Below are 57,251 nucleotides of genomic sequence, written 5' to 3'. Positions count from 1 at the left end.
ACGTTGTCCCAGCAGTATCGGTCAGAAGTAAACAGGCCCCGGAACGAGATCGTTCCGGCTGCCGTCTGGCTGTTGGACCATCTCCCCGACCTCACAGGAACATTCACATCCGGCGATCAACCTGAGCTGTATGGAAAGTCTCCTTCGGGACGCTATTTTCCTGCCGCTTCACGGGTACGCCGAGGAGCACCACCTACATGGCAGAGAAAATGCTTATCGATGCGTCTCACGCTGAAGAGACGCGCGTCGTTGTCGTCCGCGGAAACCGCATAGAAGAATTCGACTTCGAATCCGAACACAAGAAGCAGATCCGCGGCAATATCTATCTCGCGAAAGTGACGCGCGTGGAGCCGTCGCTGCAGGCCGCCTTCGTCGATTACGGCGGCAATCGCCACGGCTTCCTGGCCTTCGCCGAAATCCATCCCGACTATTACCAGATCCCGCTCGCCGACCGGCAGGCCCTGCTGAGGCAGGAAGCCGAGGAAGCGCGCCGCGACGACGACATCGAGCATGTCGAGACCGGCACGGACCTCGGCCCGGATTCCGAAGACGAAACCGTCGAAACAACGCATGAAAACGTTGTCGAGGTTATCGAGGCCGCACCTGAGCCGGTCGAGGCGGTGGAAGCTGCCGTGCAGGCTGAGGAAAAGCCGAAAGCCAAGCCGAAGCGCCCGCGCCGGACCAAGAAGGCCGCAGCCGAGGTTGCCGAAACGGCCGCTGACGCCGATGGCGAAGAAAGCTCCGGCGGCGAAATGGCCGCGATGGTCGATACCGACAGCATTTCGGAAGACACGCGCGGCGGACGCCGCGGCCACGATGACGACGATGATGACGATGGTCATCACGAAGAAAAGGAAGTCATCGAATCCGTCGGCGCCGAAGACGCTATGGAAGAAGTGCCGGACCGGCAGGTCAACCGCCGCCCGCGCAAGCAGTACCGCATCCAGGAAGTCATCAAGCGCCGGCAGATCCTGCTGGTGCAGGTGGCCAAGGAAGAACGCGGCAACAAGGGCGCGGCGCTGACCACCTACCTGTCGCTCGCCGGCCGCTATTCGGTTCTGATGCCGAACACGGCGCGCGGTGGCGGCATTTCCCGCAAGATCACCAATCTGCCGGACCGCAAGCGCCTGAAGGAAATCGCCCGCGCGCTCGACGTGCCGCAGGGCATGGGCGTCATCCTGCGCACCGCCGGTGCCAACCGCACCAAGGTCGAGGTCAAGCGCGACTTCGAATACCTGATGCGCCTGTGGGAAAACGTCCGCACGCTGACTTTGTCTTCGACCGCGCCCTGCCTCGTCTATGAGGAAGGCAGCCTGATCAAGCGCTCGATCCGCGACCTTTACAATAAGGACATCAGCGAGATCATCGTTGCGGGCGAAGAAGGCTACAAGGAAGCCAAGGCTTTCATGAAGATGCTGATGCCGAGCCACGCCAAGGTGGTTCAGCCCTACCGCGACGTGCACCCGATCTTCTCGCGCTCGGGCATCGAAGCCCAGCTCGACCGCATGCTGGTGCCGCAGGTAACGCTGAAGTCCGGCGGCTATATCATCATCAACCAGACCGAAGCGCTGGTGGCGATCGACGTCAACTCCGGCCGCTCGACCCGCGAGCACTCGATCGAGGACACGGCCCTCCAGACCAACCTGGAAGCCGCCGAAGAAGTCGCCCGCCAGCTGCGTCTGCGCGACCTTGCCGGCCTCGTGGTCGTCGACTTCATCGACATGGAAGAGAAGCGCAACAACCGCTCGGTCGAAAAGCGCCTCAAGGATCACCTCAAGAACGACCGCGCCCGTATCCAGGTCGGCCGCATCTCGCATTTCGGCCTGCTCGAAATGTCGCGTCAGCGCATCCGGGCATCCGTGCTCGAAAGCACGATGCAGACCTGCCCGCATTGCAACGGCACGGGCAATATCCGTTCGCAGTCCTCCGTCGCCCTGCATGTCCTGCGCGGCGTTGAAGAATATCTGCTGAAGAACACCACGCACGACATCACCGTGCGCACGACGCCGGATATCGCGCTCTACCTGCTCAACCACAAGCGCGGCACGATCGTTGATTACGAGGAACGTTTCGGCGTCCAGATCATCATCGAAGCCGATGCCCATGTCGGCGCGCAGCATTTTGCCATCGATCGTGGCGAAGCCGTTGAAAACCCGGTCAAGATCGACCAGATCATCCAGTTCGAGCCTGAAATCGATGAAGACGATGATATCGTCATCGAAGAGGATATCGAAGACGACGAAGAAGTCGTGACGGAAGCCAAGCCGGAACGCGCCGAGCGGGCCGAGCGCAGCGAACGCGCCCCTGCCGAGCAGAGTGACGAACAGGGCAACCGCAAGCGCAAGCGCCGCCGGCGTCGGCGTGGTGGCCGCCCGGGTGGCGAGCAGGGTGCCGAAGCCGGTGCGCGTTCCGAGGATACATCCGATGAGGATGGCGATGAGGACGAAGCCGACGACGTTGCAGCACAGGCCGTTTCCGAAGATGCACAGGATGCAGGCCTGAGCGAAGAAGAACGCCAGAAGCGCAAGCGCCGCCGCCGTGGCAAGCGCGGTGGCCGCCGCAACCGTCCGGACGAGGCAGAAGGTGAAAACCTGGCAGCCGATGGCGAAGCCGCAGGTGAAGAAGCCTCGGCCGATGCACCGGAAGCCGAAGCTGTTGCTGCCGCTCCAGCCGAGACCGTTGTTGCTGTCGAGGAAGTCGCTGAAGCCCCGGTTGTTGCCGAGGAAGAGGTGAAGCCTGCCAAGCCGAAGCGCAGCCGCAAGAAGGCCGTAGCCGCCGTCGAAGTGGCCGTTGCCGAGGAAGCGCCTGCCGCGACCGCCGATGCGGAAGCCCAGGCTGCTGTTGAAGCAAAGCCGGAAACGGTTGCCGTCGTCGAAGAACCAGCCGTCGAAGCGGCTGCCGCAGACCTCGATGCAACGAAGCCGGTCCGTGCCAACCGCGATATCGACACGATCGCCAGCGAACCGGTGGTCAAGTCCTCCACCGTCAAGAAGGACGATGGCGACGGCGAACCGGCAAAGCCCAAGAAGGGCGGCTGGTGGCAAAAGCGCGGCTTCTTCTGAGCCGCATCTGAAAACCGACACATTGAAAAACCGGCCAAGCGATTGGCCGGTTTTTTCGTTTTGAAACCTGTTCCGTCAGGAACTGTGAAAACACCACGGCTGCGGCAAAATGCATTCGCTGGACGGGATGGGCTCGCCCAGCGCCAGCCAGAGGAGGCAATCATGCGACGTTTCCTTATCGCAGCCGCGCTCGTCGCCATTCCAACGATATCGTTTGCGACAGCATCACAGGCCGACGGCAGGAGCCGCCAGCGCTACAATGACTTTTACTACAGCAGTTATGACACGGCCTTTGAACCGGTTTGTGTGGCCAGGACAGTCCGCAAGACGGACGAGCGCGGCAACCCCGTCATCAGGAAGATTCGAACCTGCCGCTAAGGCAATTGGTTCGACATTATGCTGCAGGCGTGCGCGTCCGGTGGGCGCGCATGAAACACCGGCGGATCACCACCGATCCACCTCTCAATCCGATTCACAACCGTAACAGACCGAATCCGGAAAATCCTTCAACAACCTGATATCGCTGAAGGATCACGCCAGCCAGCGGGCAATGCGGTCCATCGCCTCGATCATGTCGGCTTGCGCGCCCGCATAGGAAAACCGCATGGCGCGGTGTCCTTCCAGCGGATCGAAATCCAGGCCCGGTGTTGCCGCAACATTGATCTCGGCCAGCATCTTGCGGGCAAAATCCATGCTGTCATTGGTGAAGCGGCTGACATCGGCATAGGCGTAGAAGGCACCGTCCATCGGCGAGGCGATGGAAAAGCCGATCTCCGGCAGACGCTTCAAGAGCAGGTCGCGATTGGCGGCATAGGACGCCTTGTAGACGTCAAGCTCGGCCTCGCAGCCAAGCGCTGCTTCCGCCGCGATCTGCGACAGTTCCGGCGGCGAGATGTAGAGGCTCTGGGCGATGCGCTCAAAGGCGCGTACCTGCGTTTCCGGCAGCACCATCCAGCCGATCCGCCAGCCGGTCATGCAGTAATATTTCGAGAACGAGTTGATGATCACCGCTTCGTCGGTCACTGCAAGTGCCGTCGTCTCCTCGCCCGCGAATGTCAGGCCGTGATAGATCTCGTCGGAGATGAAGGCGATGCCGCGATCATGGCAATAATCGGCGAGCGCCTTCAGCCCCGCCCTGCCCGTCACGGTTCCGGTCGGATTGGCGGGGCTTGCAAGCAGCACGCCGTTCAGCGGTTTGCCGGCTTTTGCCGCCGCTGCCTCGAGGTTTTCCGGCGTCAGCGTGAAGCCGCTTTCGGCATTCGCCTCGACTTCGACGACGGTCAGACCGAGCGCTGCCAGGATATTGCGATAGGCCGGATAGCCCGGCCGGGCGATGGCAACGCAATCGCCGGGATCAAACAGCGCCAGAAAGGCCAGATTGAAGCCAGCCGACGAGCCGGTCGTCACCGCAACGCGCTGCGGGTCGATATCGACGCCATAACGCGTCCGGTAGTGCCGGGCGATCGCCCCCCTCAAAGAGGACGTGCCGAGCGCATCGGTATACCCCAACCGGCCGTGACCGAGCGCCGTTCGTGCCGCCTCGAGCGCCGCGCTTGGTGCCGGATGGCTCGGCTGGCCCACGGCCATGGAGATCACCGGATATCCGGCCTCACGGCGCTTGGTGGCTTCGGCCAGAACGTCCATGGCATGAAAGGGTTCGACGGAACTGCGGGCAGAAAGCGGCTTCAACGGCATATCCTCGGTGTTTTCGACATGTCAGCGCATGTGCCTGATCGCAAAGGCCTTCACAAGTCCGAGAGCGCCGCATTTCCGCCGATTTTGCAGTTTCGTTTGGCGCTGTGCCGCCTTATGCTTGCAGGAGAAATTCTGTTGTCTTTCAAACAAGCCTGTTGACCCGGCCTTAGCACTTGAACGACAGACTGCACCAACGAAAGACAACGAGGACATCATGGCATTCAATGCTCGCAAAATCATCGCCGCTTCGCTCGTATTGCTGACGGCGAGCGCTGCTGCTTCTCCGGCGGCCTATGCGCTGGATGCCAAGCAAAAGCAGGAAATCGGCGATTTCATCAAGGAATATCTTGTCGCCAATCCGGAAATCCTGCTGGAAGCCCAGCAAGCGCTGAAGAAGAAGCAGGCCGACGCGCAGCTGCAGCAGGCGGAAGCCGCCATCAGCGACAATGAGAAATTCATTTTCCAGTCGCCCTACGACGTCACGCTCGGCAACCCCAATGGCGACGTCACCATCGTCGAGTTCTACGACTACAATTGCGGCTACTGCAAACGCGCCCTGTCCGACATGGAAACCATCCTCGAAAAGGACAAGAACGTCCGCTTCGTGCTGAAGGAACTGCCGATCCTCGGCCCGGATTCGATGGCCGCGCACAAGGTCAGCACCGCCTTCCGGGCGATTGCGCCTGAGAAATACGGCGACTTCCATCGCGCCCTGCTCGGCGGCGAGGACCGCGCCAACGAAGAGACGGCGATGGCCGTTGCCACCGGCCTCGGCGTGTCCGAGGCGGACATGCGCAAGAAAATGGCCGAGAACACCCAGGACGACGCGGTCAAGGAAGTCTACACGCTTGCCAACAGTCTCGGCATTACCGGCACGCCTTCATACGTCGTCGGCAAGGAAGCCGTTTACGGTGCCGTCGGCGCCGAGGAAATCGAAACCAAGGTCACCAATGTCCGCACCTGCGGCAAGACCGTCTGCTGAGCCCGCTTTTTCCGGCAATACAGCCGGTTATCGCTTGTGGACAAATTCCCCGGGTGGCCAAAGGGCTTTTCCTTGGCAGGCCATCCGTCTATAGGTAACGCTCGATTATCGGACCCGATCCCTTATGCCATCGACTATTTTCGTGCTGAACGGCCCCAACCTCAACGCGCTCGGCAAACGCGAGCCCGGTATCTATGGTGGGCAGACGCTGGCCGACATCGAGGCGATGTGCGTGGAACATGGCAAGACGCTCGGTCTCGAGGTCGTCTGCCGCCAGAGCAACCATGAAGGCGATCTCGTCGACTGGTTCCATGAGGCTGGCAATGTGGCTCAAGGCATCGCCATCAACGCCGGTGCCTATACGCACACGTCGATCGCGCTGCACGATGCGGCAAAGGCAATCGGCATTCCGGTCGTCGAAGTGCACCTTTCCAATGTTCATGCCCGCGAGGAATTCCGGCACAAATCGATGCTGGCTCCCGCCGCCAAGGGCGTGATCTGCGGTTTCGGCGCCGACAGTTACATTCTCGCGCTCAATGCGCTAAAGACACTCACGAAACACACGAAATAAAAAGAACACGAGGCTCACATCCATGGCTGACAAGAAACCCGGTATCGACCAGACGCTGATCCGCGATCTCGCCAACATCCTGAACGAAACCGATCTGACCGAAATCGAAGTGGAGCAGGACGACCTGCGTATCCGCGTTTCGCGTGCCGGTACGCCGCAATACGTGTCGGCTCCGGTTCCGGTCGCAGCACCGGTTCAGGCCGCTTCCGCCGGCGTTGCCGCGGTCTCCGCTGCGGAAACGGCGAGAACGTCGAAGAACGCGGTTACCGCGCCGATGGTCGGCACTGCTTACCTTTCGCCGGCTCCCGGCTCGCGTCCCTTCGTCGAAGTCGGCGCCACCGTCAAGGAAGGCCAGACCATCCTGATCATCGAAGCCATGAAGACGATGAACCAGATCCCGGCGCCGCGCTCGGGCAAGGTCACCGAAATCCTCGTTGAAGACGGCGCGCCGGTTGAATACGGCGAAGCGCTCGTTGTCATCGAATAGGCCGCACAGATGATTTCAAAGATCCTCATCGCCAATCGCGGCGAAATCGCCCTTCGGGTGCTGCGCGCCTGCAAGGAGCTCGGCATCGCGACGGTTGCGGTTCATTCGACCGCCGACGCCAATGCCATGCATGTGCGGCTTGCCGACGAAAGCGTCTGCATTGGCCCGCCGCCGTCACGCGACAGCTATCTGAACATCCACCAGATCGTTGCAGCCTGCGAGATCACCGGCGCCGATGCCGTGCATCCGGGCTACGGCTTCCTGTCGGAAAATGCCAAGTTCGCCGATATTCTCGACGCGCATGGCATTACCTTCATCGGACCGACCGCCGATCACATCCGCATCATGGGTGACAAGATCACGGCCAAGGAAACCGCCAAATCGCTCGGTATTCCGGTCGTGCCCGGTTCGGCCGGCGAGGTAAAGCCCGAGAACGCGCTGGAGATCGCCCGTGAGATCGGTTTCCCGGTCCTCATCAAGGCAACGGCCGGCGGTGGCGGACGCGGCATGAAGGTGGCGAAGAACGAAGAGGAATTGTCGGAGGCCGTGTCCACGGCGCGTTCCGAGGCGCTGGCCGCCTTCGGTAACGATGCCGTCTATATGGAAAAATACCTCGGCAAGCCGCGCCATATCGAAATCCAGGTCGTCGGCGACGGTGAAGGCAATGCCATTCATCTGGGCGAACGCGATTGCTCGCTGCAGCGCCGCCACCAGAAGGTCTGGGAAGAAGCCAATTCACCGGCGCTCAATGTCGAGCAGCGGATGAAGATCGGCGAAATCTGCGCCGACGCCATGCGCAAGCTGAAATACCGCGGCGCCGGCACGATCGAGTTCCTCTACGAAAACGGCGAGTTCTTCTTCATCGAGATGAACACCCGCCTGCAGGTCGAGCATCCGATCACCGAAGCGATCACCGGCATCGACCTCGTGCACGAGCAGATCCGTGTCGCCTCCGGCGGCGGCCTTTCGGTGACGCAGGACGAGATCGTCTTTTCCGGCCATGCCATCGAATGCCGCATCAATGCCGAGGACCCGCGCACCTTCGTGCCCTCGCCCGGTACGATCACGCATTTCCATGCGCCCGGCGGTCTTGGCGTTCGCGTCGATTCCGGCGTCTATCAGGGCTACAAAATCCCGCCCTACTACGACAGCCTGATCGGCAAGCTGATCGTGCATGGACGCACCCGCGTCGAATGCATGATGCGCCTGCGCCGTGTTCTGGACGAGTTCGTCATCGACGGCATCAAGACGACGCTGCCACTGTTCCAGGACCTGATCAACAACCAGGACATCGCCAACGGCGACTACGATATCCACTGGCTGGAAAACTATCTGGCCGAACCGGCCGAATGAGGTTTTAGAGCCTCATTCCTTTAATACGACCCATTCTGCTGGAAGGAGTTTTGGCTAGGACCAAGGCGGCTGGTGAAGAGCGCAGCAAAAGCTGCGGTCAAGACGGCAGCCGCCGGTAATAGCCAAAATTCATCCAGCCCTTCGGGTCAGCTGAAAACGGCCGTCCACTGCGTCGGATGGCTTGACCGATGGTGTCGGCATCACTCTGCGCCGTCCTTCTTGTGGAACGGCCGTTTTGAGCCGACAGAATGGATCGTATTAAAGGAATGAGGCTCTAAATGAAGGGAACCCGCAGCAGGCAACCGGACATTACACCGGATTTGCTGTTGCGGGCCTACTCCATCGGCCTGTTTCCGATGGCAGACAGCGCCGATGATCCGGAACTCTTCTGGGTCGAGCCGGAATTGCGGGGCATCATCCCGCTCGACGATTTCCACATCTCCAAAAGCCTTGCGAAAACCATCCGCCGCGCGCCCTTCGATATCCGTTACGACACGGCCTTCGAAGAGGTGATGAAAGGCTGCGCCGCCCCTGCCCCGGACCGCCCGACCACCTGGATCAACGCCAGTATCCGTTCGCTCTACGCGACGCTGCACGGCATGGGACACGCGCATTCCGTCGAAGCCTGGGACGGCGGCGAGATCGTCGGCGGGCTCTACGGGGTCTCGCTCGGCTCGGCCTTTTTCGGCGAGAGCATGTTTTCGCGCCGCACCGATGCCTCCAAGATCTGCCTCGTGCATCTGGTCGAGCGCCTGCGCGCCCGCGGTTTCAAACTGCTCGACACGCAGTTCACCACCGAGCACCTGAAAAGCTTTGGAGCGATCGACGTGCCGAAGGCGCGTTATGAGAAAATGCTGGCGCGGGCGATTGCGTCACCGCATCTGAAGTTTTGAGAAGCAGCCGTGTCGCTATAGGCGGGCGACACTCATCCCCCGCATATGACAAAGGCCCCTCATCCGCCCTGTCGGGCACCTTCTCCCCGCCTGCGGGGAGAAGGAACCAGCGGCAAACTCCGTCGTCCCCTCTCCCCGTTTACGGGGAGAGGGTTAGGGTGAGGGGCAACCCAGCGGAAAATATCTCGAGCTTTATCGCAGCTTCATCAAACCCGCTTCAGTCTCCCCCAAGACCGCAGTTGCGATAGAACGCAGCATGGCGCGCCGCTCGCGGGCAAGCGTTTGCGCCGCCTTTACCAGCCGGGTGCCATGCGGCGCCTGGCGGGATGCACGCAGGTATCCAGAATGAAAGCTTGGATGCCACCGCCCCAGGCAACGTTGACGGAAGCCGATCAACTGCCCGTCGTCATAGGCGCCGATATGGGCAAGGCTGCGCGACAGGATATTCCGAAAAATCGCTGGGTATGCGTTTGCCCCAAGCAGCGGCCCACAGCGCATTCACCTGGTCACTACAGGCAAGGGGATCGGTGCGCAGCTCGATGGTCAACGGCGATCCCGAAACCTTTACTGCTTGGCAGCCGCATCCGGCGGCGGCAGGTCCGACTTTGCCTTGCAGCTGTTCAGCCAGACGTCATAGACCGGGTGCTCGACGGCGTTGAGGCCCGGGCTGTCGGCAAACATCCAGCCGGTGAAGATGCGGCGGATCTTGCGGTCGAGGGTGATCTCGTCGACCTCGACGAACGTGTCCGTCTTCGGGGCCTCGGTGTCGTCGCGGCTGTAACAGACGCGTGGCGTCACCTGCAGGGCGCCGAACTGGACGGTTTCGCCGATATAGACGTCGAATGTGGTGATGCGGCCGGTGATCTTGTCGATGCCGGAGAAAACCGCGACGGGATTGTTGATCCGCGCAGCCTCCGCAGCCGTTGTCGTGGAGAGAAGCGAGGCACCGGCAATCGCGAACAGGGCAGCTGCCGCAAACATCCGGCGCATCTGAATTCGCTGACTTGAAACTACCATTAACGCCCGTCTCCCGCGCGATTCCCGATCACAGTGCCGGGTATCAGGCGCTAAACATCAAATGTGGCCGAGGCATGATGCCTGCGGTGCAATCAACAAGCCCGGAAAAGACCCTGTGTGCAAATTCGGCTCAGGAGCGCGGTGTCCAGGCATCATAGTCGCCGGTGACGCGCGGCCGCTCGCCGGTACCGCTGATCGAGCCCGGCGGCCGGTAGGCCTGGGCCGAGCCGGTACCGTTGGGCTGATGCGGTTTTTGCCATTCGCGCGGCTTGTAGCTTTCATCGGCCGGCGAAACGTCGGTGCGGTGATGGATCCAGCCGTGCCAGCCCGGCGGGATGGCGGACGCGTCGGCATAACCGTTGTAGATCACCCAGCGGCGCGTGCGGCCTTCGGAATCCTTGCCGCCCTGATAATAGACGTTGCCCGCATCATCCGAACCGACACGCGTGCCGAAGCGCCACGTGTGGAAACGGGTGCCGATCGTCTGTCCATTCCACCAGGTAAAAATCTGCAGCAGAGACTTCATGATGTCCGTCCTTGGCCGCTGCGCCAACGGCAGCGGGTACGATAAAGATCTGATCCGCTTATGCCGCGCGGCCTGCGGATTGTCCAGTGATTCCGTTGCCGGAGCGTCATTTCAACCGGATCTTGAAGCCGAGATGGGAAGGTTCGAAACCGACACGTTCATAGAAGCGGTGTGCATCCCGGCGCTCCCTGTTCGACGACAGCTGCACCTTCGAAAGCCCCAGGCGGCGGGCCTCACCGATGGCAAAGCGCATCATCGCCTCGCCGATCCCCCTGCCGCGCATGTCCTGGCGCGTCTGCACCGCCTCGATCATCATGTTCGAGCTGCCGCGGCCGACAAGCGTGGTCAGGATGGTGGTCTGGAAGGTTGCGACGACCTCGCCGTCCAGCTCTGCGACATACAGCGTCTCGCTGGGCGTTGCCGCGATGCGCTCAAATGCCGCGAGGTAATCGGCGAAGGCAGCCGGGTCATTGGTATCGCCGTGGCCGCCAATGGTATCGGCTGCGAACAGCGCGATCACATCCGGCAGATCGTCCCGCTCCGCCGTCCTGATCGACACCGCCAATTCTGTTTCGCGCATTTCGTTGGATTCCCCGTTTCGTCCCGAGGCTTGCCAGCGGATGAAGAAGAAAATGTGACAACGTGCGGTATTGCGGCTGCCCGAGATTCAGCCGAGCGGCTTTTCCATGACGATGGTGGCAATGCCCCAGGTCGCGGCACCGGCGCCTGCTCTGACGAAGCCATGCGCTTCGTAAAAGCCGATGGCCTTGGCGTTGTTTTCCTCGACCTCGACCTGGATCGTGCCGGCATAGGGAAAGCAGGTTTCAAGCTCGGCGAAGATATCGCGGGCAATTCCCTGCCGCTGAAACTGCGGCAGGACATAGAGCTGATGCAGCACCGCCGTCTCGTGCAGGGTTTCGGACATGGACGCAAAGCCCATGCCGGCGATCACCTTGCCGTCGTCGGCAACGAGGAATTCGCCGTTCTTGCGCTGGAGATTGGCCTTCAGCGCCGCAACTGAGTGCCACTTGGCCGTCATCTCGTTGATCTTCTCGACACCGTACTGCGCGTCATAGGTCGCGTGCGCGGTCTCGCCCAGAAGCGCCGAGACTTTCGCCAGATCGCGCTCGGTGGCTGTGCGGACAAAGAACATGGTTTGGGCCTTTCAATCGCAATTCCGGACGGAAAACCGCTTCACACTTTTCCTGGAATTGCTCAGTCCTCGATGCCGAGCTTGGCCTTGACCAGCGCCTGCACGGCCTGCGGATTGGCTTTGCCGCCGGTGGATTTCATCACCTGGCCGACGAACCAGCCGGCAAGTGAGGGCTTGGCCTGAACCTTGGCGACCTGATCCGGGTTGGCAGCGATGATTTCATCCACAGCCTTCTCGATGGCGCCGGTATCCGTCACCTGCTTCATGCCGCGCGTTTCGACCAGCTCCGCCGGATCACCGCCCTCGTTCCAGACGATTTCGAACAGGTCCTTGGCGATCTTGCCGGAGATGACTTCGGACTTGATAAGGTCGAGGATCGCACCCAGCTGAGCGGGAGAAACCGGAGTCTCTTCAATGCCTTTGCCGGCTTTGTTCAAGGCACCGAGCAGGTCGTTGATCACCCAGTTGGCGGCGATCTTGCCGTCGCGTCCGGCAGCCACAGCCTCGAAATAATCGGCGATCGCCTTTTCCGAGACGAGCACGGAAGCGTCATAGATCGACAGGCCGAGATCGCGCACGAAGCGCTCTTTCTTGTCGTCGGGCAATTCCGGCAGATCGGCCTTCAGCGCCGCGACGAAGGCATCGTCGAATTCCAGCGGCAAAAGGTCCGGATCGGGAAAATAGCGGTAGTCATGCGCGTCTTCCTTGGAGCGCATCGAACGGGTCTCGCCCTTGTTCGGATCGAACAGGCGGGTTTCCTGATCGATCGAACCGCCATCCTCCAGAATGCCGATCTGGCGGCGGGCTTCGTATTCGATCGCCTGGCCGATAAAGCGGATGGAGTTGACGTTCTTGATCTCGCAGCGCGTGCCGAAATCCTCGCCGGGGCGGCGCACGGAGACGTTGACGTCGGCGCGCATCGAGCCTTCGTCCATGTTGCCGTCGCAAGTGCCGAGATAGCGCACGATCGACCGCAGCTTGGTGACATAGGCCTTGGCCTCATCGGAGGAGCGCATGTCCGGCTTGGAGACGATTTCCATCAGCGCCACGCCCGAGCGGTTCAAATCGACATAGGACATGGTCGGGCTCTGGTCGTGCATCGACTTGCCGGCATCCTGTTCCAGATGCAGCCGTTCGATACCGATTTCGATATCCTCGAACTGGCCTTGACGATCCGGACCGACCGAAATCACGATCTTGCCCTCGCCGACGATCGGATCCTTGAACTGGGAAATCTGGTAGCCCTGCGGCAGGTCCGGATAGAAATAATTCTTGCGGTCGAAGATCGAGCGCTTGTTGATCTGCGCTTTCAGGCCAAGACCGGTGCGCACCGCCTGCTTGACGCATTCCTCGTTGATCACGGGCAACATGCCGGGCATGGCCGCATCGACCAGCGAGACGTTGGAGTTCGGCGCGTTACCGAACGTCGTCGACGCACCCGAGAACAGCTTCGAATTGCTCGTCACCTGGGCATGGACTTCCAGGCCGATGATGACTTCCCAATCGCCGGTGGCGCCTGGGATATAGCGTTTCGGTTCGGAGATGCGGACGTCGACGAGGGTCATGGAATGCTCTTCTGTAAGCTTAAAATCGTGTTTCTCTGGGTAGAACAATTGGCTATGGCGTGCAAGGCTTGTCGCACGCGATGGCCATGCAAACCCGGCGAGGACCGCACGTTTGCAGTCCGTTCAGACCTGCCTGCCAAATTGAAACCATGACAACAAGCCAGACCATCGTCCTGATCATTCTGCTGATCAACATCATCACCTTCTGCACCTTCTGGTGGGACAAGGACGCCGCCCGTGAAGGACATTGGCGCGTGCCCGAAAGCAGACTGCTCGGCCTGGCGCTGATCGGCGGCAGCCTTGGCGCTGTCGCGGGACAACAGTTGCTTCGCCACAAAACCCGGAAAGAGCCGTTCCGCACCGAGCTCATGCTGATCGTCACCCTTCATATCGCCGGGCTTGCGGCATGGCTTTCAGCCCCTCTCTGGTTTCCATACGCCCTCGCTTTCGTGCGGTAATCGCGGCCCCCAGCCTCCTGATTGTTTCATCCGGCTTGACATGAAACCCTATTCGTAACTATTATTATTACATGAAAAGAAACAGCCGCCTTTCCGCAGTGCTGCATGCGCTGCTGCATATGGCAGAGCGCGATCGCCCGATGACATCGGAAGAGCTCGCAGCCTGCCTCCACACCAATCCCGTCGTCGTCCGGCGCACCATGGCCGGGCTGCGCGAAGCCGGGCTCGTCACCTCCGGCCGTGGCCATGGCGGCGGGTGGACGCTCGCCCGGACACTCGAAGACGTCACCATGCGCGACATCTATGCAGCCCTTGGCGAACCCATGCTGTTCCAGATGGGCAATGTCAGCGAAAGCCCCGGCTGCCTCGTCGAGCAGGCGGTCAACCACGCCCTGGACGACGCCTTTCGTGATGCCGAAGCCATGCTGATCGCGCGGCTGGGCGAAGTGACGCTTGCCATGCTTGCAGAAGACTTCAAGCGGCGCTTTGCCGAGCATAGAGCCGCACTGAAACAACTCGGCTGACATTTGCCATCCCTCGTCGTTCGCTCACCGGCTTCCCTCTCGGGCTTCCGGCCGGCGAAGCCATGAAAGGAAAGACCATGCAACAGGACGCAATCATCATCGGCGGCGGTTTTGCCGGATTGTCCGCCGCTTACATTCTGGCCCGCGCACGGCGGCGCGTGACGATCATAGACAGTGGAACACCACGCAACCGGTTTGCCGCGCATTCGCATGGCGTGCTTGCCCATGATGGCAAATCGGGAGGAGAGATTCTCGCTGAGGCGCGGGCGCAACTGGCAGCCTATCCGACCGTAACCTTCATCGAAGGCGAGGCTCTCGCTGCGGAAGGCGTGATCGACGATTTCCATGTTCGTATTGCGAGGCAGGACAGCATCGCCACGCGCCGTTTGCTTCTGGCTGGTGGGGTCGAAGACCGCCTGCCCGATATTCCGGGCCTGAAGGAACGCTGGGGAAAGACCGTGCTGCATTGCCCCTATTGCCATGGCTACGAAATCGGCGGCGGCCCGCTCGGCGTACTGGCAACACATCCGATGTCGGCGCATCAGGCAGCCGTGGTTGCCGATTGGGGTACCGTCACCCTGTTTACCAACGGCATGCCGGAGCCGGACGAGGCGGCCTTCGCCCTTCTCGAAAGGCGCAAGGTCAGCCTGCAGGCGGGTCTTGTCAGCGCCATCGAGACGGGCAAAGACAACATGCTGCGGGTCCGGCTGGCAAATGGGCGAAGCGTCGAGGTCAAGGCGTTGTTCGTCGGACCGGACCTGCATATCCGCGGCACCATCGCAGACACCCTCGGCTGCGCGCTGGAGGAAAGTGCGGCCGGCAAGATCCTCGCCACGGACGCCATGAAGGCCACCAGCATCGCAGGGGTCTATGCCGCCGGCGACATTGCCCGCGCCTTCGGCAATATCACGCTCGTTTCCGCCGACGGCGTGACGGCCGGGCTGGGGCTTCATCAGTCGCTGATGTTCTCAGCGCGTTCTTGACGGCACACTCCTCTTTCGCTTAAAAAGTAGCCGTCCTTATGGAGTTTTTATGTTCTCCTTGTCTGAGATTGCCTGAGGGCCCTGCCCGCAAATTTCCTTTTGCGCGCACGGGCCGGAAAACGAAGCCCTGACGTTCGACAGAACGCCAGACCCGTTTTCATGCGTTCAACCGAACGCCTTTCGGATCTCACCATCAATGGACATTTCACGCGACGAACAGCGTATTCTTCACCTCATGGCCCAGGGCGGCCGCATCGAAATCATCCGCTCCAACGGAAAAACGATCGGCGAGGCAAAATGCTTCACCCGCGACGGCTGGCTCTATCCCGATTTCGGGCTGGAACTGTTTCGCAAGCTGAAGCGAAAGAAGGCCATCTCCTCCTCCGGCGGCAAACCCTACCGGATCACCCAACGCGGCCTCGTTCTCGTAAGAGCGCAGCTGAACAACCGCTGACGAACATCCGGCGAGAGCAGGTGAACGCTCTCGCCGGATATCACCGCACTCTTCTCAGATGGGCCGTCAGAACCATTGCCGGTCGGCTGGAGCGGCAGGTGCCTCCAGCAGCTTCGTCATGCCGATCGACTCGACATCCCTGTCGAGCTTCGGTGCATAGGCCGTCGAAAGCGAGCTGATCGCATATCCGTGCTTGCGAAAGAATCCGATGGCCTGGGCGTTCTGGGCATGGGTCTTGATGGTGGCGGCCTCGAAGCCTTCGGCCAGTATCCGGCGCTCGACCTCGGTGAGCAGGAGGGACCCGAAGCCGCTGCGCTGCAGCGCGGGCCTTATCCAGAGATCGGAGATCGTCCCGTCATTGTCTTCACGGGCGGCCCAACCGGCAACACTGCCCTCATTGCCGATGACGCTGACGGAGAACCAGCGCGATCTGAGGAAGGACAGAAACGACAGTTCCGCGACACGGCGCATGCCCTGCGCGTCGGCAAGGCCGGTGATGGCCTGTTCCCAGGCATCGAGCCCGATGGCCGCAAGGGCTGGAATTTCATCTTCGCGCGCAAGGCGGACGATCATCATGCGGCGTCTCCTGTCCACCGCAAGTAGAGCATCAGCGCTGCTGTTTGGCCAGCAGCGCTGATGGGATTACCACCACTTCGCGGGCGAAAACTTGCCAGCGGCCTGCTCGATGACATGCGCGGTCTTGAACAGCGTTTCCTCTTCGAACGGCTTGCCGATCAGCTGAAGACCGAGCGGCAGGCCCTTGTGGTCGAGGCCGGCGGGAACGGCGATGCCGGGCAGACCGGCCATATTGACAGTAACCGTGAAGATATCGTTCAGATACATCTTGACCGGATCCGACGCCAAGTCTTCGTCCCCGATGCCGAAGGCGGAGGATGGGGTGGCAGGCGCCAGGATAGCATCGACGCCGGCGTGGAAGGCCAGCTCGAAATCACGCTTGATCAGCGTGCGGACCTTCTGGGCCTGCAGATAATAGGCGTCGTAATAGCCGGCCGACAGCACATAGGTACCGATCATGATGCGGCGCTTGACCTCGGTACCGAAGCCGGCCGCACGGGTCTTCTCATACATGTCGGCAATATCCCTGCCGTCGACGCGCAGGCCATAGCGAACGCCGTCGTAGCGGGCAAGGTTGGACGAGGCTTCGGCAGGCGCGACGATGTAGTAGGCCGGCAGCGCGTATTTGGTGTGCGGCAGGCTGATATCGACAATCTCGGCGCCAGCATCCTTCAGCCAGGCGATGCCCTGCTGCCAAAGGGTTTCGATCTCCTCCGGCATGCCGTCGACGCGATATTCCTTGGGGATACCGATCTTGAGGCCTTTCAGCGACTGGCCGAGCGAAGCCTCGTAGTCCGGAACCGGCAGATCGACAGATGTCGTATCCTTGGCGTCGACGCTGGCCATGGATTTCAGGAGGATGGCCGCATCGCGCACGTCGCGGGCGATCGGACCGGCCTGGTCAAGCGAGGAGGCAAAGGCAACGATGCCCCAGCGCGAGCAGCGGCCATAGGTCGGCTTGATGCCGACGGTGCCGGTGAAGGCGGCCGGCCCTCGGATCGAGCCACCGGTATCGGTGGCGGTCGCACCCGCGCAGAGGAACGCTGCGACGGCTGCGGCCGAACCGCCAGAAGAACCGCCGGGTACCAGATCGAGGTTCGAGCCCGTCGCACGCCACGGATTGATCACGGGGCCGTAATAGGAGGTTTCGTTCGACGAGCCCATGGCGAACTCGTCCATGTTGAGCTTGCCGAGCATGACGGCACCGTCGTTCCACAGGTTCTGGGTGACGGTGGATTCGTACTTCGGCTTGAAGCCGTCGAGGATATGGCTGCAGGCCTGGGTGTGGATGCCCTCGGTGCCGAACAGATCCTTGATCCCGAGCGGAATGCCTTCCAGCGCACCGGCCTTGCCGGCGGCAATACGGGCGTCAGACGCTTTTGCCATGTCGCGCGCCTTGTCCGGCGTGGTGACGACATAGGCATTCAGCGCGCCATTGGCCGCATCGATCGCGCTAATATAGGCCTCTGTCAGTTCGACGGCAGAAATTTCCTTGGAGCTCAGCTTGGTGCGCGCTTCGGCGATGGTCAGGCGGGTCAGGTCGGTCATGGCAGGCTTTCAACAATCGGGGGCGTTCGGGCGGCGGCGGCGATAAGGCTTATTCGACAACCTTCGGGACGAGGAAGAAATTCCGGTCCTCGTTGGGCGCATTGGCGACGATATCGTCGGCCTTGTTGCCGTCGGTGACGACGTCCGTCCGCTTCTTCATCGCCATCGGCGTCACCGACGTCATCGGCTCGATGCCATCGACATTGACCTCGGAAAGCTGTTCGACAAAGCCGAGGATGCCATTCAGTTCGCCGGTCATGCGCTGTGCGTCTTCTTCGGTGACGGCAATGCGGGCAAGGCGCGCGACGCGCTTCACGGTGGCGATGTCTACGGACATGGGTGTCTCCGGTCTTCTAGGAACTTTCCCCCGCTATAATGGCCGGATTGCTGCCACGCAACGGGGGAATGCATCCTGAACCGTTTAGACCGTGACAATACCGCCGACAGCGGGGGTCTCGACCTTCGTCGATGCGCCGTCCATGCCGGCGACAAAGGTCTCCGGCGTCTGGTCGACGATGCCGAAGGAGCCGTAATGGCAGGGCAGCACGGTGCCGAACTTGAAGAAGCGCCGGCAGGCCAATGCCGCCACGGCACCGCCCATGGTGAAACGGTCGCCGATCGGCACGAGGCCGATTTCCGGCTGGTGCAGTTCGTGGATCAGTGCCATGTCGGAGAAGATGTCGGTGTCGCCCATGTGATAGAGCGTCGGCTCGTCCTCGAAATGCAGCACCAGGCCATTGGCGCTGCCGAGCGAATGCGACACGCCGTCTTCCGTCAACTGGGCGGAGGAATGCAGCGCGTTGACGAAGGTGGTGGAAAAGCCGCCGAGATGGATGGTACCGCCGGTATTGCCCATTTCCAGCGCCTTGACGCCCTTCGACCCGAGCCATGCCGCCAGATCGGCATTGGCCACGACGGTGGCACCGGTTTCCTTGGCGAGCGCAACGGTATCGCCGACATGGTCGCCATGGCCATGGGTGAGCAGAATATGGGTGAGCCCGGCGGCCGCATCCTTGCGGGTCGATTCGTCGAAGGAGGGATTGCCGGTGAAGAAGGGATCGATCAGGATTTTCGCCTTGGCGGTTTCAAGATGAAAGGCGGAGTGGCCGAGCCATTTGATCTTCATGAAAATACTCCTTGATGTGTCGGCGGGGATGATTTGTCGACGGGATACGGATATGGATCACCCGATTAATCCTAAAAGACCCGATCGGCAAATCACATGGCTGTTCTCACCATCGAAGACCTCGCCTCCACTCTGGCGCCCAGCCAGGCCATCGCAGGCCTTGATCTTGGCACCAAGACGATCGGCATTTCCGTGTCCGATCTCGGGCTGCGGTTCGCCACCCCGCGCGATGTGATCAGGCGGGTGAAATTCGGCCTCGATGCGCAGGCACTGCTGGCCATGGCCACGAAAGAAAAGATCGCCGCCTTCGTCATCGGCCTGCCGATCAACATGGACGGCTCGGAAGGACCGCGCGCCCAGGCGACGCGCGCCTTCGTGCGCAACATGGAGCAAAAGACGGAATTGCCGTTCATCTATTGGGACGAACGGCTGTCAACGGTGGCGGCGGAACGCGTGCTGATCGAGATGGACGTATCGCGCAAGAAGCGGGCCGACCGGATCGATTCGGCCGCCGCCTCCTTCATTCTTCAAGGCGCGCTGGACAGGTTGGCGTCTTTAGCGAAAGGCGCAGCCTTGGGCTCCGATGGTTGAACCGCCGGAAAGCGCCTGCCGTACCAGGCGCGGATTTCACGGCGCTTGCGGTAGGCGATGATCGCAAAGACGATCAGGCTGTCGACGGCGATGGCACGGGCGACGAGCGGCGGAATGGTTTCAGGCGGCAGGCCAAGCACATTGCCATAGACGGCAAAGACGAGATCGTGCGCCTGGCGCGTCAGCATGAAGATGCCGAAGCTCATGTCGTAGTAGGAAAGCCCGTACCAGCCGGTAAGAATCACGATGGGGCATGCCCACAGGATCAGGAACCACTTCATGCCGGCCTCCCCTGCAGGAGAATGCCGCCCTTGATCCGGGCCGATGCCCACTCCAGCGCAAGCAGGCCCACAAGGATCAGCGTGGGCACAGCCAGATCGAGCGCGAGGCTCGAAAAAAACATCATCATGATGATCGTCAAGCCAGTTCTCACCGAACGTGCTCCATTCCGGAAATCGCTAGTTTCTCTTCACGCCCTACTCTTGTCCGTTAACCCTGACAGCGCAACGTAAACCATTTGTTAAGGTTAATTTCCGCCGATCATGGTTGCCGGCCTGTGGACAAGAGACTATCGGTGAAACGCACCCTCCGTCAGGCCTTCCCCCATGACCATCATCTTCGAAAGCATCCTGCCGATCTTCCTGCTCGTCTCGCTGGGCGTCTGGCTGAAGCGATCCCCGTTGATCGACCTCACGCTCTGGGAGGGGCTGGAACAACTCGGCTACTACGTCCTGTTCCCCGCCCTGTTGTTCTCGACACTGGCGACGGCGGATTTCGCGGGTATGAAACCCGACTCGACGGCACTGGCGACGATCGGCAGCATCACACTGATGTCGGCAGCGCTCCTGTCGCTCTGGCCGCTGCTGCGCGCGCGGCATGTTTCGCCGGCGGCCTTCACCTCGATCTTCCAGACTGCGACGCGCTGGAACGGCTTCATGGCGCTCGCCATCGCGCAGAAGCTCTACGGCCCGATCGGTCTCAGCCTGACGGCAATGGTGATGACGCTGATCATCATCCCCATCAATGTCTACAACGTCGGCCTGCTCGTCTGGTTCAATGGCGGGCCGAAAGGCCTGAAATTCTTCGCCTTCAAGATCGTCACCAATCCGCTGATCGTCGCGGCCATGCTGGGCATCGTGCTCAATTACATCGGGGTCACCGTCTATGGCCCGGTGCTCAGCGCCATCGACATGCTGGCGAGCGCATCGCTCAGCCTCGGCCTCATCATGGTCGGCGCGGGACTGAAAGTGTCGGACGCGCTGAAACCCAGCCTGGTCGCCCTTCTCGCCGTCTTCCTGAAACTGATCATCATGCCGGTCTTCATGGTCGGCACGGCCTACCTGCTGGGCATTCGCGGCGACAGCCTGCTGGTGATCGCGCTGGGCGCCAGCGTGCCAACGGCCATGAACGGCTACCTGCTGGCCAAACAGATGGGTGGCGACGCGCCGCTCTACGCAGCCGTCGCCACCGTCCAGACGGTCGTCTCGTTCTTCACCATTCCGCTGGTGTTGACCCTCACCGGCTATATCGCGGCAGGATAAAGCAGATCGACGATATAGGCGGAATCGAAGCGTGAATCGAGCATGCCATAGGTCGAGCGCCAGCCGGCGGCCAGCCGGGATTCGAGGAAAGCATCGGCAATGCGCCCTGCCCCCAGCCGGTAGAGTTCGGCAGCGGCAGCAGCCAGTGCCAGCTGCTCGACCAGCATGCGGGCCGCACCCTCGTCACGCTCGCAGAGCGACATCGCCGCCCTCAGTACATCGACGGTCTTCTTGGCGGATGGGCCAAGATCGCGGCTGATCACCTGGAACAGCAGTTCGAACAGATCCTTGCCGCGCGTCAGCACCCTGAGCACGTCGAGCGCCATGACATTGCCGGAGCCTTCCCAGATGGCATTGACCGGGGCCTCGCGATAATGCCGGGCGATCGGCCGCTCCTCGACATAGCCGCTGCCGCCGAGGCATTCCATCGCCTCATAGATCAGCGCGGGCGCGATCTTGCAGCTCCAGTATTTGGCAACCGGCGTCATGATGCGGGCATAGGCCGCGTCTTCGGCGCTGTCGCGCGCCTTGTCGAAGGCTTCGGCAAGACGGAAGGAGAGTGCGCTGGCGGCGGCGACATCCAGCGCCATGTCGGCCAGCACCCGCGTCATCATCGGCTGGGCGATCAGCGGCTTGCCGGAGACCTTGCGGCCGCGCACGTGATGCACGGCCTCGGCCAGCGAGGCACGCATCATGCCGGCTGACGCCAGCGCGCAATCGAGCCGCGTCAGCGTCACCATGTCGAGGATCGTGCGGATGCCGCCATCCGGCGTCCCCAGCACGAAACCGAAGGTATCGGAGAATTCGACTTCCGAGGAGGCGTTCGAGCGGTTGCCGAGCTTGTCCTTCAAACGCTGGAAGCGCAAGCCGTTGGCGGAGCCGTCCTCCAGCAGGCGTGGAACGAGGAAACAGCCGAGACCGTCACGGGTCTGCGCCAACATGACAAAGGCGTCGCTCATCGGCGCCGACATGAACCATTTGTGGCCGTTGAGGCGATAGATGCCCTCGCCGACCCGCTCCGCCGTCGAAGTGTTGGCGCGCACGTCGGTGCCGCCCTGCTTTTCCGTCATGCCCATGCCGACGGTGACCGACGATTTCTGCATCCAGGGACGATTGGACGAATCATATTTCCGCGACAGGATTTTCGGCGCCCATTCCTTCTGGACGGCCGGAGACGCGGAGATCGCCGCCACGGAGGCGCTGGTCATGGTCAGCGGGCAAAGATGGCCGCATTCGAGCTGGGCCGTCAGATAGAAGCGGATGGCGCGCGCCTTGTGCGAGCGGCCGCGTTCGTCCGCGATGTTTTCCCAGGCGGAGGCATGCAGGCCCGATGTCATCGAGCGGCGCATCAGCGCATGCCAGGCGGGATGGAATTCGACCACGTCGAGGCGCTCGCCGCGCGGCCCATGGGTGCGCAGCTTCGGCACGCCCTCATTGGCCATGCGCGCCAGATCCTGGGCCTCCGGCGAGGTCACGTAGCGGCCGATCGTTTCGAAGTCGTCGCGCAACGGACGCGGCATCGACGCGGCGATGTCGACCACCAGCGGATCGGAGCGAAAGGCATTGATCCCCGACCAGGGTTTCGGCTGGTTCAGATCGGCGAGTTTCTGTTCATTTCGGTTCAGAGTCATGTGGCGTTTCTAACCCAAGTCCCGATGCTTAGGAACAGCACCGGCACGGGATAAACGACGCTTCCCGCAACAATTTGCACAAGGCCGCAAAGCCGGCACAAAAGCATGGGGATGCACCCGGTTTGCACTGCTGCCGCCTTGCCGGTTTGCGTGACAGTCATTATAGACCCACGCAACTTTGAAAAAATGAGGCGGCTCCCCATGGATTTCTTTCCGCATCGCCACCTGCTCGGCATCAAGGGCCTGACGGAACAGGACATCACCGTCCTGCTCGACCGGGCAGACGAAGCCGTCAAGATTTCCCGCCAAAGAGAAAAGAAGACCTCGACGCTGCGCGGCCTGACGCAGATCAACCTGTTCTTCGAAGCCTCGACCCGGACGCAATCCTCCTTCGAACTTGCCGGCAAGCGGCTCGGCGCCGATGTGATGAACATGTCGGTGAGCAATTCGTCGGTGAAGAAGGGCGAAACGCTGATCGACACGGCGATGACGCTGAACGCGATGCACCCCGATGTACTGGTCGTGCGCCATTCGTCTGCCGGTGCCGCCGCCCTGCTGGCCCAAAAGGTCTCCTGCTCCGTCATCAATGCCGGCGACGGCCAGCACGAGCATCCGACCCAGGCGCTGCTCGACGCGCTGACCATCCGCCGCGCCAAGGGCAAGCTGTCGCGCATCATCGTCGCCATCTGCGGCGATGTGCTGCATTCGCGTGTCGCCCGCTCCAACATCCTGCTCCTCAACCAGATGGGCGCCCGCGTCCGTGTGGTCGCTCCGGCAACCCTCCTGCCCTCCGGCATCGCCGACATGGGTGCCGAGGTCTATCACTCGATGGAAGAAGGCCTGAAGGACGCCGATGTGGTGATGATGCTGCGCCTGCAGCGCGAGCGCATGGCCGGGTCCTTCGTGCCCTCGGTACGCGAATATTTCCGCTATTACGGGCTCGATGCCGAAAAGCTGAAAGCGGCCAAGGAGGATGCCCTCGTGATGCATCCCGGCCCGATGAACCGCGGCGTCGAGATTGCCTCGGAGATCGCCGACGGACCGCAGAGCGTCATCGAGCAACAGGTCGAGATGGGGGTCGCCGTGCGAATGGCGGTGATGGAAACGCTTCTTCTTTCGCAGAACCAGGGGCCCCGCGCATGACCAACTCCCTCGTCCTGAAAAATATCCGCATCATCGACCCCTCGCGCAACCTCGACGAAATCGGCACCATCATCGTCGAAAACGGCGTGATCCTGGCTGCCGGCAAGACAGAGCAGAACCAGGGCACGCCCAAGGGGGCAATCGTCAAGGACTGCAACGGCCTTATCGCCGTGCCTGGCCTGGTCGATGCCCGCGTCTTCGTCGGCGAACCCGGCGGCGAATATCGCGAAACCATCGAATCCGCCTCGCGGGCCGCGGCTGCCGGCGGCGTCACCTCGATCATCACCATGCCGGATACCGATCCGGTGATCGACGATATCGCCCTGGTGCAGTTCGTCCAGAAGACGGCACGCGACAAGGCGCTCGTCAATGTCTATCCGGCAGCGGCGCTCACCAAGCATCTCGACGGCGAGGAGATGACCGAATTCGGCCTGCTGCGCGAAGCCGGCGCCGTCTGCTTCACCAATGGCCGCCGTCCGGTGCACGACACGCTGGTGCTGCGCCGTGCCATGACCTACGCCCGCGAATTCGGCGCGGTCATTTCGCTCGAAACCCGCGACAAGTATCTGGGCGCCGACGGCGTCATGAACGAAGGATTGCTCGCCAGCTGGCTCGGCCTGTCGGGCGTGCCGCGCGAAGCCGAAATCATTCCGCTCGAGCGCGACCTGCGCATCGCCGGGCTGACCAAGGCTGCCTATCACGCCGCGAAGATTTCGCTACCCGAATCGGCGGAAGCCATCGCCACCGCCCGCAAGCGCGGCGCCAACGTCACCTGCGGTATCTCGATCAACCATCTGACACTCAACGAAAACGACATCGGCGAATACCGCACCTTCTTCAAGCTGTCGCCACCCTTGCGCGGCGAAGACGACCGGGTGGCCATGACGCAGGCGCTGGCCGACGGCACCATCGACATCATCGTCTCGTCGCACGATCCGCAGGACGTCGATACCAAGCGCCTGCCGTTTGCCGACGCCGCCGACGGCGCGATCGGGCTGGAGACATTGCTTCCGGCCGCCCTGCGCCTGCATCACAACGGCACCGTGCCCCTGATGCGCCTGATCGATGCGCTGTCGACACGGCCCGCGCAGATCTTCGGGCTCGATGCCGGCACGCTGAAGCCGGGCGCCAAGGCCGATATCACCGTGATCGATCTCGACGAGCCGTGGCTTTACGCCAAGGAGACGATCGTCTCCCGCTCGAAAAACACGCCGTTCGAAAATGCCCGCTTTACCGGCCGGGCCGTTCAAACCTATGTTGCGGGAAAACTGGTCCATTCGCTGTAGTTAAACGACGAAGCTGCCCCTCATCCGCCCTATCGGGCACCTTCTCCCCGCAAGCAGGGAGAAGGGATTTGCGGCAAACTCCGTCGTCCCCTCGCCCCGCTTGCGGGGAGAGGGCCAGGGTGAGGGGCAAACGTCCGTCCGGACGGAATTGGGGGAGGCAGTACGTGTCCGAAATATTTTCCTGGCAGCTCGCATTGCCGCTGACACTCGGTTGTTTGATTTTCGGCTATCTGCTCGGCTCGATCCCCTTCGGCCTCATCCTCACCCGCATGGCCGGGCTCGGTGACATCCGCTCGATCGGCTCCGGCAATATCGGCGCGACCAATGTGCTGCGCACCGGCAACAAGAAACTGGCCGCTGCCACCCTGCTGCTCGATGCCATGAAGGGAGCTGCCGCCGCGGCAGTTGCCTCACGTTGGGGGATAGAGGCAGGCGTTGCCGCCGGTTTCGCTGCCTTCCTCGGCCACCTCTTCCCCATCTGGCTCGGTTTCAAGGGTGGCAAGGGCATCGCCACCTATATCGGTGTGCTGCTGGGGCTCGCCCCCGTCATCGTTCTCGTGTTCGCGGCGGTCTGGCTGGCGATGGCCAAGCTCACCCGCTACTCCTCCCTCTCGGCGCTGGTTGCAACGCTTGTCGTTCCGGTTGTACTGTTGGCCGCGGGCTACGGCAAAATCGGCCTGCTCTTCGTGGTGATGAGCGTCATCACCTGGATCAAGCACAGGGCCAATATCCAGCGGCTGTTGGCCGGCACGGAAGGCCGGATCGGGGAAAAAGGATAGGGCAACATGTCGAACGCCGGCGCAGGACGAAACGGGATTGCGCTGACGGAACGACAAAGAATTGCCTGGCTGAGGCTGATCCGCAGCGACAATGTCGGACCTGCGACCTTCCGCGATCTCATCAATCATTTCGGCTCCGCCGAGACGGCGATCGAACTGCTGCCCGAACTTTCCCGCCGTGGCGGCTCCACCCGCGCGATCCGCGTCGCTTCGGTGGCGGAAGCGGAAAGGGAGCTTGAGAGCGCCCATCGTTTCGGCGCCCGCTTCGTCGGCATCGGCGAACCCGGCTATCCGCCGGCCCTGCGCCAGATCGACGGCGCACCGCCGCTGCTCGCCGTCAAGGGCAATCCCGCCCTTGGCACCGTGCCTTCGCTCGGCATCGTCGGCTCGCGCAATGCCTCGATCAGCGGCGCGAAATTTGCCGCGATGATCGCACGCGAGACCGGGCGCTCCGGCTATTCGATCATATCCGGACTTGCACGCGGCATCGACACGGCGGCGCACCGCGCCAGTCTCGAGACCGGAACGATTGCCGCGCTGGCCGGCGGTCTGGACCAACCCTATCCGCCGGAAAATATCGGTCTCTTGAAAGAGATTACCGAGGGCAATGGTCTGGCAATCAGCGAAATGCCGTTCGGCTGGGAACCGCGCGCCCGCGATTTCCCGCGCCGCAACCGGCTGATCGCCGGTGTCAGCCTCGGGCTTGCCGTCGTCGAGGCCGCCTCCCGCTCCGGCTCGCTGATCACGGCGCGCTATGCCGCCGATTTCGGCCGGCTGGTCTTTGCCGTCCCCGGCTCGCCGCTCGATCCGCGCTGCCAGGGCACCAACGGGCTTTTGAAGGACGGGGCGATCGTGACGACAGAGACGCAGGATATCCTGCAGGCCCTGGCGCCGCTCAGCCGCATCGATCTTTTCACGCCGCCACGGGTGGAGGAACCGGGCACACAGGATGCCGGACCGATGGCGCCGCCGCCAAAGGAGGGCGATCGCGTGCGGATCACCGATGCGCTTGGGCCGACGCCTGTCGAGATCGACGACATCATCCGCCATACCGGGCTTTCCGCCTCGGCCACCTATCTTGTCCTTCTGGAACTGGACCTGGCCGGACGGCTGCACCGGCATGCCGGCGGTCTTGTCTCCCTCAGTGCCGAGGATTGACGGCCGCCGCTCGCCAAACGGGACGCGGAGGGCCATGGCAAAGCCCACAGCGCGTCTATCGTCAATTGCAGGAAAAACACAATCTCCTATAGATTGCGCCGCATTGTGTGGGCTTATTTTTGGCCCGGCACTTGACCGCAGACGAATCCCTGTCCATGTCGGGGCATCGATATCTCCCAATGTGCCGCCTCTTCCCGGCATGGCACAGCTTTGAACGGTTGCTTTGAGAATATGACCATGAATGTCGTCGTCGTGGAATCGCCCGCAAAAGCGAAGACCATCAACAAGTATCTGGGTCCCGGCTACAAGGTGCTCGCCTCCTTCGGCCATGTCCGCGACTTGCCGGCCAAGGATGGTTCCGTCCTTCCGGACGACGACTTTGCCATGCTCTGGGAGGTGGACACCGCGTCCGCCAAGCGCATGAAAGACATCGGCGATGCCCTGAAATCCTCCGACGGCCTCATTCTCGCAACCGACCCGGATCGCGAGGGAGAGGCGATTTCCTGGCATGTGCTCGATCTGTTGCGCAAGAAGAAGCTGATCGGCGACAAGCCTGTCCAGCGTGTCGTCTTCAACGCCATCACCAAGAAGGCCGTGCTCGACGCGATGGCCAATCCGCGCGACATCGATATTCCGCTGGTCGACGCCTATCTGGCCCGCCGGGCTCTCGATTATCTGGTCGGCTTCAACCTGTCGCCGGTGCTGTGGCGCAAGCTGCCCGGCGCCCGCTCGGCCGGTCGCGTGCAGTCCGTCACCCTTCGCCTCGTCTGCGACCGGGAAGCGGAAATCGAACGCTTCATTTCCGAAGAATATTGGAACCTCTCCGCACTGCTGAAGACACCGCGCGGCGATGAATTCGAGGCGCGGCTGGTGTCGGCCGGCGGCAACCGCTTGCCACCGCGCGGCGTGACCAATGGTGAGGACGCCGGCAAGCTGAAAGCCTTGCTGGAAGGTGCCGCCTATACGGTCGAAAGCATCGAAGCCAAGCCGGTGAAGCGCAACCCTTCGCCGCCGTTCACCACCTCGACGCTGCAGCAGGCGGCCTCCTCCAAGCTCGGTTTCTCCGCCTCGCGCACCATGCAGGTCGCGCAAAAGCTCTATGAAGGTGTCGATCTCGGCGGCGAGACCGTCGGTCTGATCACCTATATGCGTACCGACGGCGTCCAGATGGCCGGCGAAGCGATCGACGCGGCACGCAGCGCCATCGGCGACCAGTTCGGCAGCCGCTATGTGCCGGACAAGGCCCGTATCTACACGACCAAGGCAAAGAATGCCCAGGAAGCGCACGAGGCGATTCGCCCGACCGATTTCACCCGCATTCCCGACCATGTCCGCAAGTTTCTCGATGCCGACCAGCTGCGTCTCTACGACCTGATCTGGAAGCGCGGCATCGCCAGCCAGATGGCGTCGGCTGAAATCGAACGGACCACCGCTGAGATTACCGCCGACAACAAGGGCGAGAAAGCCGGCCTGCGGGCTGTCGGCTCGGTCATCCGTTTCGATGGCTTCATCGCTGCCTATACGGATGCCAAGGAAGATGGCGAGCAGAGCGATAGCGACGATGAGGATGGCCGTCTCCCAGAGATCAATGCGCGCGAAAACCTCGCCAAGCAGAAGATCAACTCGACCCAGCATTTCACCGAGCCGCCGCCGCGCTACTCGGAAGCATCGCTGATCAAGAAGATGGAAGAACTCGGCATCGGCCGGCCGTCCACCTATGCCGCGACGGTTTCGACGCTGCTGGACCGGGAATATGTCTCCAACGACAAGCGCAAGCTGATCCCCGAAGCCAAGGGGCGGCTGGTGACGGCCTTCCTCGAAAGCTTCTTTGCCCGTTACGTCGAATATGATTTCACTGCGTCGCTTGAAGAAAAGCTCGACCAGATCTCCGCCGGCGAACTGAACTGGAAGGACGTTCTGCGCGACTTCTGGAAGGATTTCTTCGCCCAGATCGAAGACACCAAGGAGCTTCGGGTCACCAACGTGCTCGACGCGCTGAACGAGGAACTGGCACCGCTGGTCTTCCCCAAGCGCGAGGATGGCAGCGATCCGCGCATCTGCCAGGTCTGCGGCACCGGCAAGCTGTCGCTGAAGCTTGGCAAATACGGCGCCTTCGTCGGCTGCTCGAACTATCCGGAATGCAACTTCACCCGCCAGCTTTCCTCCGACAGCAAGGACGGCGACGAAGCATCCGTTTCCAACGAGCCGCTGGCGCTCGGCAAGGATCCGCATACGGGCGAGGAAATCACCCTGCGCTCCGGCCGTTTCGGACCCTATGTCCAGCGCGGCGACGGCAAGGAAGCCAAGCGCTCCAGCCTGCCCAAAGGCTGGACACCGGCATCGATCGATCACGAGAAGGCACTCGCCCTTCTGTCGCTGCCGCGCGATATCGGCGCGCATCCCGAAAGCGGCAAGATGATCTCGTCCGGCCTTGGCCGCTACGGGCCGTTCATCCTGCATGACGGCAAATATGCCAATGTCGAAAGCATCGAGGACGTCTTCTCCATCGGCCTCAACCGGGCCGTCTCCGTTCTTGCCGACAAGCAGGCCAAGGGGCCGGGCGGGCGCGGTGCATCTGCCGCGCCGCTGAAGGAAATCGGCGACCATCCGGACGGCGGACCGATTACCGTCAAGGACGGCAAGTACGGTCCCTACGTCAACTGGGGCAAGGTCAATGCGACCCTGCCCAAGGGCAAGGATCCGGTATCGGTGACGCTGGAGGAATCGCTCCTGCTGATCGCTGAGCGCATTGCCAAGGGCGGGATCAAGACCACCAAGGGCAAGGCGACCAAGACCGCCAAGCCCAAGGCCGCGGCGAAAACCGGCGCAACGGCTGCCAAATCGGCCAAGCCGAAAGCGGCGGCCAAACCCAAGGCAGCCGCCAAGCCCAGGACAGCTGCAAAAGCCAAGAAGGCCTGAACGTGACCAGAACCCCACGCGATCGACCCGAACGGCCCGGTAAACCCGCAGTCCGGATCGGACGCGGGGGCAAGAAGGCCATCATTGCCGCCGATGACACCGTGATCATTCACGGTGCCGTTCCGCCGCGCGACGTGCTGATGCGCTTCATCTCGGAAAACCCGGACAAGGCCTCGAAACGCGAGATCTACAAGGCTTTCGGGCTGAAGGGCGAAACGCGCATCGAGCTCAAGGCCCTGCTGCGCGACATGGAACAGGACGGGCTTCTGGAAAAGAAGCGCAATTCGCTGGTGCGCCCCGGCGCCCTGCCCCCGGTCACCGTTCTCGACATCACCACCCGCGACAAGGACGGCGAGTTGATCGGCCGGCCGGCCGAATGGCCCGAGGACGCAGGCGTGGCGCCGGCCGTTTCGATCCGCCAGTCGAGCGTCGGCCAGTCCAAGGGCAAGATGCCCGTCGGCGGCATCGGCGACCGGGTTCTCGCCAAGATCTTCCCGGCCAAGGATCGCGGCGGCCCGGCCTATACGGCACGGATCATCAAGGTTCTCGACCGCAAGCGCAACAACAACGCCGCTCTCGGCGTCTTCCGTGCATCCGCAGATGGCGGCGGCCGGATCATGCCGATCGAGAAACGCGGCGAGGAAATGCAGGTCGATGCGGAGCATCGGGGACCGGCCAAGGATGGGGATCTCGTCGAAGTCGAAATCGTCCGTTCCGGCCGGTTCGGCCTGCCGCGCGCGGCGGTCAAATCCGTCATCGGCTCGGTCGCCACCGAAAAGGCGATCTCGATGATCGCCATCCACGCCCATGGCATTCCCTATATCTTTCCCGACAGCGTCATCAAGGAAGCGGATGCCGCAGGGCCTGCGACCATGTCGCACCGCGAGGACTGGCGCTCGCTGCCGCTGATCACCATCGACCCGGCCGACGCCAAGGACCATGACGACGCCGTTCATGCCGAGCCCGATCCCTCACCCGACAACGAGGGCGGCGTGATCGTTACCGTCGCCATCGCCGACGTCTCCTGGTATGTGCGGCCCAAATCGGCGCTCGATCAGGAGGCGGCCAAGCGCGGCAATTCCGTCTATTTCCCCGACCGTGTCGTGCCGATGCTGCCGGAACGCATTTCCAACGAGCTCTGCTCGCTGAAGCAGGGTGTCGACCGGCCAGCGCTGGCCGTGCGGATGCGCTTTTCCAAGGAAGGCCGCAAGGCGGGCCACACATTCCATCGCATCATGATGCGCAGCGCCGCCAAGCTCTCCTACAATCAGGCGCAGGCCGCCATCGACGGCAATCCCGACGATCAGACCGGACCGCTGCTGGAGCCGATCCTGAAGCCGCTGTGGGCCGCCTATGCGACGCTGACGCGCGGCCGCGACCGGCGCCAGCCGCTCGAACTCAACATGCCGGAACGCAAGATCGTCCTGAAGCCCGACGGCACCGTCGACCGGGTCTTTGTGCCGGACCGTCTCGACGCCCATAAGCTGATCGAGGAGATGATGATCCAGGCAAACGTGGCCGCCGCCGAGACGCTGGAGATCAAGCGCCAGCCGCTGGTCTACCGCGTCCACGACGCGCCGTCGCTGGCCAAGCAGGAAACCCTGCGCGAGTTTCTGGCCACGCTCGACCTGTCGCTGGTCAAGGGCGGCAACCTGCGTTCCAACCATTTCAACGGCATCCTGTCGCAGGCTGTGGACAAGCCCTATGAGACCATGGTCAACGAGATGGTGCTGCGTTCGCAGAGCCAGGCGATCTACAGCCCGGAAAATATCGGCCATTTCGGCCTCAACCTGATGAAATATGCGCATTTCACCTCGCCGATCCGCCGTTACGCCGACCTGATCGTGCACCGTGCGCTGGTCGGCACGCTGGGCCTTGGCGAAGGCGGCATCACGCCGACCGAGGAAGCCGCGCTCAACGATATCGCGGCGGAGATTTCCACCTTCGAGCGCCGGGCGATGGCCGCAGAGCGCGACACCGTCGACCGGCTGATCGCCCATCATTTGAGCGGCCGCGTCAACGAGGAATTCGACGGACGCATATCGGGTGTCACCAAGGCCGGACTATTTGTCACTCTTCCGGCCTATGGTGCGGATGGATTCGTGCCTATATCGACATTGGGCCGCGACTATTTCATCTATGACGAGGCCCATCAGGCCCTGTCCGGTGAAAAGACCGGGCTTGGCTACCGCCTGGGCGATCAGATCCGGGTCAAACTGGTGGAAGCCGTACCGCTCGCCGGCGCGCTCCGCTTCGAGATGATCAGCGAAGGGCGCAAGATGCCGACGGCAACACGGTCCTTCCACAAGTCCGGCCGCCGGGATCGCGGTGCTCACAAGATGCCGGGAACACGGCCACCGCGCGGCAGGCGATAGAGGACGCAGCTTTGCCGCCGTCCGCACAGAGTTGAGGATATGGACATGCAGGCAACCGGCAGCAATCCGGAAACCATCCGCTTCGAGCAGTCACGCGAGGGCGACCGTCCGGTCTGGCGCTCGATCAAGCGCGGGCTTTTGAACCGTTGCCCTGCCTGTGGCGAGGGCAGGCTTTTCGGCCGCTTCCTGAAATCCGTCGAAGCATGTTCGTCCTGCGGTGAACATCTCGACCGGCACGCAGCCGACGACTTCCCGCCCTATATCGTCGTGACGATCATGGGCCATGTGGTTCTGGCCGGTTTCATGATGACCGAAATGATCCTGCCGCTCTCCAATTGGGGGCATCTCGCCATCTGGGTGCCGATCACCATCCTCGGCTCGCTCGCACTGATGCAGCCGGTCAAGGGCGGCGTCATCGGCCTGCAATGGGCATTGCGGATGCACGGTTTCGGCGATCACGAGGACAAGCCGGAAGACGTTCTGCCAGAAACGGATCGTCCTGCGTGACGGGCACCGGCAACGGGCCGCCCGGCAGCCCCCTTCCAGGCATGCAGAAACCTCGCACACCCCGGCCCCGCGAGGCGGCATCGGTCATGCTGCTCGACCGCTCAGCGGGTGGCGTGCGCGTGCTGGTCGGCAGACGCAACAAGGCGCATGTCTTCATGCCGGACCTGCACGTGTTTCCCGGCGGGCGCAGGGATAGGGACGACCACAGGCTTGCCTGGAACGGCGATATCCATCCGGCGGTGCTCGCGCGCCTGAAAACCGCCTGCGGGCCACGCGCCTCCGAAAGCAGGCTTCGTGCCATCGCCCTTGCCGCCCTGCGCGAACTGCACGAGGAGGCGAGCATCGCGATCGGCGCCAGGGGCTGCGGAAACACAACGTTACCTTTCCTTCCCGATCTGACAAACTTGCGCTATATGGCACGGGCGATAACCCCTCCGGGACATCCGCGCCGGTTCGACACCCATTTCTTCGCCCTGTTTACGGATGAGGCGGGCGTGGAGCCGGGCGATATCCGCGACAGCCAGGAGCTCGAAGATTTGAGATGGATCGATGTGAACGATGTGTCTGCGGTACGGATGCCGGACATCACCGGGATCATCCTTGGTGATTTGAGGGCAAGCCTTCAATCCGATGCGTCTCTGCCCTTTGGAAGGCCGGTGCCGTTCTACTACACGCGTCATGGGCGATTTGTCCGCGACCTCCTTTAAGGAATTTCATTGCATGTCACAGCCGCCGTCCGGCACGCCTGCGCCGGTTGAGGAGATACACTGGCCATCGCTGATCGCCGCCATCGCTGCCATTACCGCTGTCGGCATCGCCATCGGCCTCGGTCTGCCCTTGCTCAGCATCATCATGGAGAAGCGTGGCATTTCCTCCACGATGATCGGTCTCAACTCGGCCATGGCCGGCCTGGCCTCGATGGCGGCAGCCACCGTGACGGCGAAAATCGCCCACCGGTACGGCGTCGCCAACACGATGCTGCTCGCCATCCTCTTTGCTGCGATCAGCGCCCTCGGCTTCTACTACATCGAGAATTTCTGGCTGTGGTTTCCGCTCCGTGTCGTCTTCCACGGCGCCATCACCGTATTGTTCGTCCTGTCCGAGTTCTGGATCAATGCCACGGCCCCGCCCAGCCGCCGTGGGCTCGTTCTCGGCATCTACGGCACCGTTCTGTCGCTGGGGTTTGCGACCGGCCCCCTGCTCTTCTCCATCCTCGGCAGCGACGGCATCCTGCCGTTCGCGTTCGGCGCAGGCGTTATCCTTTTGGCGGCCATTCCGATCTTCCTTGCCCGCAACGAAAGCCCCGAACTCGACGAGAAGCCGGAGCTGCATTTCATGCGCTACGTATTCCTGGTTCCGACCGCCACCGCCGCCGTGTTCATTTTCGGCGCCGTCGAATCGGGGGGCCTGTCGCTCTTTCCGATCTACGGAACCCGCAGCGGCTTCACCGAATCGCAGGCCGCCCTGCTTTTGACCGTCATGGGCATCGGCAATGTGATCTTTCAGATTCCGCTGGGCATGCTATCCGACCGTATGAAGGACCGGCGCAATCTTCTGGCGCTGATGACCGTCGTCGGGCTGATCGGCGCACTCTGCCTGCCGCTCTTGCAGGGCAACTGGTGGCTGATGGCGATCGTGCTGCTATTTTGGGGCGGAAGCGTCTCCGGCCTTTATACCGTGGGCCTCAGCCATCTCGGCTCGCGCCTGACAGGTGCGGATCTGGCGGCCGCCAACGCCGCCTTCATCTTCTCCTATGCCGTCGGAACGGTGGCCGGGCCGCAGGCCATCGGCGCAGCCATGGATATTGCCGGTAATGACGGTTTTGCCTGGGCGATTGCCGGTTTCTTCGGGCTTTATGTGCTACTTTCCGTGGTGAGAATCGTTTTCAATCCAAAACGGACTTGACTTTTCGGGCGCGATTTGTAGTTTCGCGCCAAGTTTGCCGGGACCCTTCCCTTGGAAGTCCGCGGCTTTGTTTTTTATAAAGGCAGGACGACCATGGCGAAAGCTGCAAAAATCAAGATCAAGCTGCTGTCGACGGCCGACACGGGTTTCTTCTACGTAACTTCCAAGAACAGCCGCACGAAGACCGACAAGCTGGCCTTCACGAAGTACGACCCGGTCGTGCGCAAGCACGTCGAATTCAAGGAAACCAAGATCAAGTAAGATCGGGTTCCCTCTAGGAATACGAAGGCGCCGACCGAAAGGTCTGGCGCTTTTTTTTGTAATTGCTGTAGACGCCCGTGCCCGGCCGCTGATCCAGTTCGCGGCGACCCCGCCCATGCCGGGAATCAAAAAACGCCGCCCCATGACAGGACGGCGTTTTGATGGGCGTCGGCTGACCGCAACCGCGGCACGAGGAACCGCATTGGTTACAAATCAGCCGACAAACCCCACGACCCAGGAGATGCGGCGGACCTGACATCATGGGGTAACCGGCGGGAGCTCGTTTCTCCCTTACCTCTAAGAATTGACTGAAAATAAAAAAAAATCAATGAATTCTTAACCAAGGCACATGGATGCACCCAGACATGGTTAACTTCACCATTGCCTTATAGACGCCCAGCCCTGATTCCCGGTTGCAGATCCCCCGAATGCCCGTTTTCTGAAAGGCGTATTATAGCTTCATCAACAGCTGGAATGGCAATCTGGAAAATCCAGACGAATTCTCCCGCCGCATTAACCAACTGATTTAACAGTATTATTCCAGAAAATAAATTTGCATACGGTTTCAACGCCCAATTTGACGACTGATATCGCGGCTCGGAACCACCACCATTGCGCGATTCCGCCGCGCCGAACACGCTTTCCGGACAAGATATGACGCATCCCTGTGGAAAACTGCCTAAAAGATGGGAGTTCTGTGCCAGAGTGGATCAGGCGGCGGCGGCAACGACCTGGTTTCTGCCATTGTTCTTGGCCTGATAGAGTGCCGTATCCGCGCGCTTCAGCAAAGCTTCCGGCGTGTCGCCCGCCGGGTTGAGCGTGGCAATACCGAGAGACGCCGTGATCGACAGAAGCGTGTCGGAGTTCGGCAGGGAAAACGCCCTGCCCTCGACGATCATGCGCAGGCGCTCGGCAATCGCAGCCGCCATATCGGCCGGCGTGTCCGGCATCACCACGACGAATTCCTCGCCGCCAAACCGGCAGGCGAGATCGGCACCGCGCACCGTCGAGCGGACGCGATGGGCGAAATCGCGCAAAACCTCGTCGCCTGCGTCATGGCCGTGGGTATCGTTGACGCTCTTGAAGCGATCGATATCGGTGATGCAGATCGACAGCGGCCGCCCGCGGACAAGGGCGCGATCGATTAACAGTTTCAGATGGTTGTCGAGATAGCGGCGATTGTGCAACCCGGTCAGCCCATCCGTGACCGCAAGCTCGATCGTCTGCTTGACGCTGGTGCGCAGCCGGTCGTTGCAATGTTTGCGGCGGATCTGCGTCAGGCTGCGGGCGACCAGTTCATTGGGATCGACCGGCCGCATCAGATAGTCGGTGACGCCGAGATCGAGCGCGCGAACCACCATCTCCTCATGCCCTTGCTCGGCGATGATCAGGAGCGGAATGTAGCGCGTGCGCTCCAGCGAGCGAAGCTGCGAGCAGAGCCGCAACGGGTCGTAGTCGTCGAAATTCGAATTGACGATGACCAGATCAAAGCTGTTTTCGGCCGCCTCAAACAGCGCCGCCTGCGGATCGGACATCGCCGTCACTTCAGCCACCGGTTTCAGCGCCCGGATCATGCGCTCCTGAGAACTGCCCCGGCCGTCGACCAGCAGGACCTTGCCGAACTCGTCGGGCCGGTCCGTCGCGGTCAGATCCTGCAGGCCGACGCTATGGGCCGTTTCGGCGCGAAGGCGCAGTTCGTCGCTGACATTCTTCAGGCGCACCAGGCTTTTGACCCGCGACATCAGCTGCAGGTCGTTGACCGGCTTGGTGAGGAAATCGTCGGCGCCGGCCTTCAGGCCCCGCACCCGGTCGGACGGCTGGTCGAGCGCGGTTACCATGACGACGGGAATATGCGCGGTGCGCGGGTTCGACTTCAGGCGTTCGCAAACCTCGAACCCGTCGATGCCGGGCATCATGATGTCGAGCAGGATGAGATCGACCGGCTGCTTCTCGCAGATCGCCAGCGCCTCATAACCATCGGCCGCCGTCAGCACGTCGAAATACTCGGCCACAAGCCGCGCCTCGAGCAGCTTCACGTTGGCCGGGATGTCGTCGACGACAAGAATACGCGCAGTCATGCAATCTTTCCTGCCAATGAGCGCCTGAAACAGAGAGTGGATTCCCCCCAATTTGCATCAAGCGCAAGAATATAGTTCAGAGCGAAATTGCTACAGTTGCCCGCAGCTCTGCGTCATGCATCGCCCAAATAGGTTTTGATCGTCTCAATAAATTTCGGCACCGAGATCGGCTTGGACACATAGGCCTCGCAGCCGCCCTGCCGGATCCGCTCTTCGTCCCCCTTCATCGCAAACGCCGTCACGGCGATGACCGGGATGACATGCAACTCGTCGTCTTCCTTCAGCCACTTGGTCACTTCGAGCCCGGAAACCTCCGGAAGCTGGATGTCCATCAGGATCAGGTCCGGGCGGTGTTTCCTCGCAAGATCAAGCGCTTCCATGCCATTTCGGGTCTGGATGGTCGTGTAACCGGATGCCTCGATCAGGTCACGAAAGAGCTTCATATTCAGCTCGTTATCTTCAACAATCATCACCTGTTTGGGCATTTCGATCCCTTGTTTTGCGGTTCCGGCTTGCAAGCCGGCCGCATCCCTATAAGTTGCGGCGCGGTCGAGTTCACGGCTCCCGGAAGTCTGAGACTAAGCCTATTTGGTTGAAAAACAGGTAATATTCAGTGAAAAAATTACCCGAATGCAATAAGGACGCGTACACGTGAATTCTTCCGAAGAAACGGCGATCGCCATCCTTGGATGGCTGGCAAACGAGCCGGAGCTGCTTGGACGCTTCCTGGCGCTGACCGGCACCGATCCGTCCTCGCTGCGCCATGCGGCCGCCGATCCGGGCTTCCTTGCCGGCGTCGTCGATTTCCTGATGGGCCACGAGCCGACGCTGCTGGCGTTCTGCGCGGCGACCGGCACGCGGCCCGAAGATGTCGTGCGAGCGCATGCCGTGCTGTCGGGGCCGGACAATCCCGGGGACTTTTGATAGTGACGGATGTGCTCGACCTCAACCATATCCACCTGTCCGACCGGCCGCTGATCGTCTGCGACATCGACGAGGTGGTGCTGGAATTCCTGACGCCGTTCCGCGATTTCCTGCGCGCGTCCGGCCGGGATCTTTTGCCGCGCTCCTTCCGTCTGCACGGCAATGTCGTGCAACGGGACAGCGGCGAGCCCGTCGCCGACCAGATGACGACGGATTTGCTGGAGGAATTCTTCGTCCAGCAGGATGCCTGGCAGACGCCGGCCGATCGCGTTGTCGAGACCCTGGCCTCGCTTTCTGCAGATGCCGACATCATCTTCCTCACCGCCATGCCGCCGCGCCACACCGGCGTCAGACGGGCGCTGCTCGACCGGCACGGCCTTCATTACCCGCTGCTGGCCAGCGAAGAACCCAAGGGACCGATCATCAAGCGCCTGCATGACGCCCGCGACGTGCCGCTGGTGTTCATCGACGATATCCTGCGCAACCTGCAATCGGTGCGCACCCATGCGCCGGAGTGCCTGCTGGTCAACCTGATGGCGAACGCCGATTTCCGGGCGATGGCGCCGGATCCGGGCGACGGTATCCTGAAGGCGGACAGCTGGACGGACGCGGCAGAGATCATCCGCGGGCATTTCCGGCGCTGATCGCCCGCCGCTAAACAGCTGATGGGCAGAAACTCCAGTCAAGATCACCTTTCCGGCGAAGGGAATCGGGATTGCCGCCGCCATGGCTTGAGACTCGGCAGCTTAGGGCGTATCGTGAAAATGTTCAACTTTTGTTCTGATCGATGCAAACAGACGCGCAGCAATTTCCGGGCTTTTGCCGAGACTGCCTGACGGGCCAGCCGGCCGGCATGCGCCGTTGCCGGGCCTGCGGCAGCCCGCGCCTGCTCTATCACGCCGAACTCTATCAGCTGACCCTTGCCCATATCGATTGTGACGCCTTCTATGCATCCGTCGAGAAGCGCGACAATCCGGAACTGGCCGACAAGCCGGTGATCATCGGCGGCGGTAAGCGTGGCGTGGTCTCCACCTGCTGCTACATCGCCCGCATCCACGGCGTGCGCTCCGCCATGCCGATGTTCAAGGCGCTGGAGGCTTGTCCGCAGGCTATCGTCATCAAGCCGGACATGGAGAAATACGTGCGGGTCGGCCGCCAGGTGCGCATGCTGATGCAGGAATTGACGCCGCTGGTGCAGCCGCTGTCGATCGACGAAGCCTTTCTCGAGCTGAAAGGCACCGAACGCCTGCATCACGATCCCCCTGCCCGGACACTGGCAAAATTCGCCCGCCGCATCGAGACGGAGATCGGCATCACCATTTCGGTCGGCCTGTCCTATTGCAAATTTCTCGCCAAGGTCGCCTCCGACCTGCAGAAGCCGCGCGGCTTTTCCGTGATCGGCGCGGCCGAGGCGCTGGATTTCCTGAAGGAGCGGCCCGTCACGATGATCTGGGGCGTCGGCAAGGCCTTTGCAACGACGCTGGAGCGCGACGGCATCCGCAGCATAGGCCAGCTGCAGACGATGGAGGAAACCGACCTGATGAAGCGCTATGGCACGATGGGCCAGCGCCTCTACCGGCTGTCGCGCGGACAGGACGAACGCACCGTCGACATCAACGGCGAAGCCAAGAGCGTTTCTTCGGAAACCACCTTCAACGACGATCTGTGCGACTATGACGACCTGGTGACGCATCTGCGCCGGTTGAGCGAACAGGTGGCGCATCGCCTGCGCAAGGCCGATATTGCCGGGCAAACCGTCGTGCTGAAGCTGAAGACCGCCGATTTCAAGAGCCGGACGCGCAACCGCCGTCTCGACAGCCCGACCCGGCTTGCCGACCGCATCTTCCGCACCGGCATGCAGCTTCTCGACAAGGAAACCGACGGGACGAAATTCCGCCTGATCGGCATCGGTGTCTCCGACCTCTCCAATCCCGATCTTGCCGATCCGCCCGATCTGGTCGACGCGCAGGCCACGCGGCGCGCGGCGGCGGAGGCTGCGATGAACACATTGCGCGACAAGTTCGGCAAGGCGACGGTCGAGACCGGTTATACCTTCGGCAAGGGCGGACGAAAGTAGCCGGCTTCACGTTCCCGTGTTCCGGCCTGTGTTCCCCGCGAAACAGCAAAGCTTCGTTAAATCTCTCAGACTAGGCTCATCCTTGATTTCTTGTATCCGGATGTTCTCATGGTTTTGCGTTTTGCCTTCGGTATCGGCTTCGCCCTCGCCCTGTCTGCCAGCACCGCGCTTGGCGCCGGCGGTCAGGCCCCTCTGCAGATCGTCGTCTCAAGGGATCAGCAGTCGCTGGTGGTCTATGACGGCGACACGGTCGTTGCCACGTCCAACGTTTCGACGGGAAAGGCCGGCCATGCGACACCGACCGGAATCTTCTCCATTCTGGAGAAGCGCCGCTTCCACAAGTCGAATATCTATTCGGATGCCCCGATGCCCTTCATGCAGCGGCTGACCTGGTCGGGCATCGCGCTGCATGCCGCCAATCACGTCCCGCGCTATCCCGCCTCCCACGGCTGCGTGCGTTTGCCCGATGCTTTTGCCAAGCAGCTGTTCAAGATGACCGGCCGTGGCCTGCATGTGCTGATCGCCGATCGGCAGCTGACACCGGCCGCCATTTCCGATCCGTTCCTCTTTCAGCCGACACCCGAGGAGCCGGAACTGCTTTCGGATGCGACATTGCGGCCGAGCGTCTCGCAGATTCAGACGAAATCCGTCGAAGTCGCGACGATCGAGCCACCGCCCGCCACGACGGCTGCCGTCGAAGCCGAGAAAAAAGCGCCGATCCGCATGCTGATCACCCATCGCGGTCCGCGTGAGATCACGCTCGATATCCAGACCCTGCTCAATCAGCTGGGCTATGCCGCCGGCGTTGCGGATGGCTATGCCGGTGCGCAAACGGCAGAGGCGATCACGGCCTTCCAGACGGCGGAAAAACTGACCGTGGACGGCAGGATGACACCTGCCTTCGTGGAAGCGCTCTATGCCAAGGCCGGCAAGGGCAAGCCGCCGAACGGCCAGCTTCTCGTGCGCCGCGATTTTACACCGCTGTTTGAAACGCCGGTGACAATCGACAGGCCGGAGATCGCGCTCGGCACGCATTTCCTGCAGTTCCAGAATGTCGATGCCTCAACCGGCAAGGGCGAGTGGTTCGCCGTCACGCTGGACAATACCCTGCCTGGCCCGATGAAAAAGCGGCTGGGGATCACCGTCGAAGAGGATGCGACGGCATTCAACGCCGCGCAACGCAGCATGAGCCGCATCACCCTTCCCGACGAGGCACGCCAGCGGATCAACGGGCTTCTGGCCGAGGGTTCGTCGCTGACCATATCCGACATGGGCCTTGGACAGGAAACCGGCGATGGCACGGATTTCGTGACGATCACCCAGACCAAGCCGAAATCCTGAACCCCGGCTACACCAGCTCGACGTCGATGACGCCGGGAGCCGTTCTCAGCGCAGCGGCGATCTCGGGGGAGATTCGGTATTTCTCGTTCAGCTCGACCTCGATCTCGCGCTGGCCGTTGTCCTTGATGACGATGAAGGACACCAGACCATCGCCGCGCGTGTTCAGATGCGTGGCGACGGAGCGCAAGGGGCCGCTGTCGCGGACATAGACGCGCAGCGCCTTCTGCATCTGCAATGACCGTTCTTCCAGCGACTGCAGCGTCTGGATGCGCAGCCCGATACCCTCCGGCCGTTCTTCGGCCTGCACCGTCATGACCAGCGATTTGCCGGGCTCCAGCAGATCGCGGTACTGGTTGAGCGCTTCGGAAAACAGCACAGCTTCGAACTGGCCGGTGGAATCGGAAAAGGCGATGATGCCCATCTTGTTGCCAGTGCGGGTCTTTCGCTCCTGCTTGGAGGTCACCGTTCCGGCCAGCCGACCGGCCGCGGCACCCTTTTTCACCGACGCCGCAAAATCGGCAAAGGTCTGGACGCGAATCTTGGCCAAGAGCTCATTATAGGTATCGAGCGGATGGGCGGAGAGATAGAAGCCGAGCACCTGGAACTCGCGGTGCAGTTTTTCGGACGCCAGCCACGGCGAATAGGCCGGCAGGCTGATCCGCTCCGGTCCAGTCGCAGCCCCCGCGCCAAACATGTCGCTCTGGCCGCTGACCTTGTTGGCCTGGGCGATCTGCGCGAAACCGAGGATGCGGTCGAGACCGCCGACCAGTTCCGCCCGGTCGTAGCCAAAGCAATCGAAGGCGCCGGCGCAGATCAGGCTTTCAAAGACGCGGCGGTTCAAGAGCTTCGGATCGATCCGGAGACAGAAGTCCTCGAGATTGGCGAAAGGCTCGTCTCCGCGCACCTCGACGATATGATCGACCGCCGCCTCGCCCACACCCTTGATGGCCGAAAGCGAATAATAGATGCGGTTGTCGCCGGTCTCGAAGCGCCGGAACGAGGTCTGCACCGATGGCGGGATAACCTCGATGCCGAGCCGCATCGCGTCCTGGCGGAAATCGTTGATCTTGTCGGTGTTCGACATGTCGAGCGTCATTGACGCTGCCAGGAACTCGACGGGGTAATGTGCCTTCAGATAGGCGGTCTGGTAGGAAACGATGGCGTAGGCAGCTGCGTGCGACTTGTTGAAGCCGTAGTTGGCGAACTTGGCCAAGAGATCGAAGATCAGATCGGACTGCGGCTTCGACACGCCATTGTCGACGGCGCCGGTGACGAAACGAGCGCGCTGCTTGTCCATCTCCTCCTTGATCTTCTTGCCCATGGCGCGGCGCAGAAGGTCGGCTTCGCCGAGCGAATAACCCGACAGGACCTGGGCGATCTGCATCACCTGCTCCTGGTAGACGATAACCCCTTGAGTTTCCTTCAGCAGGTAGTCGATCTTCGGGTGAATCGATTCGATCTCTTCCTCGCCATGCTTGCGGGCATTGTAGACCGGGATGTTCTCCATCGGGCCGGGCCGGTAGAGCGCCACCAGCGCGATAATGTCCTCGATGCAGTCCGGCCGCATGCCGATCAGCGCCTTGCGCATGCCGGCACTTTCCACCTGGAACACGCCGACCGTGTCGCCCTTCGACAGCATCTCGTAGGTCTTCTGGTCGTCGAGCGGCAGCGCTTCGAGCTTGACCTCGATATCGCGTTTCTTGAGAAAATCGACGGCGACCTTGAGCACGGTCAGCGTCTTCAGGCCGAGAAAGTCGAACTTGACGAGACCGGCCTGCTCCACCCATTTCATGTTGAACTGGGTGACCGGCATGTCGGAGCGCGGATCGCGGTACATCGGCACCAGCTGCGACAGCGGCCGGTCGCCGATGACGATGCCGGCGGCGTGGGTCGAGGCGTGGCGGTAGAGACCTTCGATCTTCTGGGCGATATCGAGCAACCGGCCGATCACCGGCTCCTTGTCGACCTCTTCCTGGAAACGCGGCTCCTCCTCGATCGCCTTGGCGAGCGTGGTCGGATTGGCGGGATTGTTGGGCACCATCTTGCAGATTTTGTCGACCTGGCCATAGGGCATTTCGAGAACGCGGCCGACGTCGCGGAGTGCCGCGCGCGCCTGCAGCGATCCGAAGGTGATGATCTGCGCCACCTGCTCGCGGCCATACTTGCGCTGCACATATCGGATCACTTCTTCCCGCCGGTCCTGGCAGAAGTCGATGTCGAAGTCAGGCATCGAGACGCGGTCCGGATTGAGGAAGCGTTCGAACAGCAGCGAGAAGCGCAAGGGATCGACGTCGGTGATGGTCAGCGCATAGGCGACCAGCGAGCCCGCACCCGAACCGCGGCCCGGACCGACCGGAATATCCTGCAGCTTCGCCCATTTGATGAAGTCGGCAACGATCAGGAAGTAGCCCGGAAACTTCATTTTCTCGATGACGCTGAGCTCGAAATCGAGCCGCTCGCGATAATCCGTCTCGGTATAGCCGGGCGAAAGGCCGAGCTTCTGCATCCGGTCCTCCAGCCCCTCGACGGCCTGGCGGCGCAGCTCGACCTCCTCGGCGCGCTCGGCCTCCTTCGGATCGTCGGAAGCTCCGGTGAAGCGCGGCAGGATCGGCCCGCGCGTTTTCAGCACGAAGGAGCAGCGCCGGGCGATCTCGAGCGTATTGTCCAGCGCCTCCGGCAGGTCGGCAAACAGCGCCGCCATATCCTTGCGGCTCTTCAGGTAGTGGTCCGGTGTCAGGCGAAAACGGCTGTCATCCGAGACCATCGCGTTGTGCGCGACAGCCATCAACGCGTCATGGGCCTCGAATTCGGCCGGCGACGGGAAGAACGGTTCGTTGGTTGCCACGATCGGCAACTCAAGCTTGTAGGCGAGATCGACGACCCGGTTTTCGTGGCGGCGGTCATATTTGCCATGACGCTGCAACTCGACGTAAAGGCGGTCGCCGAAAATCGCCGCAAGCGTCTTCAGGCGCGCCTCGGCCAAAGCGTGATGGCCGGACTTCACGGCCATATCGACCGGCCCGCCGGATGCGCCGGTCAGCGCGATCAGACCATTCGCTCCGCCTTCGCTCAACCAGGAAAGCGCGATGCGCACAGACTGGTTGCCCTCGCCATCCAGATAGGCGCGGCTGACGATATCGACGAGGCGGACATAGCCTTCGTCCGTCGCGGCAATCAGCACGATTGCCGGCAGCTTGGCCAGATGCTGGGCATGGCCGCGTTTTTCGCCCTCGCCTTCATCCTCCATGTCGATCGACAGCTGGCAGCCGATCAGGGGCTGCAGGCCATCGTCCATGCATTTCTGCGAGAATTCGAGCGCGGCAAACAGGTTGTTGGTATCGGCGATACCGATCGCCGGCTGTCCGTCGGCCACGGCCTTGCCGATGATCTTCTTGATCGGCAGCGCGCCTTCCAGCAGCGAAAATGCCGAATGAACACGAAGATGGACAAACTGGGGAGACGCCTCACGCGAGGCGCCGCTATCCTGTCGCTTGTCGTTTACCGCATCCGCCATGACACACCCCGATTCCCGTGAAGGCCCGAGGATATCCTGTTTCCGTCCGCAGATGTCCAGATTTCATCCGCCACAGGGCGGCATTTTCATGCCCGCCCCGGATTGTCCACAGCCCGGGCCGGTTCGGCTTGCGGACCATGACGAATCCGGCGGCGATGTGCGAAGGGGCAACCTTCTTCACATTCCGATAGCGATAATCGACAGGCTGGCGACGAACATGGCGATGGAAGTGAATGCAGCGAGGTCACGAATAAAGTCAGTCATTGGCAGGCTCCCTTTTCCGTTATGTTCTTATATTGTTCTATTTTCGTTCATGCGTCAAGCAACAATCGCCGACCTTTCTGCCGAGTGCGGTGGAAATGGTAAACACTTTCTATCGGCCCTTTCGGCAAGAGCAGATCGCATCTGGACGCCTGCTGGCCGGCCGACTAGTCTGCCACCCAATGCAATCAGGGAGATGAAGAATGAAGATGTCGCTGGCCGTCATGACGGTGTTTTCCGGCCTATCCGCAATTTCAGCACAGGCGGCGCAGGCCATCGATCCGGATCGCGTCATTTCTGCCACCACGGGCGACTGGGACAAGGACGGCAATACGGATCTTGCCATGCTGGTGGCCGCCCCGGCGGGCAGCGACGAGGATCATGCGGTCTATGTCTACCTCAATGACGGCGATACCGGGCGGCTAACGCTGAAGACCGTGGCCACCAACAAGGTCTGGGGAAACCTGACCATGGCTGGACAGGTGCCGTCGATCACCGCCCTGCCGAACGGTTCGATCCTGATCACCTCCCGCAACGATGCCGTCGGCCGCGACCGCTGGGAGCAGAAGCTGACCATCGCCTATCGCAATTTCGATTTCGCGGTTGCCGGCTATACCTACACGTCCTACGATACGCTTATCCCGGACAATACAACGCATTGCGATTTCAACGTGCTGACCGGCAAGGGTAAACGCAACGACGAGCCCGTCGCAGTCACCGGAGAACTGATCTTTCTCAAGGACTGGAATGACGATCGCGGTCAGGCGGCCTGCGGCAACCGCTAGGCGGCTCAAACCGAGATAGGCGGGTAGCCTCTAAAGTTCGACGACCCTGCCGTCTTCGATCGTGATGCGGCGGTCCATGCGCGAGGCGAGCTCGTAATTGTGCGTGGCGATCATCGCCGCCAAGCCTGACTGGCGCACCAGCGCTTCCAGCGCCTCGAAGACGTAGCCTGCCGTTTCCGGATCGAGGTTTCCCGTCGGTTCGTCTGCCAAAAGCACCAGCGGCGCATTGGCGACGGCGCGGGCGATGGCGACACGCTGCTGCTCGCCGCCCGAAAGCTCCGAGGGGCGATGTTCGGCGCGGTGGCCGATGCGCATGTAATCGAGCAAGGCGGCTGCGCGCTCGCGCGCCTCTCCCTTCGCAAGGCCGGCGATCAGCTGCGGCATCATGATGTTTTCGATCGCCGTGAATTCCGGCAGCAGGTGATGAAACTGGTAGACGAAACCGATGTCGTTGCGGCGGATCGCCGTGCGCTGCTCGTCGCCAAGCGTGCCGCAGGACTGGCCGTTGATCAGAACCTCGCCCGCGTCCGGCCGCTCAAGCAACCCTGCCAGATGCAGCAATGTCGACTTGCCGGTACCGGACGGCGCAACAAGCGCCACGGTCTGGCCGCCATGCAGCGAAAAATCAGCGCCCTTGAGGATCGACAGGGTTTCGTCGCCCTGGTTGTAATGACGTTCGACGCCGGAAAGCTGCAGTGCCACGCGCGCATTCATCGTGTCTGTAATCCTTAATTATTCGTAGCGCAGAGCCTGAACCGGATCGAGGCGCGATGCGCGCCAGGCCGGAAAGATCGTGGCGAGGAAAGACAGGCCGATGGCCATGGCGACGACCGAAGTGGTTTCGCCCAGGTTCATGTCGGCCGGAAGCTGGCTGAGGAAATAGAGCTCGGGATTGAACAGCGTCGTGCCCGAAATCCACGAAAAGAACTGGCGGATGGATTCGACATTGAGGCAGACGATGACCCCGAGCAAAACGCCCGCCAGGGTGCCGACAATACCGATCGCCGCCCCGGTCATGAAGAATATCCGCATGATCGCGCCAGATGTGGCGCCCATGGTGCGCAGAATGGCGATGTCGCTGCCCTTGTCCTTCACCAGCATGATGAGGCCGGAGACGATGTTGAGCGCCGCCACCAGAACGATCAGTGTCAGGATCATGAACATGACGTTGCGTTCGACCTGAAGGGCGGAGAAGAACGTCTTGTTGCGGTCGCGCCAGTCGCTGATCAGCACCTGACGGCCGGCCGCATCCTCGATCGGCGCGCGCAGATCGTCGACCAGATCCGGATTGCTGACGAACAGCTCGATCGACTGCGCAATGCCCTCGGCATTGAAATAGAGCTGGGCTTCCTCCAACGGCATGAAGATGATCGACGCATCATATTCCGACATGCCGATCTCGAAGATCGCCGAGACGGTATAGGATTTGACCCGCGGATTGACGCCCATCGGCGTGATGTCGCCTTCCGGCGCCACCAGCGTGATCGTGCCGCCGGCGGTAATGCCGAGCTGATCGGCCATGCGCGAGCCGATCGCGACGCCGGTTCCGGCCGCATAGCCGACGAGATCGCCGGATTTGATGTGATCGGAAATGGATTTCATCTTGGCCAGATCGTCGGCGCGCACACCGCGCACCAGAGCACCCGTTCCGGCGCCACCGGGACCGGAAGCCAGCGTCTGCCCCTCGATCATCGGGATCGCCATGGTGACGCCCTTGACGCCGGAAAATTTGGTCGCCAGGTCGGCATAATTGTCGAGCGGCCCGTCCAGCGGCTGGACGATCATGTGGCCGTTGATGCCGAGAATGCGCGAGATCAGCTCGGTGCGAAAACCGTTCATGACAGCCATGACGATGATCAGCGTTGCGACGCCGAGCATGATGCCGATGAAGGAAAATCCGGCGATCACCGAAATGAACGCTTCCTTGCGGCGCGAACGCAGGTAGCGCCAGGCCACCATGCGCTCGAATGTGGAAAACGGACGGCTCGACGGCGGCTGGGCAGCCGCTGCCTTATCCTGTTCTAGCGTCGCGGCGCTCATGCCCTGGTCCCTTATTTCGAGGCGGTCAGCTTGTTGATGGCAGCCTCGATGGTCAATGTTTCGCGGGCGCCGGTCTTGCGGTCCTTGAGTTCGACCTCGCCATTGGCAACGGAACGCGGGCCGGCAATGATCTGTACCGGCACGCCGATCAGGTCGGCGGTGGCAAACTTCGTTCCGGCGCGGTCGTCCTTGTCGTCGTACAGCGTATCGAATCCTGCGTTGTTGAGCGCAGCATAGATGGTTTCGCACGCCGCGTCGCAGGCTTCGTCGCCGGATTTCATGTTGATCACAACCGCATCGAACGGCGCGATCGACGCCGGCCAGATGATGCCGTTCTCGTCATGCGAGGCTTCAATGATGGCGGGCACCAGCCGGGTCGGGCCAATACCATAGGAGCCCATGTGCACCGTGTGTTCCTTGCCGTCCGGCCCCTGCACCTTGGCGCCCATGGCTTCGGAATATTTGGTGCCGAAATAGAAGATGTGACCGACCTCGATGCCGCGCGCCGAAACCTTCGAGGCATCATCGATGGCGTTGAATGCCGCCTCGTCATGCATCTCCGAGGTGGCGGCATAGAGCGAGGTCCACTTGTCGAAGATCGCCTTCATCGCGGCGGCGTCCCAGAAATCGGTGTCGTCGGCCGGAATGTCGAAATCGAGGAAGTGCTTGTGGCAGAAGACTTCCGATTCACCGGTATCGGCCAGGATGATGAATTCGTGGCTGAGATCGCCGCCGATGGGGCCGGTATCGGCCCGCATCGGAATGGCGCGCAGGCCGAGGCGCGCAAAGGTGCGCAGATAGGCGGCAAACATGCGGTTATAGCTGTCCACCGCGCCTTCCCGGTTGAGATCGAAGGAATAGGCGTCCTTCATCAGGAATTCGCGCGAGCGCATGGTGCCGAAACGCGGACGGCGCTCGTCACGAAACTTCAGCTGGATATGATAGAGATTGAGCGGCAGGTCCTTGTAGGACTTGACGTAGGAGCGGAACACGTCCGTGATCATCTCCTCGTTGGTCGGCCCATACAGCATGTCGCGCTTGTTGCGATCCTTGATCCGCAGCATTTCGTCGCCATAGGCGTCGTAACGTCCACTTTCCTGCCAGAGTTCGGCCGATTGCAGCGTCGGCATCAAAAGCTCGACGGCGCCGGCGCGGTTCTGCTCCTCCCGGATGATCCTGGTCACCTTGTCGAGAACCCGCTTGCCGAGCGGCAGCCATGTATAGATGCCGGCGGACTGCTGGCGCACCATGCCGGCACGCAGCATCAGCCGGTGCGAGACGATCTCCGCTTCCTTGGGGGTTTCCTTCAGAATAGGCATGAAAAAGCGGGACAGGCGCATAACGGGTTCCAGAACTTAAAAGCACTTCGCACTATCGTTGGAATCGGGCGAAATAACGTTGAGCTTGCAGGCCGCACACGCGCCACGCGCGCAAACCGGACACTGCCGTTTAACTGTTTGCCGCGACGATCCGGCCAGCTGATTCCGCAAGGAAGATGCACCGCGCTCAAGCGTTCATAGACGCTTCGGGGCAGGAAGAAAACCCGTCATCTTCGCGGGCGCTACGCCTTGGGAAGCCGGGCATTTCAAGGCCGGAGACAGGAAAATACCTGCGTCAAAAAAGCACGGTAGTAACAGGATTTTGACGGAAGTTGTCAACGGAAAAATTTAATCCAAGTGTAGCAAAAATGCAAAAAAATCGAGTGACAACGCATAATGTTTGAGCTAGTTTTGGCCCACAAAAGAGGCAGGGAGATTAAATTCTTGTCGATTTCGCGGTCAAGTCTTGGGAGGATAAGATCTTAGGCGCGTTTACACGCAGCCACCGGTAACGGATAAGGATCACGCGATACTTTAAAGAACAAGGCTTCTGGCCTTGTTTTTTTTTGATTTTTATACAGTCTCCCCCTCACAGAAAAACAAACAAAGACTGAATCGTGTCGATTATGTGGCACGTACCTCATTCCGTATCGATTGACTCTCGGTAAGCCGTCGCCATCACACCGGCGGATGCCGCAGGCACAACACGCCTGTTCGGCCTCAATAGAACTTCGGAGCGAACTGCGGGATCGCGTCGAGGCCGAAGCCAAGACGGGCGGAAAGAATGTACCAGACGAGGTGGATGACGGCTGCAAGCGCGGATGTCGTCAGGAATACCCGCAGCGCCCGGAAGCGGGCCGGCGCGCTTTCGACACTGCCCGGCACCACCTCGTTTTCCTCCGCCTGCGTCCGCAAGCCGATCGGCAGGACGATGAACAGCGTCAACCACCAGATGATGAAGTAGATCGCGAAGACGGAAAAAATCGGCATTGTGGTCTCTCGTTGCGAAGGGAGATGGCTGCTCCCCGTGGCATTGCGCTTTGGAGCTGCTTTATAGCGCTTCTGCATCCGCCCGACAAACGCTCCGCCGGGCAAACACCGGGCTCGCGCCCTTGTGTCACACCTGTTCCAGCTCGATCAGCGTGCCGAAGAAATCCTTGGGGTGAAGAAACAGCACCGGCTTTCCATGCGCGCCGGTCTTCGGGTTGCCGTCGCCAAGCACCCTGCCCCCGGCGGCAACGAGGCTGTCGCGCGCGCTGAGGATATCATCGACCTCATAGCAGATATGATGCATGCCGCCGGCCGGGTTTTTCGCAAGGAAGGCTGAAATCGGCGAATCCGCGCCGAGCGGTTCCAGCAATTCCACCTTGGTATTGGACAAGGTGACGAAGACGACACGAACGCCATGCTCCGGCAGGGCTTCGGGCTCCGTGACCGAGGCGCCCAGCATCGACCGGTATTGCTCCACCGCGCGGCCAAGGTCCGGCACGGCGAGAGCGATATGATTGACACGTCCGAGCATGGGCCCGCCTTTCGCGTGATCGTTCAGCCGGTCAGAGCTTGTTGATGAAGACGGTAACGACCGGCTTCTTGCCCCAGACCTCATTGGCGGTGCCACGGACGGCGCGGCGCACGGCTTCCGTCACCAGCGCCAGATCCTTGCGCTTGCCGCGCGGGATGCTTTCGACGGCGCCGAGGACGGCGTCATAGAGCGTGTCGTTCATGTCTTCGCCCTCGTCGTCGAATTCGGGCAGGCCGATCGGTACGACGATCGGGTCGGAAGCGAAATCATAGCGGGCATCGAGAACGACGTTGACCGAGACATGGCCGGCGAAGGAGAGCTTGCGGCGTTCGCCGATGCCCATTTCCTCGAAATCGCCGATCAGGCTGCCGTCCTTGTAGATCCGGCCATGCGGTGCCGTGCCGATCACCGTTGCCGGTCCCGGCGCCAGCCGCAGGATATCGCCGTTGCGCACGCGCGGGACGGTCTTGATACCGGATTGCAGACCGAGCTCGGCCTGCGCCGTCAGATGGGCCGCCTCGCCATGCACCGGCACCAGCATCTGCGGACGTGTCCACTGGTACATCTGCTGCAATTCGTTGCGGCGGGGATGGCCGGAAACGTGAACCAGTGCTTCGCTGTCGGTGACGATATTGATGCCCTGCTCGACAAGACCGTTCTTGATATCGTTGATCGCCTTCTCGTTGCCGGGAATGGCGCGTGAGGAGAACACCACCGTGTCGCCGGCCGTCAGCGCCACGTTGCGCATCTCGTCGCGCGAGATTTTTGCCAGCGCGGCGCGGGATTCGCCCTGGCTGCCGGTCAGAATGATCACGACCTTGTCGCGCGGGATATAGCCGAATTCGTCTTCGGCGATGAACGGGTTCAATCCCTCCATCAGCCCGACATCGCGGGCCACGTCGCAGACGCGCTTCATCGAGCTGCCGAGAAGCAGCACCTCGCGGCCGGCGGCGGCCGATGCCTTGGCGATCGAGCGGATACGGCCGACATTCGACGAGAAGGTGGTGATCGCCACGCGGCCCTTGGCATCCTCGATGATCTTGGTGAGGCTGGTCGAAACCTCCTCTTCCGACGGCGATACGCCGTCGCGCATCGCGTTGGTGCTATCGCACATCAGCGCCAGCACGCCTTCGTCGCCGACCGCACGGAAGCGCGCTTCATCGGTGAACGGTCCAAGCGACGGCGCGTGGTCGATCTTCCAGTCGCCGGTATGGACGATATTGCCGAGCGGCGTGCGGATGACCAGCGACATCGGCTCGGGGATCGAATGGTTGACGCCGACAGCTTCGATCTCGAACGGACCGACATTGATGCGGTCGCCTTCCTTGAAGATGGTGATCGGCACCTCGGCACGGCTACGCTCGTAGGAACGCTTGGCTTCCAGCATGCCGGCGGTAAACGGCGAGGCATAGACCGGGACATTCAGGCCCGGCCAGAGATCGGCAAGCGCGCCGTAATGGTCCTCATGGGCATGGGTGATGATGATGCCCTTCAGGTTCTTGCGCTCTTCGGCCAGGAACCGGATATCGGGCAGCACCAGATCCACGCCCGGCAGATCGAGGCCCGGGAAGGTCACGCCGCAATCGACCATGATCCACTGGCGGTGGGCGGGCGTACCGTAGCCGTAAAGGGCTAGGTTCATGCCGATTTCCCCAACTCCGCCCAGCGGCAGGAAGACGAGTTCGTCTTGTTTACTCATTGATTGATTGCGCCTTGTTTCATCCAAAAAAGACATCGCCCGCGGCGATGCGCTGAACCGTGCCTGCTCCGATATCGAGCATCAGCCGGCCGTCTTCATCTATGCCTTCGAACCGCCCGGAAAGCGAGCGATCCGGCAGGTTGACCGTAATCTTCTGGCCGATTCCGCCTGCTGCGGAGCGCCATTGTGCAATAATCTCCGCGATGCCCTCGCCGCGGTTCCAGACGCTCAATGTCTCACCCATGCTGCGAAACAGATGAGCGAACAGTTCATCCGGCGATACGGCAGCACCTTGCGCCTGCAGGCAGGTCACGGGATAGAGGCCATGGTCCGGTGCCAGCGCGACATTGATGCCGCAGCCGATGACCAGCGCATGATGCCCATCCGGCAGCCCTTCGCCTTCCAGCAGAATACCGCAGCACTTTTTGCCTGCAATCAGAATATCGTTCGGCCATTTGATCGAGACCGGATCAGAGCCCGGCGGCATCACCGCCTGGATTGCCCGGTGCACCGCAACCGCGACCGCGAGCGGCAGGGATTGCAGTTTCTCCATCGGCGCCGGATCGATCAGAAGCAGCGAGGCGTAGAGATTGCCCGGTTCCGACGCCCAGGCACGGCCGCGCCGCCCCCGGCCGGAAACCTGCCGCGCCGCTGTGATCCAGTGCAATCCCGGATCACCGGCACGCGCCCGGATCAGGCATTCCGTGTTCGTCGATCCGACATCGCCCAGGGCCGTATGCCGGAAGTCATCGAGCGCGATCCTGCCGATCCGGTCCGGTCCTGTCAAAAGAAGGTCCGCGCTGCGACTTCGGCCGCCGTGCCGATCGGTCCACCGATCAGCACATAGGCGAGAACAAACAGGCCGGAAAGCCCGTAGACGAGGCGCAATACGCCCGAAGGACGGGCAAACTCGCCCTTGGCATCATCGAACCACATCAGCTTGATGACGCGCAGATAGTAGTAGGCACCGACGACCGAGGCGAGAACGCCGATGATCGCCAGCGCGTAGAGATGCGCTTCGATCGCTGCCATGAAGACGAAATACTTGGCGAAGAAGCCTGCCAGTGGCGGAATACCGGCCAGCGAGAACATCATGACGGTCAGAACGGTGGCCATGAACGGATTGGTCTGCGACAGGCCGGCGAGATCGTCGACCTCTTCGACGTGATTGCCGTCCTTGCGCTTCATCGCCATGATGCAGGCGAACGTGCCGAGCGTCATCACCATGTAGACCAGCATATAGATCAGCACGCCACGCACACCGGCCATCGAGCCGCTGGCGAGACCCACCAGCGCATAGCCCATGTGACCGATCGAGGAATAGGCCATCAGGCGCTTGATGTTCTTCTGGCCGATGGCAGCGAAAGCACCGAGCAGCATCGAGGCAATCGAGATGAACACGACGATCTGCTGCCAGTCGGCAACGATCGACTGGAACGGCATGATCACCAGACGGATCAGCATTGCCATCGCCGCAACCTTCGGAGCGGCAGCAAAGAACGCCGTCACCGGTGTCGGTGCACCCTCATAAACGTCCGGCGTCCACATGTGGAAGGGAACGGCGGAAATCTTGAAGGCGACGCCGGCAAGGATGAAGACCAGACCGAAGATCAGGCCCAGCGAGCGGCCTTCGGTCGACAGGGCCGTGGCAATGCCTTCGAAACCGGTATGGCCGGTGAAGCCGTAGACCAGCGACATGCCATAGAGCAGCATGCCCGACGACAGGGCGCCGAGAACGAAATATTTCAGGCCGGCTTCCGTCGAGCGGAGATTGTCGCGGTTCATCGCGGCAACGACGTAAAGCGCCAGCGACTGCAGTTCGAGTGCCAGATAGACCGAGATCAGGTCATTGGCGGAGATCATCAGCAGCATGCCGAGCGTCGCCAGCACGATCAGGACGGGGAACTCGAACCGGTCGATACCGGTCGAGCGCGCCTCGCCCGCCGACATGATCAGCGCCACCATGGAGCCGACCAGCGTCAGCACCTTCATGAACTTGGCGAACGGATCGGACAGGAAGGCACCGTTATAGGCCTGACCGTCGCCGGTCTGCCAGATCAGCCAGACGCCGGACACGGCGAGCAGCCCGACGGCAAGGCCGGTGACCAGACCGGACGACTTCTCGCCCGAGAAGACCCCGATCATCAACAGAACCAGGGCGCCAACCGCGAGGATCAGCTCCGGCGTCGACAGGTGCAGGCTAGCGAGGAATGTTTCAGCAGTCATTTCAATCCCGTCCTGTCGTCATTTCGCCGAAAGCGCAACGTCATGCGCTGCCTGCACGGCCGCAGTGTAGTTGTTTACCAATACGTCCACCGAGGCTGCCGTCGCATCGAACACCGGAGCCGGATAGACGCCGAAGAAGATGGTCAGCACGATCAGCGGATAGAGCAGAGCCTTTTCACGGCCGGACAGATCCAGCAGCGACTTCAGGCTGTCCTTCTCCAATGCACCGAAAATCACCCGGCGGTAAAGCCAGAGCGCGTAGCACGCGGACAGAATGACACCCGTCGTCGCGAAGAAGGCAACCCAGGTGTTGGCCCGGAAAGCGCCGACCAGCACGGTGATTTCGCCAACGAAGCCGGAGGTGCCGGGAAGACCGACGTTGGCCATGGTGAAGACCATGAAGGCAACCGCATATTTCGGCATGTTGTTGACGAGACCGCCATAGGCGCTGATCTCTCGGGTGTGGGTGCGGTCATAGACGACGCCGACGCAAAGGAAGAGCGCGCCGGAGACGATGCCGTGCGACAGCATCTGGAAGATCGCACCCTGCACGCCCTGCGTATTGGCCGCGAAAATCCCCATCGTCACATAACCCATGTGGGCGACCGACGAATAGGCGATCAGCTTCTTGATGTCGGACTGCATCATCGCCACCAGCGAGGTGTAGATGATCGCGACGACCGATAGCGTGAAGACGAACGGCGCGAAATATTCGGATGCCAGCGGGAACATCGGTAGCGAGAAGCGCAGGAAGCCGTAGCCACCGAGCTTCAGGAGAACACCTGCCAGAATGACGGAACCTGCCGTCGGCGCCTGAACGTGTGCGTCGGGAAGCCAGGTATGGACCGGCCACATCGGCATCTTCACCGCGAAGGAGGCGAAGAAGGCCAGCCATAACCATGTCTGCATCTGGCGCGGGAACTGATAGGCGAGCAGTTCGGCGATATCCGTGGTGCCGGCCTGCCAGTACATCGCCATGATGGCGAGCAGCATCAGCACCGAGCCGAGCAGCGTATAGAGGAAGAACTTGTAGGATGCGTAGACGCGGTCCTTGCCGCCCCAGACGCCGATGATGATGAACATCGGGATCAGGCCGGCTTCGAAGAAGACGTAGAACAGCACGATATCGAGCGACACGAAGACGCCGATCATGAACACTTCCAACAAAAGGAAGGCGATCATGTACTGCTTCAGGCGCTTTTCGACCGAGACCCAGCTTGCCAGCACGCAGAACGGCATGAGGAAGGCCGAGAGGACGACGAAGAGCACGGAAATGCCGTCGATACCGAGATGGTACGAAATACCGGTCCCGAGCCAGGCATGCTTCTCGACCATCTGGAAGCCGGGGTTCGACTTGTCGAAATTCCACCAGATCCAGCACGACACGAGAAAGGTAACGATCGTCGTCAGCAGTGAGATGTTCAGGATATTGCGGCGGCCGGAAGCGCTGTCTTCACGCGTAAGCAGCAGAAGAGCAACACCGACCAGCGGCAGGAAGGTGACCGCGGAGAGAATGGGCCAATCGGTCATCAGAAGGAGCTCCCGAGCATCATCCAGGTAACGAGCGCCGCGATGCCGATGAGCATCACGAAAGCATAGTGATAGAGGTAACCGGTCTGCAGACGAACGACACGGTCGGTGACGTCCATGACGCGGGCGGCAATGCCGTTCGGGCCGTAGCCGTCGATGACCCTGCCGTCACCTTCCTTCCACAGGAAGGTGCCGATCCGCTTGGCCGGACGAACGAACAGGAAGTCGTAGAGTTCGTCGAAGTACCACTTGTTGAGCAGGAACTGGTAGAGACCGCGATGCTGCTCCGCCAGATATTTCGGCGTCTCAGGCGAGCGGATATACATGTACCAGGCAAGAACGAAGCCGATGATCATCGCGATGAACGGGCTCAAGGCAACCAACGCCGGAACGTGGTGGAAATGCTCGAGGATTTCGTTCTCCGGCGCAGTGAAGAGCGCACCCTGCCAGAACTCGGCATATTCATGACCGAAGAAGTGCCCTTCGAACACCACACCCGCGAGAACCGCACCGACACCGAGAATGAACAGCGGCACCAACATCACCATTGGTGATTCATGCACGTGATGCATGACCTCGTGGCTCGCGCGTGGCTTACCGTAGAAGGTCATGAAGATCAGGCGCCACGAGTAGAAGCTCGTGAACAGCGCCGCGATGACCAGCATCGTGAAAGCGAAACCGGAAACCGGCGAGTGCGCAGCATAGGCCGCCTCGATAATCACGTCCTTGGAGAAGAAGCCTGCGAAGCCGAACGAGGTGAACGGAATGCCGACACCCGTGATCGCCAGCGTGCCGATCAGCATCATCCGGTAGGTCCATTTGATGTGCTTACGCAGGCCGCCCATGTGGCGCATGTCCTGCTCGCC

54 protein-coding genes and 1 pseudogene (1 of these 55 running past the window's edge) are annotated in these 57,251 nt (G+C 61.6%); 28 read left to right on the top strand and 27 right to left on the bottom strand.

Features of this window, described 5'->3' with window-relative positions:
* Positions 1-197: 197 nt before the first annotated feature.
* Complete coding sequence (locus tag ADU59_RS08295; RefSeq protein WP_068953520.1) at positions 198-3,062, top strand: Rne/Rng family ribonuclease; 2,865 nt, start codon at positions 198-200, stop codon at positions 3,060-3,062.
* Positions 3,063-3,224: 162 nt separating this feature from the next.
* Positions 3,225-3,440 carry a hypothetical protein gene (locus tag ADU59_RS08290; RefSeq protein WP_068953518.1) on the top strand — a complete coding sequence of 72 codons (216 nt, stop codon included), beginning with the start codon at positions 3,225-3,227 and terminating at the stop codon, positions 3,438-3,440.
* Positions 3,441-3,593: 153 nt separating this feature from the next.
* Here the strand turns inward: ADU59_RS08290 and ADU59_RS08285 are convergent, their stop codons facing one another.
* Positions 3,594-4,757 carry a pyridoxal phosphate-dependent aminotransferase gene (locus ADU59_RS08285; protein ID WP_068953516.1) on the bottom strand — a complete coding sequence of 388 codons (1,164 nt, stop codon included), beginning with the start codon at positions 4,755-4,757 and terminating at the stop codon, positions 3,594-3,596.
* Positions 4,758-4,971: 214 nt separating this feature from the next.
* Between ADU59_RS08285 and ADU59_RS08280 the strand changes: the two genes are divergently transcribed.
* The 5 genes from ADU59_RS08280 (at position 4,972) to aat (ending at position 9,043) form a co-directional block, all read left to right on the top strand.
* The gene (locus ADU59_RS08280) at positions 4,972-5,739 is read left to right on the top strand and encodes a DsbA family protein (RefSeq protein ID WP_068953514.1); all 768 of its coding nucleotides are present in this window, start codon (positions 4,972-4,974) and stop codon (positions 5,737-5,739) included.
* A gap of 124 nt (positions 5,740-5,863) precedes the next feature.
* Positions 5,864-6,310 (top strand): type II 3-dehydroquinate dehydratase, encoded by a 447-nt coding sequence (aroQ, locus tag ADU59_RS08275; RefSeq protein ID WP_068953512.1) that lies wholly within the window; start codon positions 5,864-5,866, stop codon positions 6,308-6,310.
* 22 nt (positions 6,311-6,332) lie between these two features.
* The gene (accB, locus tag ADU59_RS08270; RefSeq protein WP_068953510.1) at positions 6,333-6,797 is read left to right on the top strand and encodes an acetyl-CoA carboxylase biotin carboxyl carrier protein; all 465 of its coding nucleotides are present in this window, start codon (positions 6,333-6,335) and stop codon (positions 6,795-6,797) included.
* Between the two features lie 9 nt (positions 6,798-6,806).
* Positions 6,807-8,150, top strand: a complete 1,344-nt coding sequence (gene accC, locus ADU59_RS08265) for an acetyl-CoA carboxylase biotin carboxylase subunit (protein WP_068953508.1) — start codon at positions 6,807-6,809, stop codon at positions 8,148-8,150.
* 278 nt (positions 8,151-8,428) lie between these two features.
* Complete coding sequence (aat, locus tag ADU59_RS08260) at positions 8,429-9,043, top strand: leucyl/phenylalanyl-tRNA--protein transferase (RefSeq protein WP_068953506.1); 615 nt, start codon at positions 8,429-8,431, stop codon at positions 9,041-9,043.
* Between the two features lie 192 nt (positions 9,044-9,235).
* On the opposite strand, the pseudogene ADU59_RS31135 reads toward aat, so the two are convergent.
* From ADU59_RS31135 to gatB, 6 genes and pseudogenes are all read right to left on the bottom strand, one after another.
* A pseudogene (locus ADU59_RS31135) lies at positions 9,236-9,590 on the bottom strand (GNAT family N-acetyltransferase).
* 17 nt (positions 9,591-9,607) lie between these two features.
* Positions 9,608-10,024 (bottom strand): DUF2155 domain-containing protein, encoded by a 417-nt coding sequence (locus ADU59_RS08255; protein ID WP_244506371.1) that lies wholly within the window; start codon positions 10,022-10,024, stop codon positions 9,608-9,610.
* 166 nt (positions 10,025-10,190) lie between these two features.
* Entirely contained in the window at positions 10,191-10,586 is a 396-nt protein-coding gene (locus tag ADU59_RS08250; protein ID WP_068953502.1) for an NADH:ubiquinone oxidoreductase subunit NDUFA12, read from the bottom strand.
* Between the two features lie 106 nt (positions 10,587-10,692).
* Positions 10,693-11,166: a GNAT family N-acetyltransferase gene (locus tag ADU59_RS08245; protein WP_068953499.1), complete on the bottom strand. Its 474-nt coding sequence runs from the start codon at positions 11,164-11,166 to the stop codon at positions 10,693-10,695.
* 87 nt (positions 11,167-11,253) lie between these two features.
* Complete coding sequence (locus tag ADU59_RS08240) at positions 11,254-11,739, bottom strand: GNAT family N-acetyltransferase (protein WP_068953497.1); 486 nt, start codon at positions 11,737-11,739, stop codon at positions 11,254-11,256.
* A 62-nt stretch (positions 11,740-11,801) separates the two neighbouring features.
* Positions 11,802-13,304 (bottom strand): Asp-tRNA(Asn)/Glu-tRNA(Gln) amidotransferase subunit GatB, encoded by a 1,503-nt coding sequence (gatB, locus tag ADU59_RS08235; RefSeq protein ID WP_068953495.1) that lies wholly within the window; start codon positions 13,302-13,304, stop codon positions 11,802-11,804.
* A gap of 149 nt (positions 13,305-13,453) precedes the next feature.
* Between gatB and ADU59_RS08230 the strand changes: the two genes are divergently transcribed.
* From ADU59_RS08230 to ADU59_RS08215, 4 genes are all read left to right on the top strand, one after another.
* Positions 13,454-13,762 carry a DUF1294 domain-containing protein gene (locus ADU59_RS08230; protein ID WP_068953494.1) on the top strand — a complete coding sequence of 103 codons (309 nt, stop codon included), beginning with the start codon at positions 13,454-13,456 and terminating at the stop codon, positions 13,760-13,762.
* 71 nt (positions 13,763-13,833) lie between these two features.
* Positions 13,834-14,286 (top strand): Rrf2 family transcriptional regulator, encoded by a 453-nt coding sequence (locus tag ADU59_RS08225; RefSeq protein ID WP_068953492.1) that lies wholly within the window; start codon positions 13,834-13,836, stop codon positions 14,284-14,286.
* Between the two features lie 77 nt (positions 14,287-14,363).
* On the top strand, positions 14,364-15,269 hold the full coding sequence (locus ADU59_RS08220) for an NAD(P)/FAD-dependent oxidoreductase (RefSeq protein WP_068953490.1): 906 nt from the start codon (positions 14,364-14,366) through the stop codon (positions 15,267-15,269).
* A gap of 196 nt (positions 15,270-15,465) precedes the next feature.
* The gene (locus ADU59_RS08215) at positions 15,466-15,723 is read left to right on the top strand and encodes a YjhX family toxin (protein WP_068953488.1); all 258 of its coding nucleotides are present in this window, start codon (positions 15,466-15,468) and stop codon (positions 15,721-15,723) included.
* Positions 15,724-15,789: 66 nt separating this feature from the next.
* On the opposite strand, the gene ADU59_RS08210 is transcribed toward ADU59_RS08215, so the two are convergent.
* The 4 genes from ADU59_RS08210 to ADU59_RS08195 form a co-directional block, all read right to left on the bottom strand.
* On the bottom strand, positions 15,790-16,299 hold the full coding sequence (locus tag ADU59_RS08210) for a GNAT family N-acetyltransferase (RefSeq protein WP_068953486.1): 510 nt from the start codon (positions 16,297-16,299) through the stop codon (positions 15,790-15,792).
* A gap of 66 nt (positions 16,300-16,365) precedes the next feature.
* On the bottom strand, positions 16,366-17,847 hold the full coding sequence (gatA, locus tag ADU59_RS08205) for an Asp-tRNA(Asn)/Glu-tRNA(Gln) amidotransferase subunit GatA (RefSeq protein WP_068953484.1): 1,482 nt from the start codon (positions 17,845-17,847) through the stop codon (positions 16,366-16,368).
* 49 nt (positions 17,848-17,896) lie between these two features.
* Positions 17,897-18,184: an Asp-tRNA(Asn)/Glu-tRNA(Gln) amidotransferase subunit GatC gene (gatC, locus tag ADU59_RS08200; RefSeq protein ID WP_068953482.1), complete on the bottom strand. Its 288-nt coding sequence runs from the start codon at positions 18,182-18,184 to the stop codon at positions 17,897-17,899.
* Between the two features lie 84 nt (positions 18,185-18,268).
* On the bottom strand, positions 18,269-18,973 hold the full coding sequence (locus ADU59_RS08195) for a metal-dependent hydrolase (protein WP_068953480.1): 705 nt from the start codon (positions 18,971-18,973) through the stop codon (positions 18,269-18,271).
* 96 nt (positions 18,974-19,069) lie between these two features.
* Here ADU59_RS08195 and ruvX point away from each other — a divergent pair, with 96 nt between their 5' ends.
* Positions 19,070-19,564 carry a Holliday junction resolvase RuvX gene (gene ruvX / locus ADU59_RS08190; RefSeq protein ID WP_068953478.1) on the top strand — a complete coding sequence of 165 codons (495 nt, stop codon included), beginning with the start codon at positions 19,070-19,072 and terminating at the stop codon, positions 19,562-19,564.
* Here the strand turns inward: ruvX and ADU59_RS08185 are convergent.
* Positions 19,501-19,845, bottom strand: coding sequence for a DUF6105 family protein (locus ADU59_RS08185; protein WP_068953476.1), 345 nt, complete (start codon positions 19,843-19,845; stop codon positions 19,501-19,503). The two genes, ruvX and ADU59_RS08185, sit on opposite strands and share 64 nt — an antisense overlap.
* The gene (locus tag ADU59_RS30875) at positions 19,842-19,997 is read right to left on the bottom strand and encodes a hypothetical protein (protein ID WP_162843348.1); all 156 of its coding nucleotides are present in this window, start codon (positions 19,995-19,997) and stop codon (positions 19,842-19,844) included. The genes ADU59_RS08185 and ADU59_RS30875 overlap by 4 nt, the downstream gene beginning before the upstream one ends.
* 172 nt (positions 19,998-20,169) lie before the next feature.
* Here ADU59_RS30875 and ADU59_RS08180 point away from each other — a divergent pair, with 172 nt between their 5' ends.
* Positions 20,170-21,105 (top strand): AEC family transporter, encoded by a 936-nt coding sequence (locus ADU59_RS08180; protein WP_068953474.1) that lies wholly within the window; start codon positions 20,170-20,172, stop codon positions 21,103-21,105.
* Here ADU59_RS08180 and ADU59_RS08175 read toward each other — a convergent pair.
* On the bottom strand, positions 21,087-22,736 hold the full coding sequence (locus ADU59_RS08175) for an acyl-CoA dehydrogenase family protein (RefSeq protein ID WP_068953472.1): 1,650 nt from the start codon (positions 22,734-22,736) through the stop codon (positions 21,087-21,089). The genes ADU59_RS08180 and ADU59_RS08175 overlap by 19 nt on opposite strands.
* 201 nt (positions 22,737-22,937) lie before the next feature.
* Between ADU59_RS08175 and ADU59_RS08165 the strand changes: the two genes are divergently transcribed.
* From ADU59_RS08165 to rpmG, 10 genes are all read left to right on the top strand, one after another.
* Positions 22,938-23,879, top strand: a complete 942-nt coding sequence (locus tag ADU59_RS08165; RefSeq protein WP_068953468.1) for an aspartate carbamoyltransferase catalytic subunit — start codon at positions 22,938-22,940, stop codon at positions 23,877-23,879.
* Positions 23,876-25,165 (top strand): dihydroorotase, encoded by a 1,290-nt coding sequence (locus ADU59_RS08160; RefSeq protein ID WP_068953466.1) that lies wholly within the window; start codon positions 23,876-23,878, stop codon positions 25,163-25,165. Before ADU59_RS08165 ends, ADU59_RS08160 begins: the two co-directional genes overlap by 4 nt.
* A 173-nt stretch (positions 25,166-25,338) precedes the next feature.
* Complete coding sequence (gene plsY / locus ADU59_RS08155; protein ID WP_068953760.1) at positions 25,339-25,944, top strand: glycerol-3-phosphate 1-O-acyltransferase PlsY; 606 nt, start codon at positions 25,339-25,341, stop codon at positions 25,942-25,944.
* Between the two features lie 6 nt (positions 25,945-25,950).
* Complete coding sequence (dprA, locus tag ADU59_RS08150; RefSeq protein ID WP_068953464.1) at positions 25,951-27,102, top strand: DNA-processing protein DprA; 1,152 nt, start codon at positions 25,951-25,953, stop codon at positions 27,100-27,102.
* A gap of 237 nt (positions 27,103-27,339) precedes the next feature.
* Entirely contained in the window at positions 27,340-30,021 is a 2,682-nt protein-coding gene (gene topA / locus ADU59_RS08145; RefSeq protein WP_068953462.1) for a type I DNA topoisomerase, read from the top strand.
* A gap of 2 nt (positions 30,022-30,023) precedes the next feature.
* Entirely contained in the window at positions 30,024-32,396 is a 2,373-nt protein-coding gene (rnr, locus tag ADU59_RS08140) for a ribonuclease R (RefSeq protein WP_068953460.1), read from the top strand.
* Between the two features lie 45 nt (positions 32,397-32,441).
* Complete coding sequence (locus ADU59_RS08135) at positions 32,442-32,903, top strand: DUF983 domain-containing protein (protein WP_068953758.1); 462 nt, start codon at positions 32,442-32,444, stop codon at positions 32,901-32,903.
* 41 nt (positions 32,904-32,944) lie between these two features.
* Positions 32,945-33,610, top strand: a complete 666-nt coding sequence (locus tag ADU59_RS08130; RefSeq protein ID WP_068953759.1) for an NUDIX hydrolase — start codon at positions 32,945-32,947, stop codon at positions 33,608-33,610.
* Positions 33,611-33,623: 13 nt separating this feature from the next.
* On the top strand, positions 33,624-34,808 hold the full coding sequence (locus ADU59_RS08125) for an MFS transporter (protein ID WP_068953757.1): 1,185 nt from the start codon (positions 33,624-33,626) through the stop codon (positions 34,806-34,808).
* 93 nt (positions 34,809-34,901) lie between these two features.
* Positions 34,902-35,069: a 50S ribosomal protein L33 gene (gene rpmG, locus ADU59_RS08120; RefSeq protein ID WP_068953458.1), complete on the top strand. Its 168-nt coding sequence runs from the start codon at positions 34,902-34,904 to the stop codon at positions 35,067-35,069.
* Positions 35,070-35,779: 710 nt separating this feature from the next.
* Here rpmG and ADU59_RS08115 read toward each other — a convergent pair.
* Positions 35,780-37,147 carry a PleD family two-component system response regulator gene (locus tag ADU59_RS08115; RefSeq protein WP_068953456.1) on the bottom strand — a complete coding sequence of 456 codons (1,368 nt, stop codon included), beginning with the start codon at positions 37,145-37,147 and terminating at the stop codon, positions 35,780-35,782.
* A 113-nt stretch (positions 37,148-37,260) separates the two neighbouring features.
* Complete coding sequence (locus tag ADU59_RS08110; protein ID WP_003547430.1) at positions 37,261-37,632, bottom strand: response regulator; 372 nt, start codon at positions 37,630-37,632, stop codon at positions 37,261-37,263.
* Positions 37,633-37,798: 166 nt separating this feature from the next.
* Between ADU59_RS08110 and ADU59_RS08105 the strand changes: the two genes are divergently transcribed.
* From ADU59_RS08105 to ADU59_RS08090, 4 genes are all read left to right on the top strand, one after another.
* A complete protein-coding gene (locus ADU59_RS08105) occupies positions 37,799-38,071 on the top strand; it encodes a DUF3572 domain-containing protein (protein ID WP_068953455.1) in 273 nt (90 codons plus the stop codon).
* 2 nt (positions 38,072-38,073) lie between these two features.
* Positions 38,074-38,715: a hypothetical protein gene (locus ADU59_RS08100; protein ID WP_068953453.1), complete on the top strand. Its 642-nt coding sequence runs from the start codon at positions 38,074-38,076 to the stop codon at positions 38,713-38,715.
* 143 nt (positions 38,716-38,858) lie between these two features.
* Positions 38,859-40,148 carry a DNA polymerase IV gene (locus ADU59_RS08095; protein ID WP_068953451.1) on the top strand — a complete coding sequence of 430 codons (1,290 nt, stop codon included), beginning with the start codon at positions 38,859-38,861 and terminating at the stop codon, positions 40,146-40,148.
* Between the two features lie 114 nt (positions 40,149-40,262).
* A complete protein-coding gene (locus tag ADU59_RS08090) occupies positions 40,263-41,489 on the top strand; it encodes a L,D-transpeptidase family protein (protein WP_162493774.1) in 1,227 nt (408 codons plus the stop codon).
* Positions 41,490-41,496: 7 nt separating this feature from the next.
* On the opposite strand, the gene dnaE is transcribed toward ADU59_RS08090, so the two are convergent.
* Positions 41,497-45,003, bottom strand: a complete 3,507-nt coding sequence (dnaE, locus tag ADU59_RS08085) for a DNA polymerase III subunit alpha (RefSeq protein ID WP_068953449.1) — start codon at positions 45,001-45,003, stop codon at positions 41,497-41,499.
* Between the two features lie 464 nt (positions 45,004-45,467).
* Between dnaE and ADU59_RS08080 the strand changes: the two genes are divergently transcribed.
* Positions 45,468-46,049, top strand: coding sequence for an FG-GAP repeat protein (locus ADU59_RS08080; RefSeq protein WP_083198168.1), 582 nt, complete (start codon positions 45,468-45,470; stop codon positions 46,047-46,049).
* A 30-nt stretch (positions 46,050-46,079) separates the two neighbouring features.
* Here ADU59_RS08080 and ADU59_RS08075 read toward each other — a convergent pair whose 3' ends face one another.
* The 10 genes from ADU59_RS08075 to nuoL form a co-directional block, all read right to left on the bottom strand.
* Entirely contained in the window at positions 46,080-46,763 is a 684-nt protein-coding gene (locus ADU59_RS08075) for an ABC transporter ATP-binding protein (RefSeq protein ID WP_068953446.1), read from the bottom strand.
* An 18-nt stretch (positions 46,764-46,781) separates the two neighbouring features.
* Entirely contained in the window at positions 46,782-48,089 is a 1,308-nt protein-coding gene (locus tag ADU59_RS08070; RefSeq protein WP_068953444.1) for a lipoprotein-releasing ABC transporter permease subunit, read from the bottom strand.
* Positions 48,090-48,100: 11 nt separating this feature from the next.
* Entirely contained in the window at positions 48,101-49,429 is a 1,329-nt protein-coding gene (proS, locus tag ADU59_RS08065) for a proline--tRNA ligase (protein ID WP_068953443.1), read from the bottom strand.
* Positions 49,430-50,128: 699 nt separating this feature from the next.
* Positions 50,129-50,398: a DUF1467 family protein gene (locus ADU59_RS08060; protein ID WP_068953441.1), complete on the bottom strand. Its 270-nt coding sequence runs from the start codon at positions 50,396-50,398 to the stop codon at positions 50,129-50,131.
* Between the two features lie 127 nt (positions 50,399-50,525).
* Positions 50,526-50,930 (bottom strand): methylmalonyl-CoA epimerase, encoded by a 405-nt coding sequence (gene mce, locus ADU59_RS08055; protein WP_068953439.1) that lies wholly within the window; start codon positions 50,928-50,930, stop codon positions 50,526-50,528.
* Between the two features lie 31 nt (positions 50,931-50,961).
* On the bottom strand, positions 50,962-52,629 hold the full coding sequence (locus ADU59_RS08050; protein WP_068953437.1) for a ribonuclease J: 1,668 nt from the start codon (positions 52,627-52,629) through the stop codon (positions 50,962-50,964).
* Between the two features lie 19 nt (positions 52,630-52,648).
* Positions 52,649-53,416, bottom strand: a complete 768-nt coding sequence (locus ADU59_RS08045; protein ID WP_068953435.1) for a biotin--[acetyl-CoA-carboxylase] ligase — start codon at positions 53,414-53,416, stop codon at positions 52,649-52,651.
* Entirely contained in the window at positions 53,413-54,855 is a 1,443-nt protein-coding gene (gene nuoN / locus ADU59_RS08040; RefSeq protein ID WP_068953433.1) for an NADH-quinone oxidoreductase subunit NuoN, read from the bottom strand. Before nuoN ends, ADU59_RS08045 begins: the two co-directional genes overlap by 4 nt.
* Positions 54,856-54,873: 18 nt before the next feature.
* Complete coding sequence (locus ADU59_RS08035) at positions 54,874-56,385, bottom strand: NADH-quinone oxidoreductase subunit M (RefSeq protein WP_068953431.1); 1,512 nt, start codon at positions 56,383-56,385, stop codon at positions 54,874-54,876.
* Positions 56,385-57,251, bottom strand: partial view of an NADH-quinone oxidoreductase subunit L gene (gene nuoL / locus ADU59_RS08030; protein WP_068953429.1) — the 3' end only. The gene runs 1,131 nt beyond the window's last position; 867 of the gene's 1,998 nt are visible here — the last part of the coding sequence; the start codon falls outside the window, past its right edge; its stop codon occupies positions 56,385-56,387. The genes ADU59_RS08035 and nuoL overlap by 1 nt, the downstream gene beginning before the upstream one ends.

Source organism: Pararhizobium polonicum (assembly GCF_001687365.1).
GTDB lineage: Bacteria > Pseudomonadota > Alphaproteobacteria > Rhizobiales > Rhizobiaceae > Pararhizobium > Pararhizobium polonicum.
Note: the sequence above shows the minus strand (reverse complement) of the source record. Positions and strands in the feature narration are given on the sequence as shown.

Excerpts from the sequence above, each read along its gene's own strand:
- rpmG (WP_068953458.1), top strand. The coding sequence starts at position 34,902 with ATGGCGAAAGCTGCAAAAATCAAGATCAAGCTGCTGTCGACGGCCGAC.
- dnaE (WP_068953449.1), bottom strand. The coding sequence starts at position 45,003 with ATGGCGGATGCGGTAAACGACAAGCGACAGGATAGCGGCGCCTCGCGT.
- ADU59_RS08280 (WP_068953514.1), top strand. The coding sequence starts at position 4,972 with ATGGCATTCAATGCTCGCAAAATCATCGCCGCTTCGCTCGTATTGCTG.
- ADU59_RS08110 (WP_003547430.1), bottom strand. The coding sequence starts at position 37,632 with ATGCCCAAACAGGTGATGATTGTTGAAGATAACGAGCTGAATATGAAG.
- ADU59_RS08255 (WP_244506371.1), bottom strand. The coding sequence starts at position 10,024 with ATGTTTGCGGCAGCTGCCCTGTTCGCGATTGCCGGTGCCTCGCTTCTC.
- ADU59_RS08035 (WP_068953431.1), bottom strand. The coding sequence starts at position 56,385 with ATGACCGATTGGCCCATTCTCTCCGCGGTCACCTTCCTGCCGCTGGTC.
- gatC (WP_068953482.1), bottom strand. The coding sequence starts at position 18,184 with ATGTCCGTAGACATCGCCACCGTGAAGCGCGTCGCGCGCCTTGCCCGC.
- ADU59_RS08130 (WP_068953759.1), top strand. The coding sequence starts at position 32,945 with ATGCAGAAACCTCGCACACCCCGGCCCCGCGAGGCGGCATCGGTCATG.
- ADU59_RS08050 (WP_068953437.1), bottom strand. The coding sequence starts at position 52,629 with ATGAGTAAACAAGACGAACTCGTCTTCCTGCCGCTGGGCGGAGTTGGG.
- ADU59_RS08060 (WP_068953441.1), bottom strand. The coding sequence starts at position 50,398 with ATGCCGATTTTTTCCGTCTTCGCGATCTACTTCATCATCTGGTGGTTG.
- ADU59_RS08070 (WP_068953444.1), bottom strand. The coding sequence starts at position 48,089 with ATGAGCGCCGCGACGCTAGAACAGGATAAGGCAGCGGCTGCCCAGCCG.
- ADU59_RS08080 (WP_083198168.1), top strand. The coding sequence starts at position 45,468 with ATGAAGATGTCGCTGGCCGTCATGACGGTGTTTTCCGGCCTATCCGCA.
- ADU59_RS08075 (WP_068953446.1), bottom strand. The coding sequence starts at position 46,763 with ATGAATGCGCGCGTGGCACTGCAGCTTTCCGGCGTCGAACGTCATTAC.
- accC (WP_068953508.1), top strand. The coding sequence starts at position 6,807 with ATGATTTCAAAGATCCTCATCGCCAATCGCGGCGAAATCGCCCTTCGG.
- ADU59_RS08230 (WP_068953494.1), top strand. The coding sequence starts at position 13,454 with ATGACAACAAGCCAGACCATCGTCCTGATCATTCTGCTGATCAACATC.
- ADU59_RS08290 (WP_068953518.1), top strand. The coding sequence starts at position 3,225 with ATGCGACGTTTCCTTATCGCAGCCGCGCTCGTCGCCATTCCAACGATA.
- ADU59_RS08225 (WP_068953492.1), top strand. The coding sequence starts at position 13,834 with ATGAAAAGAAACAGCCGCCTTTCCGCAGTGCTGCATGCGCTGCTGCAT.
- ADU59_RS08250 (WP_068953502.1), bottom strand. The coding sequence starts at position 10,586 with ATGAAGTCTCTGCTGCAGATTTTTACCTGGTGGAATGGACAGACGATC.
- accB (WP_068953510.1), top strand. The coding sequence starts at position 6,333 with ATGGCTGACAAGAAACCCGGTATCGACCAGACGCTGATCCGCGATCTC.
- ADU59_RS08240 (WP_068953497.1), bottom strand. The coding sequence starts at position 11,739 with ATGTTCTTTGTCCGCACAGCCACCGAGCGCGATCTGGCGAAAGTCTCG.
- topA (WP_068953462.1), top strand. The coding sequence starts at position 27,340 with ATGAATGTCGTCGTCGTGGAATCGCCCGCAAAAGCGAAGACCATCAAC.
- nuoN (WP_068953433.1), bottom strand. The coding sequence starts at position 54,855 with ATGACTGCTGAAACATTCCTCGCTAGCCTGCACCTGTCGACGCCGGAG.
- ADU59_RS08220 (WP_068953490.1), top strand. The coding sequence starts at position 14,364 with ATGCAACAGGACGCAATCATCATCGGCGGCGGTTTTGCCGGATTGTCC.
- ADU59_RS08160 (WP_068953466.1), top strand. The coding sequence starts at position 23,876 with ATGACCAACTCCCTCGTCCTGAAAAATATCCGCATCATCGACCCCTCG.
- dprA (WP_068953464.1), top strand. The coding sequence starts at position 25,951 with ATGTCGAACGCCGGCGCAGGACGAAACGGGATTGCGCTGACGGAACGA.
- ADU59_RS08195 (WP_068953480.1), bottom strand. The coding sequence starts at position 18,973 with ATGAAGATCAAATGGCTCGGCCACTCCGCCTTTCATCTTGAAACCGCC.
- ADU59_RS08165 (WP_068953468.1), top strand. The coding sequence starts at position 22,938 with ATGGATTTCTTTCCGCATCGCCACCTGCTCGGCATCAAGGGCCTGACG.
- ADU59_RS08115 (WP_068953456.1), bottom strand. The coding sequence starts at position 37,147 with ATGACTGCGCGTATTCTTGTCGTCGACGACATCCCGGCCAACGTGAAG.
- gatA (WP_068953484.1), bottom strand. The coding sequence starts at position 17,847 with ATGACCGACCTGACCCGCCTGACCATCGCCGAAGCGCGCACCAAGCTG.
- ADU59_RS08180 (WP_068953474.1), top strand. The coding sequence starts at position 20,170 with ATGACCATCATCTTCGAAAGCATCCTGCCGATCTTCCTGCTCGTCTCG.
- ADU59_RS08245 (WP_068953499.1), bottom strand. The coding sequence starts at position 11,166 with ATGCGCGAAACAGAATTGGCGGTGTCGATCAGGACGGCGGAGCGGGAC.
- ADU59_RS08125 (WP_068953757.1), top strand. The coding sequence starts at position 33,624 with ATGTCACAGCCGCCGTCCGGCACGCCTGCGCCGGTTGAGGAGATACAC.
- ADU59_RS08295 (WP_068953520.1), top strand. The coding sequence starts at position 198 with ATGGCAGAGAAAATGCTTATCGATGCGTCTCACGCTGAAGAGACGCGC.
- ADU59_RS08285 (WP_068953516.1), bottom strand. The coding sequence starts at position 4,757 with ATGCCGTTGAAGCCGCTTTCTGCCCGCAGTTCCGTCGAACCCTTTCAT.
- ADU59_RS08135 (WP_068953758.1), top strand. The coding sequence starts at position 32,442 with ATGCAGGCAACCGGCAGCAATCCGGAAACCATCCGCTTCGAGCAGTCA.
- mce (WP_068953439.1), bottom strand. The coding sequence starts at position 50,930 with ATGCTCGGACGTGTCAATCATATCGCTCTCGCCGTGCCGGACCTTGGC.
- ADU59_RS08210 (WP_068953486.1), bottom strand. The coding sequence starts at position 16,299 with ATGATGATCGTCCGCCTTGCGCGCGAAGATGAAATTCCAGCCCTTGCG.
- aat (WP_068953506.1), top strand. The coding sequence starts at position 8,429 with ATGAAGGGAACCCGCAGCAGGCAACCGGACATTACACCGGATTTGCTG.
- ADU59_RS08185 (WP_068953476.1), bottom strand. The coding sequence starts at position 19,845 with ATGAAGTGGTTCCTGATCCTGTGGGCATGCCCCATCGTGATTCTTACC.
- ADU59_RS08215 (WP_068953488.1), top strand. The coding sequence starts at position 15,466 with ATGGACATTTCACGCGACGAACAGCGTATTCTTCACCTCATGGCCCAG.
- gatB (WP_068953495.1), bottom strand. The coding sequence starts at position 13,304 with ATGACCCTCGTCGACGTCCGCATCTCCGAACCGAAACGCTATATCCCA.
- ADU59_RS08175 (WP_068953472.1), bottom strand. The coding sequence starts at position 22,736 with ATGACTCTGAACCGAAATGAACAGAAACTCGCCGATCTGAACCAGCCG.
- ruvX (WP_068953478.1), top strand. The coding sequence starts at position 19,070 with ATGGCTGTTCTCACCATCGAAGACCTCGCCTCCACTCTGGCGCCCAGC.
- proS (WP_068953443.1), bottom strand. The coding sequence starts at position 49,429 with ATGCGCCTGTCCCGCTTTTTCATGCCTATTCTGAAGGAAACCCCCAAG.
- aroQ (WP_068953512.1), top strand. The coding sequence starts at position 5,864 with ATGCCATCGACTATTTTCGTGCTGAACGGCCCCAACCTCAACGCGCTC.
- ADU59_RS08095 (WP_068953451.1), top strand. The coding sequence starts at position 38,859 with ATGCAAACAGACGCGCAGCAATTTCCGGGCTTTTGCCGAGACTGCCTG.